We start from the raw sequence: 57,671 nt of genomic DNA on the forward strand, positions 1-57,671 counted from the left end.
AGGCATTGGCGGTATCGAAGAAATTGATACCACATTCAAATGCTTTGGCCACGCAGGCGTCCGCTGCTGTCTGCTCTGCGGCTGTTCCGTAGGTAAGCCAGCTGCCCAGGCCGATCTCACTGACCTTAAGGCCTGTATTGCCTAATCTTCTATACTTCATTCTTGTTCCATTCCCTTCCATGTCATTTGCTAAATCTTACCACATTGCATAGCAGCATCACAAATCATTGAAGCATCGGCCGCAATTACGGTAAAATTATAGATAGTGCCAAATCTATCTAATTATAATAGGTGAAGGGTGAGCTGGATGTCTATTTCATTTGCTAAGCCAAACCAAGTTATCTTATTTCAGGGAGATTCCATCACCGACGGCAACCGTGGCCGCGATAACGATCCCAATCATATTCTGGGGCATGGCTATGCCTACATCATTGGCGGCAAGCTGGGCAATGAGCTGGCTGAGCAGCAACCTATGTTCTACAACCGCGGAGTGAGCGGTGACCGGATCTCCGATCTGTATGCCCGTTGGAATGAGGATGCGATCTATCTGCAGCCGGATATTCTCAGCATCCTGATCGGGGTCAACGATATTTGGAGAATGATGAAGGGCGAGCCGGGCGGCTGCACCGACCGTTACGAACGTGCTTACCGCCATGTGCTGGAAGAGACGCGCGAAGTGCTGCCGGATACGAAGCTGGTGCTGGTCGAGCCGTTTATCCTGAATACCGGAGCACCCGCGGAAGACTGGAGTGGATGGTCCAAATGGATCAACCATTATCAGGGGGTTGTCCGCGAGCTATCGCAGCAATTCGGCACCGTGCATGTTCCACTGCAGGATGCTTTCAACGCAGCTGTGGAGAGAGCAGAGGCAGCCTATTGGCTGTGGGATGGCGTTCACCCGACGACTGCCGGGCATGATCTGATTGCTAGGGAGTGGCTGAAGGTCGCCCAGGAAAGTGGTCTTATAACAACTAAGTTATAAAGTCATTCTCTCTCAGTTAATGGCGAAGAACGGAAATGAAGCCGCTAACCGCTTGGGTGACCAAGCAGTTAGCGGCTTCTTATGCTTCAAGAATAAGCAGTTATAATCGGATTACTCTGTATTCATATGCACCAAGTGAGAGTGGGCCGCAGGCGACGGATTTGCCCGAGAGAACATCATGTCCGTCCCGTGGCAGTGTGAGACTTCCCCCGCATCCGTCCATATTTATTATCGTCCAGAGTTCGCCTTGGTCTCCGCTTCTAGGGCAGACAATTGTTCCTTTGGTGACATCACTGCGTACGGTAACACCAGAACGTTCTGCATAATGATCAATCAGTTTACATAACATTAGGTCACCTTCTTCACCGGCAGGCATTGAACCCAGCAAAACAATAGTACCTTGTCCGTAAGGCTGCTCCGTCAGGAAGGACAACCCCGGCGTCACCCCCTCCGTAATCATACCGATACTGGAAGCGGACTCTGAAACGGGTTCAAAGACAGAACTCCACAAGGACAAGGGAGCAGATACTCCAAAAGCGTGTCCAATCGTACCTGTTGATTCCAGCGGATAGGTGAACTTAGTTTTGACTCCTGCTAGCCGCTCCAATTCTCCAAGCCCGGCATTCGTATGAATGGTATGCTCCTTCGTTCGTCCTCCGGTAAGAGGACCGGCAATCCAAATCCCGCCTGCTGCTGTGAATGACAGCGCACTTTGCACATACTCGGGGGACAAATAATGTACAAATGGAGTGAATAACAGCTTGTATCCGGTTAAGTCCCCGCCCTCCGGCAGCAAATCCCGGTGAATGCCCATGTGTAGTATTCTCTTGTAGAAATCGCCCAGCAGACTACGATAATTTAGCTTCCGGTGAGGTTCAGTGGCGAGATAAGCTTTGGTTCTGTCTGAATAAGTAATCGCTACATCCGCACGAAGCGGCCGAGTGGATAACATAATTTGTTCAATTTCTTGCCGTGCTTGATTGGCTTCCAACACATTGTCATAACCTAGAGCCGGTTCTCCCCAAGCACTTAAGATCGAGCTATGCGTTTGTTCACTTCCGGAACGGTGCTGGCGCCAGTGCCAATAACAAAATGCACCTGCACCCAGCGCATAGGCGGCTACGGCTTCTGCCTTCAGATATCCGTTCGGGTGAGGCACACCAAAACTCACTAGAGATGCGGCAAACGATGGCCCTGTCTCCATAACCCAGAAATCTTTTCCCGGCTTGAAATTTCGCCACAGATCACAGTTAAGCAAATAAGCATTCATATTTTCCTGTGAGGCATAAGTGTCGTAGGCGGCAAAGTCGAGATTCTGAAATAGTCGCTCATTATCGAGATGAAAAGCTACACTGCTGTTGTGGGTAATTGGCGCAGAGGAGTGGCGGCGGATAATATCAGCCTGCTCATCGGCGAATTCAGCGATCTTTTCCATTGAAAATAAGCGGTACATCGTCCGCAGAGATGAATTGTGGAGGAAAGGTGCGGGGCCTGGCTGTGGTACCTGATCAAAACTTTGATAAGTCTGGCTCCAGACTGCTGTTCCCCATGCCTCATTTAATCTTTCAATGGAGCTGTAGCGCTGCTGCAGCCATATATGCCATAAGCCTTTACAGGTTTCACACATACACTCCGCCACATGCGCTTTGAATTCGTTATCGAGCTGCCAGGCGGTTAACCCCGGAAGTGCTCCGATCTCCTTTGCTATATGCTCCGTAATGATGGCAGCCCGCTCACGAAAGTAAGAATTGTTCGTACAGATATGCTGCCGTGCTCCATGTCCCATTACCGTTCCGCTCTCATCCACATAACAGCGCTCAGGATGTCCATGGGTAAGCCAGATGGGGGGTGTAGGTGTCGGCGTACACATTACTGTGTCAATTCCGTTTCTATGTAACCTTTCGATATATTTCACGAATGGACGGATAACAATCTTATCTTCCTCTGGCTCCAAGGCAGACCAAATGAATTCTCCGATTCGCACGAGATTAATACCCGTTTCCTTCATTAGAAGGATGTCCTGCTCAAGCACCTCTTCACTCCATAGCTCGGGATACCAAGCAGCACCGTAATATAACTTGTTCTTCATTTCAGCTCCCCCTTAAGGCAAACATTTGCTGGAAATCATCACTTGGAAGCATAGGTGCTTAGCCTCTTACGGGCAATAGTAAACTTTTGCACGGTTTGGACTTTTTAGATAAGATTGGATTTTTAGCTTATATAGAGCGTTCAAAAAAGTCCAATTGCTGGAAAAAATAAGTAGCAGCATAATAGGAATCGCAGTAAGGGTGATTGCAGTAATCCATGGCTACAGTAATCGCGAGCTGTACATGACAAATGGAGGTGAACAGGATGAAGCACGTAACAGTTCCGGGAAATGCAGAACGACAGCCAAAGCCGCAGACCTATCGAAATATCCGGGTAAGAAGATGGAAACGTTTAAAACGTGATAAATGGTTATATATTCTGCTGCTCCCTGGGCTCCTTTATTTCCTTATTTTCAAATATGTTCCGATGTGGGGCGTGCTGCTGGCTTTTAAGAATTATCAGCCGTTTCTTGGTTTTCAGAAAAGTGAATGGGTAGGTTTTGAGCATTTCCGTGTTTTTTTCCAGAATCCCGATTTCTATATGCTGCTGCGCAATACGCTGCTGCTATCGTTTTACAATCTGATTTTCTTTTTTCCGGCGCCGATTATTCTGGCACTGCTTCTAAACGAAATACGTCTTTCCTTCTATAAAAAGACGATTCAAACGATGATTTATGTTCCGCACTTTATATCCATGGTCATTGTGGCCAGTATGAGTTATGTGTTTCTGACTACGGAAGGCGGGACTGTAAATGAATTTTTGTATACGTTTACAGGAAGAAAAATAGACTTTCTAGCTAATCCCGACTGGTTCCGTCCATTGATTATTCTCCAGACGATCTGGAAGGAGTGCGGCTGGGGGACAATTATATTCCTGGCAGCGCTGGCTGGGGTAGATGTGGAGCAATATGAGGCTGCGGTAGTAGACGGTGCGAACCGCTGGCGGCAGATTTGGCATATTACGTTGCCTGCTATCCGCAGTACAATCGTTATTTTACTTATTCTTCGTATGGGAACGATTTTGGATAATGGCTTTGAACAAATTTATTTAATGATGAATGCCCTTAATCGTGAAGTAGGTGAGGTGTTCGACACCTATGTATACGCACTGGGAATAACGCAGGGAGCCTTTAGCTACAGTACGGCTGTTGGACTATTTAAATCGATAATTGGTGTGACGCTTGTGCTCGGGACGAATTGGATCGCCAAAAAATTTGGTGAATCTGGACTTTATTAAGAAGGGAGAAGCTTGCTGTGGCCAAACAATACAAGAGTACGGGTGGAACTGCATTTGATATATTCAATTATGTATTTTTAGGGATCATCGGAATCGTAGCGATCCTCCCTTTCCTCTTTGTGGTTTCGGGCTCCTTCGCTACAGATGCGGAAATTACTAAACGTGCTGTATTTCTGATCCCGACCACGATTTCATTTGATGCATACCGGTTTACCTTTTCGACAGATACGATTATGCGCAGTATAGGAGTTTCTATTTATGTTACGGTAATCGGAACTGTCGTTAATTTGTTCTTCACGGTAACGATGGCTTATCCGATGGCGAAACGATATCTGATGGGCCGTAATTTGGTACTCAACCTTGTTATTTTTACGATGCTGTTCGGTGGAGGGATGATCCCAACCTATCTCGTTATTCGGGAACTGCATTTGCTGGATACGCTCAATTCTCTTATTTTACCGGGAGCGATCAGCGCCTTTAACCTGATCATTGTCAAAAACTTTTTTCAGGAACTGCCTATAGAAATGGAAGAAGCGGCGCGTATTGATGGTTGTTCTGAGCTGGGCTTGTTATGGAAAATTGTCCTTCCTTTATCCAAGCCGGTTCTCGCTACATTTACGTTGTTCTATGCTGTGGGACATTGGAACAATTTCTTCTCGGCACTGCTCTACATTACGGATCCGACAAAATGGCCTTTGCAGGTGATGCTGCGACAGATCGTAATGTTGTCCCAATCCGCTGCTGGTGATATGAGTTCCATGGATCCGAGCTTCGTGCAGCCGCCGGAGCAGTCGATTAAAATGGCGGTTATTGTAGTAGGTACTCTGCCTATTTTATGTGTGTACCCGTTCCTGCAAAAACATTTCGCTAAAGGGGTGATGCTGGGTTCTGTTAAAGGATAGTGAACTTAACATATTCCAATTTGGAGGTATAATAATGGAAGCTAACCGTTCGGTAAAAAAGAATCGCTGGTTGTTACTTTTACTTGTGGCTATGATGGTTACAACTGTTGTTGCTGGTTGCTCGGGTAATGAATCTGCAGGTTCTAATAGCAAAAGTGAAGGGAGTAGTAATGCCGGAGAAGTGAAAAGCGAGTCCCCACTGGATCTGACCCTCATGCTGCCGATATTTAAAACAAATTATCCGAAGGATGGCAGCCCGGTTGCTGCTGAACTAGAAAAACAGACCCGTACAAAAATCCACTTTGAGTGGGTCCCGAACGCATCATATGCAGATAAATTTAATATTACGCTGGCTTCCGGGAAGCTGCCGACCATTATCTACGTGGGGGATGTTAAGGCTTCTAGTTTTGTGAACGCTGCCAAATCGGGTGCATTCTGGGAAGTAGGGCCTTATCTTAAGGACTATCCGAATTTAAGCCAAGCGAATCCGGTTATTCTGAAAAACTCGGCCATTGATGGGAAGAATTACGGAATCTACCGGGGGCGTGTACTCGGCCGCAACGGTATGGTTTTCCGCAAGGATTGGCTGGAGAAGGTGGGGCTGCAAACACCGCAGACGGTTGATGATTTCTACAATATGCTGAAAGCGTTCAAGGAAAAAGATCCAGACGGCAATGGTAAAGAAGATACGTATGGCATGGTGCTGGTCAAATGGAGCGGCCAGTGGGCCAGCGGTTTTGATACCATTAAGTTATGGTTTGGAACACCGAATAAATGGGGCGTGCAGGATGGGAAGCTGGTGCCTGAGCATGAATATCCGGAATATTTGGAAGCGCTTAAGTTCATGAAGAAGCTGTATGATGAGAAATTAATCAACTCCGACTTCGCAGTTATGGACAGTGCTAAATGGACAGATCCGATCGTTAACAATAAGGCAGGAGTAATCGTCGATGTGGTCGATACAGGTGCCCGGGTGGATGATAAAATTCACGCTGCGTTAGAAAAAGAAGGCAAAGACGAAGCGGATAAACATTATGTAGATGTAAGCGGGGGCGTAACAGGTACGGACGGCAAGCTACACACATTGCCGACCTCTGGTTTCTCTGGCGTGCTGGCTATTCCAAAATCATCCGTGAAGAGCGAAGCGGAACTGAAACGGGTACTGGCTTTTCTGGATCAGACCAATAATCCGGAAATACAAACCATGTTAGGTTTCGGTTTGGAAGGTACTCACTACACAATGGTGGATGGTTTTATTGAACGCTCCAAAGACACTGTACTTGTGGAGTCAGAAGTGGAAGGGCTAAACCAAATATTGGCCTATATTCCTGAGGATAAGTCCAAGACCGTAGCACAGACTGAACTGCGCCTCAAGCAAACTGAAGTTCAAAAGGCAAATGAAGCTTCGATCGTTGTTAATCCAGCAGAGGCCTTTATTTCCACAGTATATTCGCAAAAAGGCGCTCAACTCGACAATGTAATTAATGATGCACGTATAAAATATATTGTTGGACAAATTGATGAAGCCGAATTGAAATCAGCATTTGACGTATGGAGAAAAACAGGTGGAGATGATTTAGTTAAGGAAATGAACGAGTTATACGCTAAGGCTGACCAATAGATCCTTCCTGGTGCTTTTATCCGGCTGGAAAAGATCTGAGGAGCAAAACGAAGGTGGTTCGATTGCACTTCAAATTCATCTGATTCGGCTGGTGAGAGCATAGTGATGAGAAATGTGACGAAATGGAAGCGTTATATAAAAGGCTGGTCAGGCTGTAAAGGCCGATATTATCGTAAAAACCTGATCATTATGCTGGTGGTGTCATCCATTCCGGGGTTTATTATTGGTGCGCTGGTCTACTGGATGGCTGGGGGACGTCTGGAGAGCGAGCTGCTGCAGATGCATAACAGACAGATTGAACAGCGGGCGGCTAATATTGATGATCAACTGTCCAATCTGGAGTTGATGCTGGCACATTGGGCCTTTGACACCAAGTTTGATTACAGCTTGAATGGCCTTGATTTTATTCAGGATCATGAGCGGGCTTGGGATATTACGAAGACACTCGTAGTGATGCAGGGTTCGAACACGATGACGAGTAACGTTGAACTCTATCTGTCAGGAGATCATCCATTACTATTTAATCCCGAATATGGCACGATTGACTCCAAAGCGGTATCGGGTCAATATGACAAATTGATTGAAACTGAACAAAGCATCTATTGGACACAGTGGGCATTCGATCCCAATAAACCGGATGTCAAAGAATTAACGCTTGTCCACCATATTCCCGGCGGAAGCCTGAAGCCCTTCGGAGCTCTTTTGCTCCGCATGGATACGGAGAAAGTAGCTGCGATGCTACGAACTATGACACCTTATAATAGCGGCGAGACATTTTTGCTGCAGACCACCGGGGATTTATACGTGTCAGCAGGGGACAGCGATGAGCGTTCTCCGCTACTTACCGCACTGCATTCCGCAATTTTGGAACGAAGCGCGGACCATAAATCAAACCTGGAGTCCTCTTTTCTCTTCGACTGGGGGAAGGCTACATATGCAGTGACCTATGGTGAGTTTTCCCGGCTTTCCGCAGATTGGCTTTATGTGTCCGCTTCGCCGATAACCAGCATAACTGCACCCGTCGTATTCATTTCAAGACTGATATTTTTAGTTAGCTTCAGTGCTTTGTTGCTGGCGGCGATTCTGTCTTGGTTTGCTTCCCGCAAAATTTATTCACCGATAGGACGTTTGCTGCAGACTTTGTTGCCTGACCAAGCGGCGGCTGCAAGTAGGGAGGATGAGTTCATCCTGATTGAACGGCATTGGCAGAACTTGCACGGGGAAAGCCATGCCCTGAAGTACACTCTTTCCGAGCAGCTCCCGCATGTTAAGGAAAGTTTCCTGCATCAGCTGTTTCAGGGATATCTATATTCTTATTCTGAGCAGGATCTGCAAAGTCGGATGCGGCGCTTTAAGTGGGAAGTAGAGGATTGTCATTATATTATTCTTTATATTCAGCTCACAGGCATCTCCAGCCAGGAGGGGAAGTTCCGCAACGGGGATGAAAGTCTTGTATCGTTCGCCGCCGTCAATATCATCGGAGAATTGTCCGCCGAGCATTTCAACCAGGCTGATATTATCAATTTTCATGATCTCACGGCAGGATTACTTCTTATTGAACCCGTTGAGAATCCATCGCTGGAAGCGGTGCAGGCTTTTAGCGAAGAACTGACAGGAACGATTAATCGCATGTTGAAAATGAGGGTAACAGTGGCGTTTAGTGCACCAGTCGGAAATATATCCGGTATTCCGTTAGCGTTCGAGGCTGCGAAGCAAGCCGCCAGTTATCGCCAGTTTGGTGGTGAGAACCAGATTATTAATATGGAGCTACTGGATCGTGAGGGGCAGAGTACACCTGAACCGCAGTATTCGTTCACTCTGGAGCGCGGTATGATTCAGGCCCTTCGAACAGGAGAAGCGGAAGAGGCCTACCGTCTACTGGAGGAATTTCTGGAGGCACTGTGTGCCAATGGGGCGAAAGTGATTGATGTACAGCAGGGCATGCTTCATTTGTTAGGTAGTATTCAGCACGCCATTATGGTCTCAGGCATTCATCCAAACCAACTGTTCAAAGGGGCTAACCTGTACGCGGCATTGTCGCAAATTCATGAGCCCAAGCTTATTCTTGCCTGGTTTCAGGAAAAAGTTGTAGCACCGTATCTGACGGAGCTGAGTGAGCGTTCTGACGCTGGAATCAAACGGACGATTGAGCATGCCATGATGTATATCAATGAGCATTATATGGATAATATTTCGCTGGATGGTTGTGCGGATTATACAGGGATCAGCCCATTTTTACTGAGTAAATCATTCAAACGGGTCACCGGGAAAAATTTCATCGATTATCTGACCGAATTGCGGCTTGAAAAAGCTAAGGAGCTGCTGCGTGATACCTCGCTGCGAATTAACGATGTAGCTGAACAGGTGGGTTATCAGCATAGCTATTTCAACCGGATTTTCAAGAAACAAGAGGGAATAACCCCAAGCCGCTATAGAGAGCTAAGCCATAATAATGAAGCCCTTTAAAAGTGTGAGTGGCATGCGGTGAAGAAGGTATGAAGGAGATGGTTGTTGTGCCTACGGCTCTGCCGATTAGCCTGCATTGGCTAAAAAAGCCCGCTATTGATGTGGGTGTAACCTGGGGAGTTCCTTGGAAAAAAGGAGAGCTCGACAGGGAAACGTTAAAGAATCTCTGCTTGAGTATGCCGGAGAACGGAAGACATATGCCGCTGCAAAGCTGGCCAGCAGCTTTTTGGCCAGACGGGAGCATCAAATGGTCCACCCACTCGGCAGTAAGCAAAAACTCGGATATTCAGCATTATTCCTTAGCGGCAATGACAATAAATCAAGCGGCTCCAGCAACCGAAGTAACTGAGCGACTAACTGTGCAGGAAACAGACGAAGCCTTCATTATAGATACAGGAGTTATTATTTGCACGGTTAACAAGCAGGGGAGGGGGCTTATCCGCAGTATTGTGCGCAGAAATCTGGCGGACACGGCAGGAAGGGAAGTATGCAGTAATGGCGGGCTTGTATGTATTCGTGAACAGAGAGATGAGGGTTCTGGTACCCTGAGCATACGTGAGGAGCGGTTCACAGGACGAACGTTAAGTGCCGTCCTTGAACAGGACGGACCCGTTCGTGCAGTGGTGAAGCTAGAAGGAATTCATCAAGCTTCGCAAAGTGCTCGTGAGTGGCTTCCCTATACGCTTCGTCTATATTTCTATGCCGGGCTGGAGTCTATTCGATTAGTTCATACGTTTCATTATGATGGTAATCCACAGCAGGATTTTATTAAAGGATTAGGAATAGAATTCACAGTGCCGCTGCGTGGGCCGCTTTACAACCGCCATGTTCGTTTTGCCGGAGACAGCGGCTTGTTTAGCGAGTCTCCTAAGACGTTGCATACACGGCGAACCAAAGGTAAGTATCGTGATTTATTCGTCGATCAGGCAGCGGGACATTCTGTGAAATTTGATCCAGAAGAGGATGGCTATTTCCTTAGTTTATTGGATGACTCCGCCACTTGGGGCAGTTTTCGGCTGGTTCAAGATTCTTCCGGGCATTATGGGATCTGGAAGCGTACAGAGGATGGCTGCGCTTGGATCAAGGCAGCAGAAGGCCGCCGGGCAGGCGGACTTGGTTATATTGGGGCAGAGGGTGGAGGGTTAGCCGCCGGGATGAAGAATTTCTGGCGTAAGCATCCGGCAGGAATGGAGATTGGGTCCACTGCCACCGACGCGGCAGCTTTTACTGTCTGGTTCTGGTCACCTGATGCGGCAGCCATGGACTTGCGGCATTATGATACGAAAACACATGTAAAATCCTCGTATGAAGGTGCAGAAGAATTACGGGCTACTCCATTCGGTATCGCCAATACTAGCGAGCTAACATTATGGTGTACGGCGCAGACTCCCGGGCCTGAACTGTTGCAGCGGATGCAGGCAGAAGCTGAAGAACCTTCGTTGCTGGTCTGTGAACCAGCTTATTACCATGAAGCGGGTGCTTTTGGTTTCTGGAGTTTGCCTGACCGGAGCACGCCAGCCAAGCAGTATCTGGAAGAGCGGCTGGACGGGATCATTTCCTTTTACAAGGAAGAGATCGAGCAGCGGAAATGGTATGGGTTCTGGGATTACGGTGATTTCATGCACAGCTACGATCCTGTCAGACATGTATGGAACTATGATCTCGGTGGCTGTGCCTGGCAAAATTCCGAGCTTGTACCAAATATGTGGTTGTGGGTAACGTTTCTCCGGTCCGGGAGGGCTGATGTGTTCCGTATGGCCGAAGCCATGACTAGGCATACGAGTGAGGTAGATGTATATCATTTTGGCGAATACGCTGGACTAGGCTCGCGGCATAATGTCGTCCACTGGGGCTGCGGCTGCAAAGAGGCCCGTATCGCCATGGCTGGTCTGCACCGCTACTATTATTATTTGACCGGAGACGAGCGGGTCGGCGACATTATGGACAGTGTTAAGGATGCTGATTATTCAACAGTTACCCTGGACCCGATGCGGGCTTATTTCCCAAAGGATGAATTCCCCACTCATGTCAGGGTCGGTCCGGACTGGGCGGCCTTTAGCTCTAATTGGATGACCCGCTGGGAGCGATTTGAGGATACTGCTTATCGTGACAAGATTATAACAGGCATCGATTGCATCAAAGCGGCAAATTTACGGCTGTTATCTGGCCCAACGTACGGATATGATCCGGCAACTGGCATATTGTCAGGAATGGGTGACGATAATTGGGGGCGTCATTTAGCGATTAGTATGGGAGGTCCGCAGGTGTGGTTCGAGCTGGTTGCAATGCTGGAGGATCCGGTCTGGGAAGATATGCTGGCTGAGTTCGGCGTGTTTTATAATTTGCCGCAAGAAGAGAAGGATGCATTTACGGGAGGGCTGATTTCAGGAAAACTCCGTTTTGAGCATCCTGTACTTAGCGTAGCCATTGCTGCATATGGAGCGTATTACCGCAAGGATTTGGTTACGGCAGAGCGGTGTTGGTCTATTTTGCTGGAGAATCCGTTTGGTCGTGTGAATCTGCAAAAGGAAGCTGAGCGGGTCACTTATATGGCGGAGTTAAATGAGGTTGATTGGATGAATACAAATGAAGCGTCGCAGTGGTCTTTAAATACGATCATTGCCTTGGAATTAATCGGTAGTGCTTTACCGGAACACACGGATTGAGGGCTTCATTGTTGGGGAGGAATGGAATGATCTATGGCTAAGCCGATGCAGGACCCGGGTGTAGAAGGCTTGATCCCTGAAGCATGGAAACCTATCTACCATAATCCACTTGCTTCAACTAGTGATATCGCCGGATTTCAAATGGAGGGAGAGGGAGCTCTTTCCTTCCCTTTGCAGCGAATGAGACTAGAGAGCACTATTAGTGCCGGGGCCGGACAAAAAGCAAATGTTGTTCTCTGGTGTCCCGAGGAGTTCCCGGCAGACATTGCGGTATCTTGGAAGTTTCGCCCACTGCGAGAGCCGGGTCTGGCGATCCTGTTTATCGCGGCCAAAGGAAAGGGCGGGAAGGATTTATTTGATCCTACGCTCGCTCGCCGCACGGGTGAATATGATCAATATCATCACGGGCAAATGGATACGTATCATATCTCGTATTTTCGCAGGCGCTGGGTGGAGGAGCGTGAATTTCATACCTGTAATTTGCGCAAAAGCTATGGTTTTCATCTGGTTGCGCAGGGAGCCGATCCGCTTCCGGGTGTCAGTGACATGACTGAACCTTACCGGATGTTAGTGGTGAAGCGCGGACCTGTTCTGTCTTTTGCGATCAATGAACTGCCGGTTTTCACATGGACAGATGATGGTGATACCTATGGGCCGCTACTGACAGGCGGGAAAATGGGGTTTCGACAGATGGCACCCCTAATTGCTGAATACTCAGATCTGACGGTTTATGGGCAGTAATGCGAAGGAGGTTTCAGAATGATGTCTATGATTTATTATTGTTACCCTGGGGGCAGACATAAGGCGCTTACGATGAGCTATGATGACGGCAGACGGGCTGACGAAAGATTGGTTGGACTATTTAACCGCCACGGCATTAAAGGGACATTTCATCTCAATTCAGGTCTGCTGGGTGAAGGTGATCGTATTACGGCAGATGAAATAACTGAGCTGTACCAGGGACATGAGGTATCTGTTCATACGCAATACCATCCGACGCTGGCTCGTTGTCCGCAGGAGCAAATCATCCATGAGATTATGGAGGACCGAAAATATTTTGAGACGCTGCTCAAGTTGCCGATACGGGGAATGTCCTATCCTAACGGTTCCTTTAACAAGGAGATAAAGAAGCTTTTGCCTCATCTAGGCATCGAATATGCCCGTGTGGTGCAGACCACTGGCGGCGGTTTTGGGCTGCCGGAGGATTGGCTGGAATGGCGGGGCACTTGCCATCATAAGGATCATTTGCTGGAGCATGCGGACCAGTTCGTGAAGCTGCATAAACGGCAGTATTTATATCTGATGTATGTGTGGGGCCATAGTTATGAATTTGATAACGATAATAACTGGGGACTGATGGAAAACTTCTGTGAAGCAGTGGGAGGACTAGAGGAAATCTGGTACACCACTAATATTGAACTCGTTCATTATATGAAGGCTTGTGAAGCCCTTATTTTCTCCGCTGCCCGGGATTTTGTATATAATCCGGGAGCGGTATCTGTCTGGCTGGAAATCGCCGGTGTGATTATAGAAATAGCAGGCGGACAAACCGTACGTTTCCCTGAGATCTAATCGAAGAGAGAAGACAGGAGGATTCTAATGAAAACGAAGGAAACACAATCAGTCTATCCGTTGGCAAAAGTAGATATTTCCGCTGCCGGTCCGCGATGTAAAATGCTTATTGGCGATCTGAATGGGGATGGACGTGCAGAAATGCTGCTGGTCCAGCCGGATAATCGCCAGGATGTACGATATATTCCCCATCAGGTGCAGTGCCTGACCGCTTTTGATATGGATGGCAAGCTGCTGTGGCAGGTGGGTACACCCGATCCTGACGCTGGCAGCCAAGGCTCGGACTATCCGGCGCAGGTTTATGATATAGATGATGATGGGGCGCTGGAAGTGCTTTGTGTAATGGATGGACGTTTTCATATTCTTGAAGGTTCAACAGGAACGGTTAAGTCCATATACGGCTTACCTGCTGAACATGCACATGATTGTATTATCATCGCCAATCTGACGGGGAAAGACCATGCTTCCGACATCATTCTAAAGGACCGTTATCATCAGCTGTGGGCCTTGGATAAGAATTTCAATTTATTATGGACGCACAAAGGCAATGTAGGACATTATCCGTGGGTTCACGATCTTCATGGAAATGGACAGGATCAAGTGATGGCAGGTTATGATCTGCTTGATGCTAAAGGTAATTTACTATGGAGCTGCCACGATCTGGATGACCACGCAGACTGTATTTGGGTTGGCGATGTGAATGGAGATGGATATCCTGAACTGGTTGTCGGCGGAAGTGTAACGGTGATGTACGATCGGGACGGACAAGAGCTTTGGCGTTATGACGGCTCCATAGAGTCACAGCATTTGGCGTTAGGCCGATTCCGGCCTGAACTGCCTGGCCTTCAGGTAGCCGGGCTGGACCGAATGATCCGCGAAGATGACGGCAAAGGACTGAAAGGCAAGGATGCTTTGTTCCTGCTTGACTCTGATGGCAAGGAACTGTGGAAAGAAGAACGTACAACTGACGGTTGGCTGACCATTGTTGAAGCCGTTAGCAGCTGGCAAGCGGGTGCTCCGGATTATATTCTCGCCTACCGCCGGGGAGGCGGGGTATATCCTGCTTTGTATGATGGACATATGAGAGTTGTAGCAGAATTCAAGGAGGAAGGTTATGCCGTTCACGGCGATCTTCTGGGATGTGGCAGGGAGCAGGTTGTGATTTATAATGACGAGACCGCAACGGTATTTTCAAGTGAGTGGATAGATATTAGTACGTGTGCCTCTGAGAAATCTTTACCTCAGCCTAAAAGATTGTACAGCTCGACGCTGTATCCCGGTGGAGAAATAACTGTGTGAAGGAGGATACGCCGAGTGAGTACTTATATTCCAGAATACTTTCCTGATCATGATTGTATTGCAAAATATAATGGGGGCAAAATCGAAAATGTACTGGCCGCTGTGGCCAGCCGTTTTATCGGTGCCTATCCGCCGCAGCCTCCGGTTTACCGGGTACATTCGCAGAACGGTTTCAAACGGCTCCGCGACTGCCGTTACGAGATGAATCTGGAAGAACGACTGCCGGAGCTAGAGGCAGGACAATTCGTATATGTGTGGGGGAAGCTGTGGAGCGACAATGAGGTAGAAGCCCCTTTCTCAGTTAGTTGCTACAGTCCAGTTAAGGTTTACATAAATGGACGGCTGGTGTTTAGCTCCAATCTAAATGATGATGTGTTTCCGGATCGGAGGACGTTTTTTCGGGCGGGCATAGATAAAGGCTGGAACCATCTTGTACTGGAGTATGCAGCGACAGGTACAGGTTGCGGAGGGATTTTTGGAACGGGCAGCGTCAAAGGTGCACCGGTGCACTTTCTTACTCCAACGGCGCAGTTAAGCGGTTGTGAAGGTTGGATATATAGTGGACCCCAGCAGACGTCTTGGGCAGCTTGGCTGGAAGCTGAATTCACTGAAGAGCAAATGACAGCCCGCTGCGTTTGGTTTCCGACGCAGCAATGGTCGCCACAGGAACAGGCATATGGCAACTGTTCACGTATATTTGGGGAAATGCCAGGAGCTACGGCGTTTGCTTGGTGCAAGCTGGAAGTCAAAAGCTTGCAGAGAGAGGACATTCGGCTGCTAGGCAGCTATCGTGGAATGATTGAAATCTCTATCTATGTGAATGGGGAACTTGTAGCTGAGCATCAGAACGTGAGCGGCATGCTGGATATCCAACTGGAGCTTGGTTATGGACTACATGATCTGGTCGTGGAGTCCATCTGTGGAGAGGAAAACTGGGGATTTGAACTGGACGTACGGTCTGGCGGTCTTCAGAGTAATCTCGTGCAACCTTATCCAGTTGAAGGATTAACTGATCCTTGGTTGTACCTTGGACTGTTCACCTCAGAGACAGCGCCGAGAGTCTTAGAGCTGACGGCTATGGATACTTTATTTGGGGAGGCGGATGAAGGAACCTTTTGGCGTGTGGACCAGCCGAATAGCTGGGTTAGGCCTTACTTGGAGAGTGTTATGTTTGGGCGCTGGAATTACCCTCTAGGCGTAACCCTGTATGGACTGCTGAGAACAGGGGTAGAGCTTAAGGCACCACATTATGCCGAATATGCACAACACCATATTGAGCAATGTACAGTGCTGCATGAATATGCCTTATGGGACCTTGATCGCTATGGCGCTCCAGGAATCAATCATCAGCTGGCGCTGATGGATTCGCTGGACGACTGCGGATCCTTCGGAGCCGCAATGCTGGAAGCACATAAGCTTTGTCCGCTACAAGGCGCCACGCATGCTGCTGCTGAAATTGCCAATTACATTACTGAAGTACAGAGCAGGCTGCCTGACGGAGCTTTGTACCGGACCAGTGGCACAGTCGATTTTATGCAGCAGACCATGTGGTGTGATGATCTGTATATGAGTACACCTTTTCTAAGCAAATATTATGAATTATCCGGAAATGCGGCTTATCTTGATGATGCAGCGGCGCAGTTTTTGTTATATAAGGAGCGGCTGTTCCAGCCGGAGCTTGGCATTATGCATCATGTATATGATTATAAGTTTAATAAACCCAATGGCGTGCCTTGGGGCAGAGGCAATGGTTGGGTGATTTTCTCGCTGACCGAGCTGCTTGAAGTTATGCCTGAGCAACATCCGTTGCGATCTGATTTGCTTGATTATTTCCGCGAGCTTAGTAAGGGCTACCTTAGGCTGCAAGATGAGCGCGGCTTATGGCATCAAGTGTTGACGGACCCGGAGTCCTATGCGGAAGCTTCGTGTACCTCTATGTTCATTTATGCTTTTGCCAGAGGTGTACATTGCGGTTGGTTGCCTGAGCCAGAACCGTATGTAACATCCGCAATCAGCGGCTGGAGCGGCTTAACCCATCATTGTATTGACAAACAAGGCAATGTTTACGGTGTCTGCCGCGGTTCGGGATATTCGTTTAACAAGCTGTATTATAAAGATGAATTGACCTGGCAATTAAACGATACACATGGGATTGGCATCGTTCTGCTGGCGGGAATTGAGGTTCACCGGCTTGTACGGGATTTGGAAATGAAATCACATAATGAAGCAAAATGAATGGCATGAGGATAAATGAGACGACCGTATTAATCACAAAATGACAGCTGAGCAGCGATACTCCGTTAGTGGGGATTGCTGCTTTTTGTTGTGAGTTACAGTGCTGCTTAAACCCCAAAAACCGCCGATTACTCATCCTAGGCTGAGATAGGCGGACCCAAATGACGTTATTTGCAGATTTATTGCCTTTTGGTCAGGGGTTCGGACCCCAGTGACGTTATTCCTTCAGGAACGGTCAATATAGGTAGCTTTTTATGCCAATAGCGACTATGGGGTCCGATAAAATCCCAAATCGGGGAATATGCAGCGTATAAGGCCAACTGGGTCCGATAGCATTATGAACTTTGTTCGCGCGAAAAGGTCATCTAGTGACGAGATGTTGTTGCCCCTGTATGCCCATGGCATTTCACATAAGGTACTTCCGGGTGACGGAGCTGTTACACAGAGAATCGTTTGTAGCTCCTGCTGCAGATTAGCGGTTTTCCTTGCGATATTGCAAAGGCGAGCGTTTAACAATTTGTTTAAACACACGCCCGAAGTGGGCGATGCTGTCAAAACCTGTATCCTCGGCAATGGTCGTAACTTTAGCATTGGTGCTTTGCAAGAGACGTTGAGCTTCCTTGATACGAATGTAGTTTAGATATTCAACGATGGTGAAGCCAGTCGTCTGTTTGAACACGCGGCAGAGATAAGTGCTGCTGATGAAAAAAGTCTCAGATAACCGCTCTAATGTAAGCTTTTCAGCATAATGGGCCTGTAAATAATCGATAATTTCATAGACCTTAAGCTGCTTATTACTGCTCTCAGGGGCGATGGGCTCGTTGCTTATTTCCTGTATTCTGTTCATTTCAATAAATAATTGGATGAGTAGCGTCTGAAAATACGGGATCTGCTGCGTCCGTTTTTCTTTTTGTTCTTTTAGCATAGAGAAAAGGAGATATTCAATGGTCCCCTGTTCATGTACTCCGGGCCGCAAAAGCAAACATTGTGCAGTCAAGAAGGGGAAATGCAGATCATAGTGCGCCAATATTTTTTGTAGAAAAACTTCCTCAAAGTTGATTAAGATTCGTTCATGGCTTGCGGAGCCTTTAGAGGTGGTACGATGAAGCTCGTTTTTGTTAATAAAAATCAGATCCCCTTTATGTAACGTGTAAATCAGGTTGTTAATGTAATAGCTGCGTTCCCCGGCGAGTAAATAATAGATTTCATAAGTATCGTGATAATGGTCGGAATCCATGCTGAATGGACCGGCTCTTTTTATTTGCTCAATAATAAAAGGAGGCTGAGGCTCCTGTTCCATGCTAGATCTACCCCTTTCAGATGAAGAAGATAATATATGCAAGGTTTTTGTGATTTCTGCTAAGAATAGCTTAGATTTAGATGTATTTTATACTATACACTATAAGAAGAAAACGCTTTTAAATCAATAAGTGATGGAGTGATCCTTATGTCCAAAAAGAAATATGCTTTCGTAGGAACCGGCGGCCGGGCGGAGTTTTTTTATGGTGAGATCACCACGAATTATTGTGAAACCTCTGAAATTGTAGGCTTTTGTGATGTGAATGGAGCAAGAATGGCGTATGCCAACACCCTGCTGGTGGAGAAATACGGATACCATGAGGTTCCTGTCTACAAGGCGCATGAATTTGACCGGATGATTGCGGAAACGCAGCCCGATGCCGTGATTGTAACCAGCATTGACCGCACACATCACCGCTATATCATCCGGGCGATGGAGCTTGGCTGTGATGTGATCTCCGAGAAGCCGATGACGACGGACGTAGAGAAATGCCAGGAGATTCTTGAGGCGATCGAGCGCACCGGGCAGAAGCTGCGGGTGACCTTCAACTACCGTTATGCACCGCATAATACCAAAATCCGCGAGCTCTTGATGGAAGGGACTATTGGAGAAGTGCTGTCCGTCAACTTCGAGTGGCTGCTGAATACACAGCATGGTGCGGACTATTTCCGCAGATGGCACCGAGATAAGCGCAACAGCGGCGGCCTGCTGGTTCACAAGTCTACCCACCATTTCGATCTCATGAACTTTTGGCTGGACTCTAAGCCGGATACAGTCTTTGCAATGGGCGATTTGCGCTTTTATGGCCGGGAAAATGCCGAGAACCGGGGAGTAACCGAATTTTATCAGCGGGTGCATGGCAGCGCAGCAGCGCAGAATGATCCGTTTGCCCTCCATCTCAAAGATAACGAGCAGCTGAAACAGATGTATTTGGATACCGAGCAGGAAGATGGATATTTGCGTGACCAGAGCGTGTTCGGCGATAACATCAGCATTGAGGATACAATGGGTGTAATGGTCAAATACAAGAATAAGACGATTATGAACTATTCGCTTAATGCTTATCTGCCGTGGGAAGGCTTCAATGTAGTGTTCAACGGCACCAAGGGGCGGCTGGAGGTCAAGGTTGTAGAACAATCCTATGTCAATGCCGGAGGCGGCAAGGAACTGGAGGGGGCGGTAAAAGATAAGCAGATTACTGTCTATCCGCAATTTGCCGCACCGTATGAAGTGGAGATTGAGGAAGGCATCGGCGGTCACGGGGGAGGCGACCCGGTGATGCTGCGGGATATTTTTGAACGGCCTGCCGAGGACCGGTTTCGGCGTGCAGCCTCCCATATGGATGGTGCCTGGTCGATCATGACAGGAATCGCTGCCAACCGCTCCATGGCCACCGGGCTGCCGGTGAAGATAGATCAATTGATCAAGCTGTAGGTTCCCCCGGTGAAGATAGATCAATTGATCAAGCTGTAGGTTCCCCGGTGAAGATAGATCAATTGATCAAGCTGTAGGTTCCCCCGGTGAAGATAGATCAATTGATCAAGCTGTAGGTTCCCCGGTGAAGGTGGATCAACTGATTCAGCTGTGTTGCTACCAGGTTCAACTTAATCCTCTAATGATTTCTAATACGACTACTTTGGTAATCTGATGAGGCTTGCGGGATCGCACTGAATTGGCTTTTGGCTCCTGACTTCTGACTTCTGGCCTCTGACGCCTGGCGGCTGGATCCTGGCGCATATAATAGGTATTAAGAGCCATAACGGGAAATACGCCCGCTGATTTTACGCCCATCACATAACGGGAGACATTATAGGGAAATGCGCCCGCTAAATCTGGCGTTAGAAGAATAAAAGCTAATTCGCCATAAATTAGAGGGACAATTTCCTTTTAATGGTATATTAGCATCGAATTAGAGTGATCTACCGGGTGTAATTCCCGCTACTGAAATGTTGCTTTACCGCCAGACTTTCGCAGGTGCACCACAGATGATCCTATAACCGCCAATAACAACAGAACAGCCAGCAGGAACGCGTGAAACGCGGTTTCCTGCTGGTTTTTTGTACGCCTTTCTGCGAGGGGCGGTCAACCTATTGTGGACAGGCGGTAAAGTCACTATTCTAACGGCCGGTCATTGTCGAATTAGGGCCCCGGGTGACATAATCAAAGCATACAGAAACAACTCTGGCAACGAATCTACAGGAAGGCGTGAAGACATTTGGAAGTTTTCCGCAAGCAATCGGATTCTGCGGTAATCCGCATAGCAGCAAAGGGCATCCTTGCCGGCAGGATAATCTGCCGCGGGGATGCCCTTTTTGCCGTCCTTTGCTAAGGACGGAAAAGTCGGTTCTTCTAATTGTATAGAGCTGCTGCAATGTGAAAAATTGCAGCGCTCTCGCAAAGGTATCTTTGATTCCCCCGGCTTACAACGGCAGGTCGCGCTGCCGGAAAATCTGGATGCCTGCGGCGAAGGCCAGCAGCCCGGTCAGCAGCAGCCAGAAGGATATCCAGGCGACATCCGCCGTGCCTTGCACGATATCGCCGGGGCGGTAGAAGCTGAACAACGTGAAGTAGCGCAGCGCATCCAGCTTATCTGTGATTTTCGCGAGAATGTCGATTGTGAAGAAACCGAAGGTGATGCCTCCGGAAATCCCAAACGCTTTCTTCTCGTCATTACATACACAGGAGACCAGAAAGACAAGGCCGCCAATGGCAAAAAACAGCAGGAACGCAACGGTGTTAAGCTGGGTAAACCGGCCCATGCCGAATTCATATTCCGTACCAAGAAACCAGAGCTTGCCGGCGAATCCGGCCAGTGTGGTTACAGCTATAATAATGAACAGTGAGGTGACCAGCACGAGTGCCTGCGTAAAGGCAACCTTGCGGCGTGTAGTCGGCGTGGCCAGCAGATAGGCCATGGAGCCGCGGTCCACTAACCTTGCTACCAGCTGGGTAGACATCTGTACACAAACGATGGACAGGATCAGCACCAGAATGAGCCCGTAATATTCTCCCGAAATGAAGGCTTCGGCATTGGCGAAGCCGTTGCTTAGTCCAAAGGCGTTGCTGACCCCCTCGGGCATGGCTTTTACAAGATCATCAATGGCTTTCGTATTGTCCGCAAGTCCCGGATACAGCCAGATCATAAACACGATATAGAAGGCGGAACCAAAGGCGTAATTCATAATGCCCTTCAAATTGACACGCATCATTTCTTTATAGAGTGGAAGATTCATTGGACATCCGCCTCACGATCATAATAATTCATGAAAATATCTTCCAGGTTCTGCGTCGATACATCCAGACTTCGAATCCGGAAATTGGCGACCTCCCGGGTGAATTCATTGTAATTGCCCTGTACGGCAATCCGCACCAGGTTTCCTTCACGGGTAAGCACCTGCAGGCCGGAGGGGGCGAAACGCTCCGCTTCTTCGGCCGTTTCAAAAATGATGTCGAACAGCTTGCGCTGCATCGACTGCAGCTCATGAATATTTTTGACGGCGATGATCTTCCCGTCCTTGATAATTGCTGCCCGGTCACAGGTGCGTTCGATCTCCTGGAAGCTGTGGGAAGACATCAGGAAGGTGGCTCCCGCTGCTTTTTCCTCCAGCACGAGTTCAATAAATACCTTCTGCATCAGCGGGTCCAGGCCTGAGGTCGGTTCATCGAGAATAATAACGTCGGGGCTGTGCATGAAGGCGGCAACAATTCCAACCTTCTGCTTCATACCCTTTGACATCTTGCGGATTGGGGTAGCGGCATCAAATTGCAGCCGCTCGATCAGCTGTTCACGTTTGGCGGAGTTTTTCACACCCTGCATCGATGCCATGAAATCAAGAAAACCTTTGCCGGTCATGCCGTCAATAAAGTTGATCTCACCGGGCAAATACCCGGTGTGCCTCTGCACCGTTCCCTGTCCCTTCCAGACATCCAGCCCGTTAATCGTGACAGAACCCCGGTCCGGCTTCATGAATCCCATAATATGCCGGATCGTTGTCGATTTCCCTGCTCCGTTAGGCCCCAGGAAACCGAACACCTCGCCTCTCGCTACCGTGAACGATACTTCTTCAATCCCTCTGCCGTTTGAAAACCGTTTGGTTAAGCCCTCTACCTTCAGCATGCTGCACCCCCGCCGTAATAATGAAATATTAGTGACTGTATAGTTCATATGTTATAATAGTCCCGGGAATTACCTAAGTCAATATAAATATGAACTCATATTAATGATATATTTCATTATTTTTCGGACTGTACACTAAATCGTCAAGTTAGGGTGAAGGACATGAACGGCTTCGAGAAGAGAAAGGCAATGATCAAGGGGAATATTATGAAGACAACCATGGTCATGCTGAGGACATGGGAGCCGAAGCGGCTGCGGATTGCTGATATTGCCAAGGAGGCGGAAGTCTCGCAGGTCACAATTTATAATTATTTTGGCAGCAAGGAAGAGCTGCTTAAGGAGTCTTTCAAGGATTTTATTCAGCGGGCCATCCGTGAATTCGAGGAAGAAATGCTGAAGCAACAGTCGCTGAGGGAACTGATCAGCTACACGATTTTTAAGGAGAAAGAAACGTATTACAACCTGTCCCCGGCGCTGATCAAGGAGGTTATGTTTGATGACCCGGAGATGTATGCGTACATTCAGGAGCAGTATGATACCAAGATAATTCCACTGATGGTCAAAATGCTGGAGGACGGAAAAGCGAGCGGTGAAATTTCGGATAAGGTCTCTGTAGAGGCGTTTCTGATGCTTATTCAAATCTACATGAAGAGTTCCGAGGAAATGCTTGGGGTGATGGAAAAACACGAGAATAAAGCTGCTTTTCTGGATGAGCTGCTGCATCTTTTCTTTTATGGGCTTTGCGGGCAGGAGCTTCCCAAGATATAACCGGCTGTCCTGTCACCTGACCACAACTGGGGAGGACGGCCGGAAGATGTCTATCTTTTCGAAGCGATGTGCGGCTAGAGCAGGGATTTGAAGGAATGGCGGATGACGTCGCCGCGGCTGATAATGCCTACGAGCACACGTCCGCGTTCAACCGGAACCTTTTTGATCTGTTTTTTACCCAGAATGGCGGCGATCCGTTCGATGTCTTCGTCCCAGGATACCGTGATGACTTTCTTTTTGGCAATTGCCATCACATTTAGATTCAGCAGCTTCCGGGTCCGTTCTTCGTACTCATCCTCATCGCCTTTAATCACATTCAATTGGAAAAAGGAATCAACGATGACATCATCATGTTTGCCGATATAGCGCATAATGTCTCCATCGCTTAAATAAGCGACGATTTCGTTTCTGTCGTTGATGACTGGCATGCCGCTGATCCGGTGCTGGATGCATTTCTCAATAAAGGTCTGTACGGTATCATATTCTTTGACCTTGTAGACCTGCGTGATCATAAATTCATGAGCTTTCATAAAGTTCCCCCAGTAACAATTCACTAGCATTTATAAGAATAACTTGTATAATGAAACTATATACTTGTATTATACAAGTTGCCATGATGATGTCAATAATCATCCGTGTATTCCTATGAAAATTACTCGTATCACTTTAATATGCTTCAGCTGAGAGAGAGGTCACAACCTGCCATGGAGAAACGTCCGATAGAAACCATAGAACTGGAAATGTCAATTCTCAGCCGCCGTTTGACTTCAATGAGCACATATAAAAAACTCGGAATGCTGGACTTCTCCGCGTATCTGCTGCTGCGTCAAATCGCCTCGCACGGCTCGGCCGGTGTTAAGGCGCTGTCTGAGGAATTCCGGCTGGATATCTCTACGATCAGCAGACAGGCGTCAACGCTGGAGCAGAAGGGTTATCTGTTCCGTGAACCGGACCCGCAGGACGGAAGGGCTTATACGCTGCAGATTTCTGAACTTGGACTTAACATGCTGAAACAGAACATGGATATCCGCCAGGATAAGGTCGGCAAAATGCTGGAGGACTGGACCGAAGAGGAACGGGAGAATTTCGGGCAGCTGCTGCAGAAGCTGAACGACGCTATTTTTCGAGAAATGTAAGGTAAGGGTATAACCTACTATAACCGGAGGTGTCTTATGAATCCCCAGGATAGTCAAGAAGAAAAGCTGCTAATGGTATTCGAGAACATCAAACGCTTGACCACCCGCACCAAATGGAATGATTCGATTCCCCACGGGGAATTTCTTATGATGTTCGCCATCAATGTCATGATGAAGAAAGAAAGTAGAGAACCGGAGGCGCCGGAGTGTCCGGGAGTCATGATCTCCAAATTAAGCGAGCTGCTGCAAATCAGCAGACCCACCGCCTCGCAGGTTGTCAGCTCTCTGGAAGAGAAGGGGTATATTGAACGCGCTATGTCTGTAACAGACCGCAGAGTGATCTATATCAGCCTTACGGAACAGGGGCAGACGGAATTCAACAAGAACATGGAGCGGTATTCCAGCGTCATGAACGAGATTATTGAGAAGGTGGGCCGGGAAGAGGTCAACCAGTTGATTGACACTTGTGAACGCCTGCGGAATGTGGTGGATGAGGTGAGAGAGCAGCTGGTGTCCAGTCAGGGCATGATTGAGGAAATAATAGTTTAGAAAAAGAAAAAAATGGGCCTTGGAGTATCTTCCAAGGCTTGTTCTACATTCATGAATAATTGGGAGCCCCCCTATTGTAATTTTAGTGAAAATGGAATATCCTACATATAGAAATATTTCGAAATGATTTTGATCTAATTGTTAACGGGAGGTGCGCATGGGAATTAAGGATACGTTCAAAGCTCTGTCGGATGAATACCGCAGAGAGATGCTCGAAATGCTGAAGGGCGGAAGGATGACTGCAGGAAGCATCGGCGAACGCTTTGAGATGACACAGGCGACCGTGTCGCATCATCTGTCCGTACTCCGGGAGGCCGATCTGGTCCGCACCGAGCGGGACGGAAAGTATATTTATTATGAACTGAACACCAGTGTATTTGACGATGTAATGAAGTGGATTCTAGCGTTTAAAGAGGAGGAATGAAGATGCTCAAATTCAAGATGACCAGCATCATTGCCCTGCTTGTTGCCTTAATTCCGATGGGTTTATATCTCTATCTGTACCCGCAAATGCCGGACATGGTGCCGATGCATTTCGACATCAAAGGGAATGCCGACCGCTTTGTGCCCAAATCCAGCTCGGAGGTACCCTTTCTGGCTGCTTTAGGCCTGATGGGGTTCATATTCTTTAAGCTGATATTCTTTTTCATCATTCGAAGCGCCGCACGTAGAGGCGAAGATAACGCAAGATCCATCACCAAAACATTGGATATTACGACCCTATGCTGCACCGTGCTGTTTGCGGGAATATCGGTTCAGGCATTATTTGTGCAAGCGGGAAGTTTTGATTTTTCAAGAATGGATTTTGTGCGGATTGCTGCCGGGATGCTCGGACTGATTATGCTGCTAACCGGCAACCGGATGCCCAAGCTGAGACGGAATTCCCTGGCGGGTCTGCGGACCAAAGAGACAATGAGAGATGAACAGGCATGGTTCAGGACTCAGCGCTTCGCTGGAAAATGGTATGTCGCCGGGGGTGCGGCAATGGTGTTGGGCTGCCTGCTGCCGGGCTGGTGGGCGCTATACTCGGCAATTGCAATTTTCGCCGTGGTGAATATAGTGCCAATCGTTTATGTGAAAGCAAAGCTGAAACCAGAGTAGGGGTAACTGTGAGGAATGGTAGAATATTGGGCATAGCCTGCAACATGTCTTATAGATGAAACAAAAGTGAGACGCAGATTGGGTTTACACACAGCCGCTGCATTGACAACAAATTTGGAATTGGCTATACTTTCTGTAATCTTATAGTTGGTATACGTTGAACGAGACAGTAGCAGCCTTTGTCCCTGTCACAGAAAGCCGGGGGGTGATGGAACCCGGCACACACATGGACTGCGAATTACACTCCGGAGTATCTTGGGTAATGCCAAGCGGAAGGAAGCGAACGATAACTCGCTGAAAGTGGTACGGACACAGCTGTTAAGTGTTCGTGCAATTTGGGTGGTAACACGGTTAATTATAGTCGTCCCTGTGTCTTCATAGACAAGGGGGCGATTTTTTTGTTGGCCAAATCCTCCGAAACCCAGCCGCTGTGCTTGCTTCAACGTAAATCCAAAGAACACGAATAATTACACAAAAGGGGCTGTATCATGTTGAACATTATTGATGAACTGGAATGGCGCGATGCGATTAATCAGCAGACGGATGCGGAAGGACTGCGGGAACTAACGAATACGAAGGCGATTTCGCTCTATTGCGGCGTAGACCCTACAGGCGACAGCATGCATATCGGCCATTTGATTCCCTTTATGATGCTGAAGCGTTTCCAGCTCGCCGGACACCGTCCGGTAATTCTGATCGGCGGGGCAACCGGCACAATCGGCGATCCAAGCGGCCGCCAGAGTGAGCGTTCGCTGCAGACGATGGAGCAGGTGCAGGAGAATGTTGCAGCGCTGACTGCTCAAATGAAAAGATTGTTTGTTACCGACGGTGACAACCAGGTGCGTATGGTCAACAACTACGAGTGGACGAAGAACATTAACGTGATCGAATTCCTGCGGGACTACGGCAAAAACTTCAGCATCAACACGATGCTGGCCAAAGATGTTGTTTCCAGCCGGCTCGACAGCGGGATTTCGTTCACCGAATTTTCCTACCAGATTCTGCAGTCGATCGATTACCTGCATCTGTACCAGCATGAGGATGTGCAGCTGCAGATCGGCGGCTCTGACCAATGGGGCAATATTACGAGTGGACTGGATCTTATCCGTAAAAAAGAAGGCAGCGAAGCCAAGGTGTTCGGCCTTACCATCCCGCTGATGCTCAAATCGGACGGCACCAAATTCGGTAAAACCGCCGGGGGCGCCGTGTGGCTTGATCCTAAAAAAACGACGCCGTATGAGTTCTACCAGTTCTGGGCTAACACCGATGACCGCGATGTGGTGAAATACCTCAAATACTTCACGTTCCTGAGTAAGACGGAAATCGAGGCACTTGCCGAAAAAGTACAAACTGAACCGCATAAACGGGAAGCTCAGAAAGCACTGGCCGAAGAGATGACCCGGTTTGTTCATGGCGAAGAGCTGCTGGAGCAGGCAAAACGTATCACCGCTGCTCTGTTCAGCGGGGATATCCGCTCTCTGACCGCAGACGAAATCGAGGAAGGCTTCAAGGAAATGCCGACCTATACCGCAGCCGCTGAATCGAAAAATATCGTGGAATGGCTGGTGGACTTAGGGGTTGAGCCGTCCAAACGCCAGGCGCGTGAGGATATCACCAAAGGGGCAATCTCCATTAACGGTGAGCGTGTGAGTGAGCTTGAAGTGGAGATTACGGCTGATCATGCTATCGGCGGACGATTCATCATCATCCGCAAGGGCAAGAAAAATTACAGTCTGGTAAAATTGACCCAAAATTGACCTAATACCGCACTACGCGATGCTCAACACAAAAGCCGCCGAACCCTGAGAGGTTCGGCGGCTTTTTGTAAATATAAATATTTATATGCTTCACGCTATAAATTATCCGTTTCCGCTTGGTTGATCAGATATTATTCATCCTCAAGCTTTGCAAGCTCATCCTCAAGTCCGGCGAGACTTGTGCGGATAGCTTCGGCTAAGGCATGTTGTCTGGCTGCCTGCTCCAGCAGTTTCTCCTCCCCGGAGGCATCAGTCACCGGGTCATATGCCGGAGAGGTTCTTAACCGGTTCAAATCTGCCTCACAAGCTTTTCCGGCATGTTCAGCTTGTTTCAATTCTTCCCCGGCGATGCCAATCTGGTACTCCAGATACGTGAAGTCAGATGAGGCTGCGCTGTGGGTTGAACGCTGTGAATAAGTCATCATGCACCTTCTTTCCTGTCCTTTCGGGTAACTGTATGTTCATCATACAAGCTTTCGGGGATGACCTCAACTGACCTATAGGCGTATGCCTTTTCAGCCATGGAATGGTGATCTCTTCAAGCTGCCTGCGACATTGCTCACAGACAACAATCCCTATTCTTGTTTTACCATTAGAGAATTGAAAATAAAAGCTAAATTTTTCAATAACAGTTTACAAGGGAAGCTTCCCGCGAAAGAAGGTTGTTATACATAATGAAAGCTTTATCTTTTGACACATTAGACGAAGTTAAACGTTACCTGGGGGAAAAGCCAAGCAGCCGTGGTCTCGTGCTGTTCGCCTCCGCTGCTGCTGTCAGGGAACTTTCCCCGCATGCGCCTGCAAATGCCGTGTTATGTTCGACCAAAGGTGAATATACCCCGAAGGGTTACCGGAACGGCGTGGTTTCGGGGTTTGAATACGATGCGGATATCGCCGATATTGTGGAAATTCTGCACCCGCCCGTGCTCAGCGGCGATAACCTCAAGGCCTCGTACCATAAAATGGAAGACAACGTGAATGCGTTTCTGCTGCTGTTGTGCGACGGAAGGGCTGCAATGGAAGAGACGATTCTCTCCTCGCTTTATTTTATCGATCAAGAGTTCAAGGTGCTTGGCGGAAGCGCAGCGGATGATGAGAGCGGAGAGACCTATCTTTATATCGGAAGCCGCCGGGTGCGCAACCTGGGAATCTTTTTCAACTTGACCGTCCGTACCGCATTGATCAAAGAGAACATATACGTTCCGACCGGAACGAAACTGCTGGTAACAGAAGCGGATGTGTTTGGACGAACGGTATATTCGTTTAACGGCCGCCCGGCGGCAGAGGAATATGCGCGTGTGCTGGATGTGGAGGAAGACCTGTTAGCCGGGCATTTCCTGAGCAACCCGCTGGGCAAAAGATACGAAGACGATCTGATTATCGCATCTCCGATGGTCATCAATCCGGACAAGTCTATTACCTTCTACAGCCAATTGATGCCGAGCACTTATCTGGAGGTGCTTAGCGCGGCTGACCCGCTTGTAGTGCTGGAGCAGACACTGCGTGAGATTCCGTTTAAGCCTGCTTTTGTACTCAACATCAATTGTACGCTGCGCGACCGGCTGTTCCTCCGGGATGGCTTGTGGGGAGGATTTGACGACAAGATGATCGGGTTCTGCGGGAATACCGCCGGCTTCATCAGCTACGGGGAGCAATATTACAAAAAGCATGCCAACCAGACAATGGTATTACTGCTGGTCGGATAAGGGGGACTCATTATGCAATGGATCAACAAGCTGCGCGCTTCATGGGGGAAAAGCAGCCGTGACGCGGATATAGAAACTCATGGCAGCGTCATCCAGACAAAAAAGGACAGTATGCCCGGCCAATCAAGCACCTGGAATGATTCGAATCCCGTCTCCAAGCCATTATCCTATGGCATTCATGCCTATTCCTTGGCGGAGCAGATCAGCCGCGAAACCGGGTTCATCCTCCAGGAAGAGGGACGGATGGTAGAGGATTTCGCAGCTCTGCGCGCGGGAAGCGGCGAGATGATCAGCCAGATCGGCGGAACGCAGCGGCTGCTGGAGCATTTGAAGGCCAACAGCGAGCAAACAGAAAGGCTTATCAATGAAATGTATGGCAGTCTTGCGTTTTCCTCAAACAAAATTGAATATGCGAAGGAAGCCAACGTACAGATATCTGCTGAAATGCAAAAAGCCTCGGCGATATTCACCCAGTTTGTTTCTTTAAATCAAGAGCTAAGCCAGCATTTTCAGAGTATTGGGCAACTGGCGGGCATTATTACGGAAATCGCCGAGCAGACCAATCTGCTGTCCCTGAACGCAGCCATCGAGGCGGCAAGGGCTGGTGAGCATGGGCGGGGGTTCGCGGTCGTTTCTTCAGAAATCCGCAATCTTGCCGACCGGACCCGCAGCCACGTGGAAGAAATTATGGGCTCGCTGTCAGGGATGACAGGCGTGATAGAACAGCTACACGACAAGTCCAGTGATGGAACACGGGCCATGGCAGAGACGAACGAGCGGATCGGCCAATCGACCGTTTATATGAACGAGATCGTCGAAGCGGAGGAAGAAGTATTCCAGCATCTGGAGAAAATACAGGTTTCCCAGGACAGCAGCCTTAAAGATGTGGAACGCATCAATGCCGATCTGCTGCATGTCATAGAGAAATCAGGGCAGGATTCCGAACAGTTTGAGATGCTTGTCCTTACGATTCAGAAAAAAGCTGATCATTTTCAGCAGATGCTGAATCACTTGCATCAGATGGCGGAGCTAAGGCAGCTTGGTAAAGAGGGAGAAACAGCCGCCCGGCGTGAATAAGGCCGGTTTGTAAAGAGCGGTTTTAATGGTAAGTAAAAAGGTCCACCGTTTAAAAAAGAGCAATAAAAAACCCGCAGTAAGGATGATTCCCTTGCTGCGGGTTGCTTGCGTTCTTGTCTATGTCAGTGTGTATGTAATATAGATAGACAGACGTTTAGTTTTTATCGATGAGTTCAAGTTTTTCAAGGATCTTTATTGTTGTTAAGGCGGATAACTGAACGGCTAATTCAACGCTTTCTTTCTGAATTCCGTCCTTCTCAATAGCATCCTTGTTCTCTGAGAAGACTTCTTCAGTTACTTGGCTGATCAGACTTTTGACGATTTCAATATGCATAATAAACTCCCCCTCTCCGGAAAAATAGCCACATTCTTATATTTCGGCAGATCATCAGGTTTTTCTTTGAAATAAACCTTCCTCAATTAGCAGAAATCGGGTGGAGAAAAGTATAAACCATCTCATTATTATGATATAGTTAATATTGATTTTTAATCCAAACCCTTTCGTTAGACAGAAGAGGTTGTTTGAATACATATCAATTGGTACAGAAGACCTGAGAGGGAGTACTCCATGACACAATTTGTCTACAAGCAAATAATTGATGACCTTAAAATGAAAATCTTTGCTGGACAGTTTGCGGATATGCGATTACCCGATGAACGCAGTCTTAGCGAAACGTATCAGGTTAGCCGCAGCTCCATCAAGCGCGCATTAACCAAAATGGAAAGTGTCGGAATCATTTTTAAAAAACGAGGTTCAGGCACGTTTATTAACCCCTTATACATAAAAAACGAATCCATCTTCAATTACGAAGGTTCCAATCTGGGTGTCACCGACAATTTCCAGATGCATGGCAAGAAACCTAAAGTCAAAGTGTTGAATTTCGAGGTTATTCCGCCAACAAAAGAATTGCAGCGGGATTTGTTCCTGGGGCCCCATGATTTTGTATACAAAATCGTCCGCTTGCGCCTGTTCGATGATGATCCCTTTATGATAGAGACGGGGTATATCCCGATAAAAATCGTTCAGGATTTAAACCAGACGATTATTGAGGGCTCCATTTTTAATTATCTGGAAGACTCGCGCAACCTGGCCGTAACCAAATCATTTTTATCTATTTTTGCCGAGCCGTCCTTGTCCACGGATCAGGAGCTGCTGCACTTGAAAGAAAATGAACCGGTTGGCATTATGGAGGGGATTTTCTTTTTGGACAATGGTACTCCCTTTGAATTTTCCCATATGCGGTTTCATTATCAATATTTGAAATTTAATACGTTTGTATCTGTTCATTAAGGAGCAGAATAAGACCGGGGATTTTCCCGGTCTTATTTTTTTGTATACTTTACTTTTTTATGGATGTAACGTATTTACATAAATTTCAATATAACTGTGTTTTGACAGCGTTTTTCCTGAGTTTTTCATACTATGTTCAAATTTTCACAAAATTGGACCGTATCACTTGTCAAAAAGGTTGTATTTATTTTGGGCAGAGGTATGATGTATTTGTAGGGAAAAAGAATGGCAATAAGCAACAATATATATATAGGAGTGGATAAAATGGGATTATCAACCATGAAAGTCGATTATTCGTCTAAAACGTATCTGGAAAAGCTTGACGCTTATTGGCGTGCAACCAACTACATTTCGGTAGGTCAGCTGTATTTGAAAGACAATCCGTTGTTAAGAGAACCTTTGAAAGATGCTGACGTTAAGATTAAACCTATCGGACACTGGGGTACTATTCCGGGCCAAAACTTTATTTATGCCCATTTGAATCGTGTAATTACTAAATATGATTTGAACATGTTCTATGTTGAAGGTCCGGGTCATGGCGGTCAGGTCATGGTTTCGAATTCCTATCTGGACGGAAGTTATACTGAGATTTATCCGGAAATTACGCAGGATATCCCGGGTCTCAAAAAACTGTTCAAACAATTCTCGTTCCCGGGCGGCGTTGCTTCCCATGCTGCACCTGAAACTCCTGGATCCATCCATGAAGGCGGCGAGCTGGGTTATTCTTTATCCCACGGCGCCGGCGCTATTCTAGATAACCCGGATTTGATTTCGGCTGTTGTCGTTGGAGATGGTGAGGCTGAAACCGGACCACTGGCCGCATCATGGTTCTCCAACCGCTTCATCAACCCTGTTACAGATGGCGCTGTTTTGCCGATTCTGCACTTGAACGGATTTAAAATCAGCAACCCGACGATTCTGTCCCGTCAATCGAAAGAAGAAATCACCGCTTACTTTACAGGCATGGGCTGGGAGCCGTTCTTTGTAGAAGGCGAAGACCCTGAACATATGCATCCGGAAATGGCGAAGGTACTCGATACCATCGTCGAAAGAATTGCAGCCATTCAAAAAAATGCGCGTGAAAATAACGACCTTACCCGCCCGGTATGGCCGATGCTCGTCTTCCGTTCCCCTAAAGGCTGGACTGGACCGGCAGCATGGGACGGTGTGCCGAATACCGGTTCGTTCCGTGCCCACCAGGTTCCAATTCCGGTTGACCAGAAAAATATGAAACATGCTCCAGCTTTGCTTGAATGGATGAACAGCTACAGACCGGAAGAATTATTTGATGAGAACGGCCGCTTGAACGCAGAGCTTGCCGAAATCCTGCCTACAGGCGACAGACGTATGGGTATGAATCCTGTTACTAACGCTGGCAACCTTATCAAAGATTTGCGTCTGCCGGATTTCCGCGACTATGTGCTTGATAACTCCGTTCCAGGTAAAGTAGTAGCCCAGGATATGGCCGTTCTCGGAAAATATCTGAAAGAGGTTGTCCTGCTCAATGAAGATAACCGCAATTTCCGGATTTTCGGACCGGATGAAACGATGTCCAACCGTCTGGGACCTGTGTTTGAAGTGACCAAACGCCAATGGCTGGATCAAATTAATGAACCTAATGACGAATTTCTCGCTTCGTATGGCCGTGTAATTGATTCCCAATTATCGGAACATCAGGCGGAAGGACTGCTGGAAGGTTATGTATTAACCGGACGTCATGGCTTCTTTGCAAGTTATGAAGCTTTCCTGCGCGTTGTGGATTCGATGATTACCCAGCACTTCAAATGGCTGCGTAAAGCAACCGATCAAGGCTGGCGCGCTGATATCCCTTCACTCAATGTTGTCGCAACTTCAACCGTGTTCCAGCAGGACCATAACGGTTATACGCACCAGGATCCGGGTTTGCTGGGTCATCTGGCAGACAAAAAACCGGAGTTCATCCGGGAATATTTGCCGGCTGATGCCAACTCCCTGCTGGCTGTATTTGACACCATCCTGAACGACCGTCAAAAGATTAACCTGATTGTGTCTTCCAAACATCCGCGTCCACAGTGGTTCTCGGCTCAAGAGGCGCAGGAACTGGTTGATAAAGGACTCAAGATCATTGACTGGGCCAGCACGGACAAAGGCGGCGAGCCTGATGTTGTATTCGCTTCTGCAGGTACCGAACCTACGATTGAAGCTTTGGCTGCCATCTCTATCCTGCATGAGAAATTGCCTGAGCTGAAAATCCGTTATATCAACGTGGTAGATCTGCTTAAGCTGAGAAGCCAGAAACTTGATCCGCGTGGTTTATCTGATGATGAGTTTGATCAATTTTTCACAAAGGATAAACCGGTCATCTTCGCTTTCCATGGTTATGAAGGCCTGATTAAAGACTTGTTCTTCGACCGCCACAATCATAACCTGCATGTGCATGGCTACCGTGAGAACGGCGACATCACGACTCCGTTCGATATGCGTGTACTGAATCAGATGGACCGTTTCGATCTGACGAAGGAAGCTGTTCTGAGCTTGCCTGCAGCTGACAAACACACTGCCATCGCGGATGAGATGGATGCTATGGTTAAGAAGCATTATGAGTATATCCGTGAAGAGGGCATTGACCTGCCGGAAGTGGAGAATTGGGTCTGGAAGAGTTTGAAATAAGTTTGAGAAATCCGTTTGTAAATGTATGATGAAGTTGAAGGTGTCTGTCCCAGTGTACATTAGGGGCAGGCACTTTTTTTGAATGGGACTTAGGCTGGGATTTGTTCTATTAAGCTGACTGGTATCCATGTGGTAAAATAGAGGGATATGAAAGAAAAATTCAGCTAGGAGCCCTGAGAATGAAAACTATCATTGATATCGCCCGGGCGGCGGGTGTGGCTAAAAGTACGGTCTCAAGATATTTGAACGGTGGTTCTGTCAGCGATGCGACGAGAGAGAAAATCGAACGCATCATCAAACAGAACCAGTATGTGCCCAACACATTCGCCCAAAGCCTGAAGGCAAAGCGGACCAGCATTATCGGCACAATCGTTCCGCGCCTCGACTCCTATGCAGTCTCACAGACCTTGATGGGCATAGACGATGAGTTGCGGGGACGCCAGTATCAGCTGCTCATTGCCAACACCAATCAGGACTTGGAGCGGGAAATTGAATTCATTTATGAGATGGCGAGGCAAAAAGTTTCCGGTCTGCTGCTGCTGGCGGCGCAAGTAACGGAGCGGCACCTGAAGGCGGTCCGGGACTGCAAAATTCCGGTTATACTGATCGGGCAGCAGCATGCAGACCTGCATAGCGTGATTCATGATGATGTAATGGCTGGTTATCTGATGGGCAAGCATATTCTTGAACAAGGACATCGCCACATCGCTTATCTTGGAGTTACAGAGCAGGACATCGCGGTAGGTGTAAGGCGGAAGCAAGGCTTCCAAAGGGCTCTTCGCGAATACGGGAATTGCGATGCAAGGTTTTATACCTCCGGATTCAGAATGAACGAGGCTGTGACGGCGGCCGATTTGCTGTTTGAGGACAGGGTGCCTACAGTCATCGTGTGCGCGACCGACAATATTGCGCTCGGTGTGATGAAAGCAGCCTCGATCAGACATATACTGATTCCTTCCGGAGTGTCGGTGACGGGATTCGGCGATTACGAGGTCACTGAAATTGTTCATCCGGCGTTGACGACTATGAGATTTTATTACAGAGAAGCCGGGCAATTGGCTGCGGAGAACATCATAGCCTTGGTGAATGGAGAAGAGGTCGCCAAAGTCTCCGTCTCCGGCTGCGAAATTATTCAGCGAGAAAGCGTTGACAATTTGACTAGACTCAGCATACAATAATATTGGAACCGGTTCCGGGCCTTTTTTCACAGCGATGTTGGAAAGAGGTTTTCTTTTTAAGATACTTGGAACCGGTTCCGTTGATGAGAACTAGACCAAATAGATAGTGGAGAGTCTGATGATAAAAATGGATAGAAAACAGCTGTACCGTCTTATTGAAGAAGCAGAGCCGGGTGAACGGGAAGCGCTTGAGCGGCTGGTCGCACGCAGCCCATGGAGACAACAATTTCATATTCAGCCGGAAGCGGGATTACTGAATGACCCTAACGGCTTCTCCTACTACGGAGGCGAATACCACTTGTTTTACCAGTGGTTTCCTTTGGGGACGCAGCATGGCATGAAATATTGGTATCATACTTCTTCTTCTGATCTGGTGCACTGGAAGAACCTTGGCATCGGCATTGCTCCGGGCGGGCAATACGATTCACACGGGGTGTTCTCGGGAAGTGCGATTGAGAAGGATGGCAAGCTGTTCCTGATGTATACGGGGAATACCCGCACCGAGGACTGGATCAGACTGCCCTATCAGTGCCTAGCTGTAATGGAACAGGACGGAACGGTTATAAAGCTCGAGCGTCCGGTGATATTCGATGTGCCGCCTGGCTATACAGATCATTATCGTGATCCGAAAGTGTGGAAGGCAGCGGAGGGCTACTACTGTGTCATCGGTGCGCAGCGCACTGATCATACAGGCTGCGTGGTGCTGTACAGCTCGCCGGATTTGCACAATTGGCGTTTTGAAGGGGAGCTTGGCACCCGGCTGATGAAGTTTGGATATATGTGGGAATGCCCCGATTACTTTGAACTGGACGGAGCAGGGGTGCTGCTGTTTTCCCCGCAAGGTCTTGCGCCGGAGGGCGGCAAATTCCCGAATATCTATCAGTCAGGATATCTCACTGGCGATCCGTTACGTTTGCCGGACAGGGATTTCCGCCATGGTGAATTTCGGGAGCTTGATTATGGCTTTGATTTTTATGCGCCTCAGACAACCCAGGCACCCGACGGCAGACGTTTGCTGGTCGGATGGATGGGGCTGCCGGAGATTGATTATCCTACGGATCAGCATGGCTGGGCGCATTGTCTGACTTTGCCCCGCGAGCTGACCTTGGAGAACGGCCGTCTGATCCAGCGTCCGGCCAGAGAACTGGTCAAACGCCGGGGGCGGATGACAGAGGCCCACACGGTAGTACACAGCGGGGCAGCTGAGATGAAGGAGCTTGGGGGTACCGTCTATGAGCTGCTGGCCCAGATCCGGGAGGATGGAGCAGAACGCTTCGGCATTGAGTTCCGTGTCGGCCCCAATGAGAGAACGGTCATCTATTACGATACTGCAGCGGGGAAAGTGGTACTGGACCGTTCTGAGTCAGGTCAAGCCCTGGCCCTGGAGTTCGGGACGGAGCGGAGCTGCACGACCGGTCTTCGGGATCACATGCTAACCCTGCAAATGTTTGTGGATACATCATCGGCTGAAGTGTTTGTGAATGACGGAGAAACGGTATTTTCGGCGAGAATTTTTCCTGAACAGGTAAGCACAGGCATCCGCCTTTATGCCGAAGGCGGCAGCGCGGAGTTCCGGGTTGTCCAATGGGAGATTGAATACAACGGGGAGGAATAGCGTTATGAATGAAAATCAAATGATCGCCAAGCAGGTTGTGCAGGCTATAGGAGGAGAAGACAACATCATCTCCTTCGCGCACTGCGCTACCCGACTACGTATTATGGTGCGGGACAAGGATAGCATTGACCAAGAGCAGGTCGAGGGCATCGACAAAGTCAAAGGGGCATTTTTTAACTCCGGACAGTATCAGATTATTTTCGGCACGGGCACCGTCAACCGTATTTTTGAAGAAGTAGAGAAGCTGGGCCTTCAGAGCACCTCCAAGGAAGATCTGAAAGATCAGGGCAAAAAGGCGGGGAATGTGTTCCAGCGGTCAATTCGCACTTTTGGGGACGTATTCGTTCCCATCATTCCGGTTCTGGTAGCCACCGGGTTGTTTATGGGACTGCGCGGTTTGCTGACCCAGCCGCAGATTCTTTCTTTGTTCGGGCTCGTGCCTGAGGATATCTCAGCTAATTTTCTGCTGTTCACCCAAGTGCTCACGGACACCGCTTTTGCTTTCCTGCCTGCACTTGTGGCCTGGTCGGCCTTCCGGGTATTCGGCGGCAGTCCCATTCTTGGGATTGTGCTTGGGCTGATGCTTGTCAATCCGGCTTTGCCCAATGCCTATGCAGTTGCCGGAGGGACGGCGGAACCGCTGATTATGTTCGGATTCATCCCGATTGTAGGTTATCAGGGGTCGGTACTGCCGGCATTTATTATGGGACTGATCGGGGCGAAGCTGGAAAAGGCATTACGTAAGCGCATTCCAGAAGCGCTTGATTTGATTTTGACGCCATTCCTGACTCTGCTGCTCATGATCACACTTGGCTTGTTCGCCATCGGTCCTCTGTTCCATTCCTTGGAGACGGGTGTACTGAATGCAACCACTTATGTGCTTGATTTGCCCTTGGGCATCGCAGGGCTATTGATCGGGGCGCTGCACCAGATTGTGGTTGTGACCGGCGTGCATCACATCTTTAATTTTCTGGAGATTCAGCTGGTGGAGCGTACGGGCGTCAACCCGTTCAATGCGATTATTACCTGCGCAATGGCTGCTCAGGGCGCCGCTTGTCTCGCTGTGGGACTGAAGACGAAGAATACCAAGCTGAAGGCGCTGGCATTGCCGTCCTCACTGTCCGCTCTGCTCGGTATTACCGAACCGGCGATATTCGGGGTCAACCTCCGGTATATGAAACCTTTTGTAATGGGGCTCATCGGCGGTGCGGCCGGCGGTTTCCTGGCTTCGCTGTTCCAACTGGCCGGCAACGGCATGGCCATAACGGTGATTCCCGGAACCCTGCTGTATCTGAACGGCCAACTTCCGCTGTACATTTTGGTCAATCTGGTTGCGATGGCTGTAGCCTTCGTGCTTACCTGGCTGTTCGGCTATCGTGATGAGGTGCCCGCAGGACCGGCAGAGCAGACGGCAGGCTCCGGTGGAACAGTATCAGCGCCTCCTCAGTCTGAAGAGATGCGTACGGAGAATACCGCGGACGTGAGTGTACGCGCGGCCTCCCCGGTCTTCGCTCCGAATCTGGTTGAGCCGGCAGATGAGCCGGGAACCCTTACATTCCTGGCTCCCCTTACAGGAACACTGGTGGCTCTGGATCAGGTGCCGGACCCCGGGTTTGCCGGCAAACAATTGGGAGATGGCATCGCCATTGAACCCAGCGAAGGCAAGGTCTACGCGCCGTTCGGCGGTACCGTGGCCCATGTGATCAAGAAAAGCAAACATGCCGTCATTCTGGAGCATGCCAGTGGAGCGCAGGTGCTTATTCATGTAGGTATTGATACAGTCTCCCTGAAGGGAGAAGGCTTCGTGCTTCATGTGGAGACCGGTGAGCAGGTGAAGGCCGGGCAATTGCTGATTGAATTCGATCTTGACGTGATCCGGGCTGCCGGGCTGTCTACGGTCACTCCGGTTATCGTTCCGGGGGGGATTGACAATGTGCTTGAGGTGAACCCCGCTTCGCCAGGAACAGTAACCGCCGGCATTGACAAGGCCATGCAAGTGAAAGTTGCGCTCCAGGAAATTTTATGATCCCGGAATGTTTGACTTAGGCACGTTATCGCAATATAGTAAACGGGACGAAGCAGCGGATTTCCGGCTTCGTCCCGTTTTGTTTTAATCGGGGTTGACCTTCCGTAACCATTATATTTTGTTTGACAGAGTAGGCGGTTTACGCCATAATACAATCCATACTAAACATATATGATTTATAAGAGGGGAGAGTCAGACATGTCACAGCTTAAAGCATTTAGAAAGTCATTTTGGATAGGAACCGTAGCACTTCTATTATTAGTGGTGGTTGCAGGATGCTCTGATTCCAAGAATAATTCTGAGTCAAATAAGAACGCCCAGCAGAACACGAATCAAGGGGCAAACCAGAGCGCAACTCCGGAGGAGCCTGCGGCGGGAGGAACCTTCGTCTATGGACGGCCTGCTTCCGTAACCTCACTTGATTTGCATAATCAGATTACATCGAATAACGCCTTTGCCATTGATAAAGTATTTGAATCTTTGGTTGCTTTTGACAGCAAGGGTGAAATTGTGGACTGGCTCGCCAAGTCCCATAGCATCAGTGAAGACGGCTTGACGTATACGTTTGTATTGCGTGACGGCTTGAAGTTTTCGAACGGTACTGAAGTTACTGCAGAGGATGCAGTATTCTCCTTACAGCGGCATTTGAAGGTTGGCGGACCGCTGGCGATAGCGGCAAAGGTCGATACCACTGTAGCGAAGGATAAACAAACGTTTGTTATTACGCTTAAAGAGCCTTACACACCGTTCATCTCTGAGCTGTCCAACTTCTCCAACGGAATAATTCCGAACAATTTCGGCGGGGTATCCGAAGAAGAGTTTTTCAAGAAACCGGTAGGTACAGGACCTTTCGTTGTTGAACAGTGGGATGCTGCTGGCGATCTGACGTTCACCAAGAACCCGAACTATTGGCAAGAAGGAAAACCTTATATTGATAAGCTTGTTTACAAGCTGATTGAAGATGACAGTCAGGCCATTAACCAGCTGAAGGCCGGAGAAGTGAATGCTATTGAATCTTTGGCATTGCAAAATGCCGATGAAATAAAAAAAGGCCCTGACACTACAGTAGTAACCAATGGCAGCTGGGTGACAGAGCAATTGTTCTTCAATACACTGGACAAGAATTTCTCTGATGTGCATGTCCGTCGTGCGCTCGCTCTGGCACTGGATCGTGAAGGCTTGACTAAGGCGCTTACCTTTGGATATGCACAGACTGCAAATTCATTGCTGCCGACAACCATTCCATATAATGCGAATGAGACAATCAAGGCACTGAACTTCGATCTCGATGCGGCCAAGGCGGAGCTTGCCAAATCTGCCTTCCCTAATGGATTCAATACAAAATTGCTTGTAGCCTCCGGCAACAGCACAAGAGCACAAGAGGCGCAAATTATCCAGGCAGCAGGTAAATCGATCGGGATTAACATTGAGATTGAATCCATTGAACTGGCCACTTTCCGTGAGCGTTTCTTCGCTTATGATTTTGCGGCAATGCTCAACAGCGGTCAAGCCGATTCTCCCGAAGCGAACTCGATTATCGCTTTTCAGACCGACCCGGAAGGCTTCAGTAAATCGTACTGGACCCATTACACGAATGATGAAGTGACCAAGCTTCTATATGAAGGCCAAAAAACGCCGGATGGTAAGGAACGTGAGGCAACCTACACCAAGCTGCTGCAAACTCTTGCTGATGAAGTTCCGTACATTCCTTTATATTATCCGGATATCCTGAAAGGCGTAGGATCTTCAGTGGATGGTCTCGTAGTTTTACCTAACGGCAGCGTTCGCTTTGAAGAAGTCCGTATCGGTAAATGATGAAGAGTAGCACGCTGTTAAGCCAATCGTCAGGAAGGAATACATCTTACAGCTGGCTTGTGACCGCTCTATTAAGAGCTTTGGCAGTGATCCTCTTTGTAGTGACCGCAGTCTTTTTCATCATCAGAATCGTGCCGGGAGATCCCGCGAAAATGATTCTGGGAGAATACAGCACACCTGAGGCCCTCGAGAGTATGCATCATACTCTCGGGCTGGATCTCCCTTTATGGGAACAATTCGTCCGGTTTGTGAAGACGCTGTTCACACATGGTGATACCGGCAATTCTATTATTACCGGAACCTCTACAAGAATGCTGATTGCCGAGCGGGCTCCCATTACTTTGCTGCTCATTGTGATGGCCTGTATCTTGGCAGTTATTATTGCCCTCCTGCTTGCTACGGTTGCAGCCACACACAAGGATAAGCTGCCGGATCATTTGATCCGTATTTTTCCTACAATAACTCTGGGTATGCCAATCTTTTGGGTTGGCATGCTTTTGATTCTGCTGTTTAGTGTCCGGCTTCATTGGTTTCCCGTTGGGGGTGTAGGCGAAGGTTGGTTAGGAACCTTGTACAGTCTTACACTTCCGGCGATTACCGTCGCCTTTTCGCAGATTCCTACGCTGGTACGTTCGTTAAGAGCACAGATGCTTGAGATATTGGAATCCGATTTTGTAGTCACACTGAAGGCTGCGGGATTGCCAAGCGGGGTTATCCTGTTTAAGCATGTGCTGCGCAACTCTGCGCTTCCGACGCTAATGCTGCTTGGCGTTAATATTTCTTATCTGATCGGCGGTACCCTGGTTGTTGAACAGGTGTTTGGCATCAAGGGAATTGGCAGCTTGCTGTTCACTTCAATTTCGAATCGGGATTTCCCGGTCATTCAAGGAATAGCGCTTTACTGTGCGATATCTGTTGTGATCATCAGCCTCCTGATTGAAATCATTTCGTGGTGGCTCGATCCCAGAACGAAAGGAAAACAATGAAACGTATAATAACAGAACCTATGTTGCTTGAGGACGCCAGGAAGACAAACGTTCTCCATCGAATAAGGAATACGCCTTCCCTTCTGGTGGGGAGCATTATGTTTGCAGTGCTTATTATCTTGGCTGTATTCATACCGTTTCTGAGTCCTTATGACCCTTCAGCGCAAAATTTGAGCGCCTTTTTGCAGCCTCCTTCTGCCGAACATTGGCTGGGGACGGATCAATTGGGACGCGATTTGTTTACGAGACTGATCTATGCGGCGCGAACCGATTTGAGCATCATGGTTCTGGCGGAAATTGTTCCATTCTGCACCGGTGTATTTTTGGGAATGGTTGCAGGGTATTACGGAAAATGGGCCGATAAGGTCATTACGCTGCTCACGGATACGTTTATCGCTTTTCCTTTTTATCTGATCGTGATTATCGTGGCTTTTGCCAGCGGAGCAGGTGAGCGGGGCATTTATATTACCTTTATGCTTGTAGGCTGGATTGTGTTTGCCCGTGTAGTCAGAGGTATTAGCGCATCGTTTCGCGAGCAGGAATGGGTGGCGTCCGCTCAGACGTTAGGGCTGCCAGGAGTGAAAATTATCCTTCGTCATCTCCTGCCCAATGTACTGCCTCAAGCGGTTGTAGTCCTTATGACGGATATGGTCGGACTTCTGGTGGCCATTGTTACACTCGGTTATCTTGGCATTGGCATTGCACCGCCAACCCCGGATTGGGGAACCATGATTTCGGATGGACAATCCTTCATAACTACAGCCTGGTGGCTCTCGGCGGTTCCGGGATTCGCAGTGGTGTATACGGGAATTGCGTTGTCTCTTGTGGGAGATGGTTTGGCAGACTTATGGAGGAAAAAATGATTTCTACAAGTCCGGTTTTGGAAATAGAAGCATTATCGCTGGGAACCAAGTCCAATACTAAATTAGTAAGCAATGTAAGCTTCTCACTGGGCAAAGGGGAGAGTCTGGGATTAGTAGGCGAATCGGGTTCCGGAAAATCGCTGACCCTGCGTTCGATTCTGGGATTGCTTCCACGAGGTGTTGAACAGACAGGCGGAGTCATTAAGAATGACGTAAGCAGCGCTATGGTATTTCAAGACCCGAGAGGGGCGCTGGACCCGCTCTGTCCGGTGGTTAAGCAGCTTGCGGAAGTCGTATATTATAGGCAGAAATTAAGCCGGAAGGCTTCACGCAGCGTGGCGCTGGAACTGCTCGAAATGCTTGGCCTGCCCGATTCTTTAAAGAGGGCCGACCGTTATCCGAGCCAGCTTTCAGGTGGGCAGTGCCAACGGGTAGTCATCGCCATTGCACTGGCATGCAAGCCGGGCATTCTTCTCTGCGATGAGCCGACAACGGCGCTGGATGTTACCGTTCAGCGGCAAATCATTGAAACGATCACCCGCCTGCAGAATGAACTGGGCTTTGCTATGGTATTTGTTACGCATAATCTTGCGATTGCAGCTGCCCTGTGCTCCAAGCTGTGTGTGATGAAAGAGGGGCGGATTGTTGAGCAGGGCGATACCCTCAGCGTTTTGCAGAACCCGCAAAATCCTTATACCCAAATGCTGATTAACTCGGTGCTTCCTCTGCCGGAGCTTGAAGGGAGCGGACAACCATGGAGCTAGCCCTGCAAGTGAAAAATCTGGCGGTTCATTACGGCGGATTTACTGCGCTCGATCATATCCATCTGAATCTGCAGCAGCATACTACCCTTGGCCTTGTAGGAGAGTCCGGCTCGGGCAAATCCACGCTGGCACGGGTCATTGCCGGGCTGATCACCCCGGGTGAGGGGCAGATTCTGCTGGGTGCACAAGAATTAACCAGGAAGAGAAGCCGGGAGCAGCGCAAGCGAATCCAGATGATCTTCCAAAATCCGGACGCTTCGCTGAATCCCAAGCACTCCATCAGGCAGATTCTGTCCGAAGCGCTTCTGTTTCATAAAATTGTCGGCCGCACGGAGGTCGAGCAGCGCTGTAAAGAGCTATTGAGCCGTGTTCAGCTGGAAGCCAAGGCATTGGACCGGTATCCTCACGAATTCTCCGGCGGCCAGCGCCAGCGGATCGCGATTGCCCGCGCATTAAGCATTGAGCCGAGCCTTCTGATTGCGGATGAACCGACCAGCGCCTTGGATGTATCTGTACAACGGAGTGTGCTCGAACTGTTTAACACGCTCAAAGGTGAGCTTAATCTTACTATGCTGTTCATCTCCCATGATTTGGGGGTTATCCATGCAATCAGCGATACGGTAGCAGTCATGCGGCAGGGAAAGCTGGTTGAGATCAGTCCCAAGGATCAATTCTTCGCCCGCCCTGAAACGGAATACAGCCGTGAGCTCTTATCCGCCGTTCCGAAAATGCCGAAGTCGATCACATCAGGAGGTTAATATGAGCCGAGAACATAAAGGATTTATACCGCTGTCATTGTCTGAGTTTGACACACTTACAAGCTTGCTCTCCCGGCTTTTGTCTACCGGTCATCCCCCGGTCATCATTCCCGGAGAGGCAATTCTGGGAATCGAGGCGGTAGCGGCGGGGATATCTGCGCCTGGCCGTACGATTCTAAATATAGTGACAGGACCCTATGGGAGTCTGTTTGGACAATGGCTTGAACGCGGCGGGGCAACGGTTGTTGAAGTAAAGGTCCCCTTTGATGAAGTAGTTACTGTTCAGGAAGTCGCTGCGGCGATTGAAAGGTTTAAACCGTGTGCGCTTTCCTTTGTTCAGGCAGAAGTGGTGACAGGCGGATCGAATCCGGCCAAAGAAATAATTAAGCTCGCACGCGCCGCTAACCTCGTTACGGTGACAGATTCCGTTTCGGCGGTTGGGGGAGAAGCCCTGCCGGTGGATGAATGGGGCGTTGATTTTGCAGCTATAGGCGCGCAGAAAGCTTTGGCCGGGCCTAACGGCGTCAGCGCCGTAAGCATCTCACCGCGCGGCTGGGAATTCCTCGAATCTAATAGCAATGCTCCGCGCAATTCCATTCTGTCCTTACTGGATCTTAAACCCTCACAGAAGGGGACAACACCGTTACGTGTTCCTCCCAACATTCCAACGCTGGAGGCAAGAGCTTTGATCTCGGCATTAACAGCCATTGAGGAAGAAGGCTTGGAACAGGTCATCAAGCGCCATGAATCGGCTGCGGCCTCGGCCGTTGCCGGTATCAAGGCCTTGGGTCTGGAGCCTTGGCAGAAGGATAGCCAACACTATTCTACACTGACTACGACGGTGCGGATTTCCGGGGAACCGGGCTTGCGTATCAATCAGCCTATCGGTATCGTAGCTCCCGGTGACGGAGAGCTATTCGGCCAGCTTCTGCGGATAAATCATTTCGGAACAAATGCTTCCCGTCAAAGCGTGGAAGAAGCCATTACGACGCTCGCCGGGCTGCTGAATCAGGACCCTGATCCTGCGCTCAAGGCAATCCGCCTGCTTTGGGGGAATGAACATGATCAATAAACATCCTGAGGCGTTAGCCTTCAATCATATTTTTATAGCTGGTATCGAAGGAAAACGTTTTGATATTAACATTAAGGACGGCCGGTTCTCCTCTATAGCTGAAACGGAGCCGCCTAAGGATCAGTCCGCTCATCCAGGCCAAGATTTATGGATCAGTCCGGGGGTTATTGATCTTCATACACATCTGGCTTGGACGGACTTTGACCATGAGGATCAATTGAAACGCGGCAGCCATGAGCTCGAAGTCATGCAGGCTGAGGCCTTCGAAGCCACTTTGCGGACCGGTGTAACAACGGCGCGTGATGCGGGCGGGATTCTGCCGAGCACCGTACGGCATCTCGTTCAGCACTATAAGCAGCCGCTTAGGGTGCAAACCAGCAGCGCTATGCTTGGAGCAGCGGATGCCCGCGGACTTAAGGTTTTGGAGGGGCGGCTGGCCGAGATTTTTGATACAGGAGCAGGCTGGATTAAGATTATGGCAACAGGCGGTCTTGGTGCACCTACTGAAAAAGTGCTGGAGCCGATTTTTTCAGAGGAAGAATTCTCTTTCATTGTCCGCCATGCGCATGCTCATCATAAAAAAGTCCTGGTGCATACCTGGGGCGGGGTAACGGTAGACTGGTCTATCGCTGCAGGTGTGGAATCCATAGAGCACGGGATGTTCCTGACCGGGGATCAGGCCGGCAGACTTGCTGAGTCCGGAACAGCTTTTGTGCCTACGACCTCAATTTATAGCATTGCCGCAGATCCGAAAGGCGTTCTGGCGCTGAACCCGGTTATTTGTGACCGGGCCGCCCGCGCTGCCGAAGCCCACTCCAAAGCGATTGGTTATGCCAAGAGGGCGGGGGTCCGCATAGGATTCGGTACGGATTATGCTACGCCTGCACTTCACGGGTACAACCTTCAAGAGCTGGATACGCTGATGGATTACGGCATGACCCGGGCAGAGGTGTGGCAGGCTGCCACACTAACTGCTGCTGAGATTCTGGGAAGCGGCAATGAGCTGGGGCGGATTTCCAGCGGATATCTCGCAGATGCTATTATTTTCAATGCTGATCCGTACCAGGCATCTAATGCAGAAGAACTGCGGAAGAGCATCGTTTCCGTCATTACCGGTGCAGAGGAATCGGAGCTGATTCAGGCTCAGTAACATTTGTGCAAGATCATAAATAATCAACCCGTTGGCATAGGCCTGCGGGTTATTTTTGTGCGTGCTGGGGAAAACATTGAAGACTAAAAAGTGTATTTATAGTAAACTGAATGTAAAGTGCCCATAATTCAATGGGGATATTTTGTTGAAAAGCTCTTCGAATGAAGAGTTTTTTCCATTATATAGAAAATGATGTGATATGTTTATGCAGCTTCGCGCTAGACTTCAGAAGAAAAAATTGCTGGAGAAATATCTTTCCGGCGAAGGTATGGATTATAGGCAAATTATAGCTTTATTTATTCCCATCCTGATTGACCAGGCCTTCATCATCGGGCTTAATCTGGTAAATACCGCAATGATCAGCTCGTCCGGGATGGCGGCGGTCAGTGCGGTGAATATGGTAGACTCGCTGAATATTTTTCTGATTAATGTATTTGTTGCGGTTGCAACCGGGGGGACGGTGGTAGTCGCACAGTATAAAGGCAGCGGAAATGACAAGATGGTGTCTCAGGCTACGGCCGGTTCGGTCACCTCGGTGTCGCTGATCGCCTTGGGAATCGGGCTTCTGATGATGGGCTTACATACTCCCATATTGAACCTTCTGTTCGGAACCGCCTCGCCCGACGTGCTGGATAATGCCCGGATCTATCTGATCGGCAGCAGTATCTCTTATCTGGGCATCGCGGTGGTGCAGGCGGTATGCGGAGCTCTGCGGGGAGTGGGCAGGACACGGGCTTCTCTGATGCTGTCGCTCATCATGAACCTGCTGTATGTTATCCTGAACGTAGTCTTCATTAATCTGCTGCACATGGGCGTGCTGGGGATGACGCTTGCGGTAAATATCGCACGGTACACGGGGATGGTCTGTGCCTTGGTGTATCTGTTCAAGGTGGATACGGCCCTGCGTGTGCGTTTTCGCGACCTGTTCCATATTCCGCTGACCATGCTGCGGAAAATCATGTTCATCGGCGTGCCGTTCGCAGCGGAGCAGATGTTCTTCAACGGGGGAAAACTGCTGACCCAGGTGTTTATTGTCAGCCTTGGCACTTATGCCATTGCGACCAATGCGATCGCCGGCTCGCTGGCCATGGTGTTTCAAATCCCAGCCAGTGCGCTGTCGCTAACCATTGTAACGGTAGTCGGCCAATGTATCGGTCGGGGGAATGTCGCCGATGCCAGAAAGTTCATCAAGGCCTTCCTTTGGATCGGGTCCGCTTCATTGGCATTGATCGCTTTGATCCTGATGCCGCTGTTCCACCCGCTGGTGTCGATCTTTTCTCCGCCTCCCGAGATCATTGACGATCTGTTTGTGGTGCTGCTGGTGAATTCCATTGCCCAGGTTCCGCTGTGGGCCGTCAGCTTTATTTTGCCGTCTGCGCTGCGGGCAGCGGGAGATTCCCGCTTCACCTCAATCACCTCGATGCTGACAATGTGGCTGTTTCGGGTGGTATTTGGCTATATCCTCGGGATCGTGCTGGGCTATGGCGTCATGGGAGTCTGGCTGGCGATGAACTGCGAGTGGGCCGTTCGCGGGGGTGTTTTTCTATGGCGCTTCCGGGGCAAGAAGTGGTTTGCGCATAAGCTGATTTAGATGTACCTGTTAAGGCTGTCGGGAACGTCCCGGCAGCCTTTTTAAAATCTGTAAAACTGTATTATTTCGGAAGCCTTACCGGTGTAGGGGAATCCGTTCATTTATCGGATCATACTCCAGCATCTAATATCATTCCCCTACGCCGACCTCAAATTAACCAACACAACCCCAGCAATGATCAGTAGTATGCCAAAAGTAGTTGTAACATTCGCCGCTTCTTTCCATACAACAATCCCTATGACGACGGTTAAGGCAGTGCCGGCACCTGACCATATGGCATAAGCGACCCCCAAGGGAATCTGTTGCAACGACAAAGACAAGGAGTAGAAGGCTACACCGAAACACAGGACCATCCCGATGCTTGGATAAACTCTCGTGAGTCCCTCTGAAGCTTTGAGCAGAGATGTCCCGAACAACTCACTGACAACTGCAACAGCCAAAAATAAATATGCTTTCACACTCACTTACCCCCGTGATCAATATTGCCCTTACAAATACCCACCAGCAAGAGATCCACCATTTGCCCCAGCGCCCTCTCAAGCGACAACCCGTCCTGAACTTCATATTGGTGCTCCATCAAACGATAGAACGCCCCGATATACACTTGAATAAACAATTCAAAATCAAACTCACGGAGTTCCCCATTCCTGACTCCTTTTTCAACTAGTAACCTAATGTTATCCCAGCCATTATGGATGTAATGATCGACTTCCGCCCATTGAACAGGATAACGCTGCTTGAGTTCTTCAAGAAAATGTACGTTATGTAAAACAAGTCTGCTCGGCAATAGCGCCAATGTCTTATGCAACTTGTCCATATTGGACAGAGAACTTTCGTTTATGATTAATTGCTCGGCATGTCTCATTTCTGACACAGATTGCTCGACAATATAACCTATGATCTGCTCCTTGGATTCTATATTTTGATATAAAGTCTTTGTGCTAATGCCGGCACGCTTTGCCACATCTCTTATGGAGAATTTCAACCCCCGCATCTTAATTTCAGCTACCGAAGCTTGAATAATTCTTTCCTTCATCGCTCTCACATCCACACTTATTTATTGGGTTGTACGGCCGTCATTGACGCCGCATATCGCCCTTTCTTCATGATCGAAGGCAAAAAGAACAATGGGTACACCATGAGAAACAAATTCGGAACCCACCAGGACCAATCCAGATCCAACCGGATCGCCCAGAAAGCTATCGCCTGCAGCCCGGAGCAAAAGGTCAGACTGAGTGATAGGAGACATAGCGGCAGCCACTGTCCCTTATTCTTTTTAAAAAAGTACATACTCAAAAGACCGGTTAATGAGATCAAAAGATCCAGAGGCACAAACGATATATTCCAGGCCATCATGATTTCATTATTGTAGTCTTTATACAGATATTCATCCGGCACCAGATGAAGCCATGTCACTAACCAGTAAATCAGGAACCCTACGTCTGTAATCACCATGAGCAGCTTTAGCGGTTTTGTCATCTTGTGAGGGATCACCTCCTTATGTAATGGAAAACAAATAAAACAATTTGTTTTATTTGTTTTATTGTAAATCAAGTTATCCCCAGAGGCAAGTGTGATTTGCCGCTTTACCTAGATATCATCATGTAATCCAGAGTGAAAATTAAAACTATGATAGCAAGACCTTTACTTGAAGCTGTTCCACTTTAACCCTGGCTTGAGAACAACTCAATTTTGACTCTGCGAAAGTGGAGTTAAGAAATATCAGTTCGGAATTTGAAAAAAAACACAAAACGGTGAAACCCTTGTATGATCAAAGGTTTCACCGTTTGGGTCCCGAAGGATAACACTGACTTGTTCCCGCTAACCCAGCCTCCCGGCCGGTAATTCTACTTACGCCAGTTCTAGCACTACCATCTGGTGATTCTCCAGATAAGGAACCGTGTAGCCGATTTCACCGCCATGGCCCACCGTAAACGGCAGCTCTGTCATCGACGGGGCCAGATAGACCCGCTGGACAGGAGCGGGAGACGGGAGGCGCAGGCTGACGGAAACGTCCCGCAGCGGCACGATATCTTCGATGACTTCTATACGTCCCTTCAGCACGGGGGCGGCATAGAGCAGATGGTTGACATAGCGCCGTTCCGCCGGCTGGTATTGCAGGGTCGTTATCCCACGGGCCGGCAACCGGGTGCGCAGAGCAGGCTCCGGCAGAAGCCGGGATAGCGCATGGAGTACCATCTCCTTCAGGATGAGATGCCCGCCATCCGCGTAATCGCTGAACACATCCCAGGCGATATAGATGCCGTTTTCACTTTCGACCATGCCCGGCCCATTATCTTCCTTGGCGCTGGGCGTATGCTGATGTGAACAAAAAGTGAAGACATCACGGTTGAAATACGGGTTCTCCAGACAGCCCAGCGGTTGTCCGCCGTTTAATTCCACAAGCTGGCCTTCGCCGTACATCACATAGGAGGCGGGCAGCAAGGCGCCGGGAGTGAAGTCCGGGCGGAAATAAGCCGGCTGGTACGGATTAGTTCCTTTCCAGTTCAGACCCAAATCCAGGACAAAAGCATCACCTGCTGCGTTCAGGCCCGAACGCCCGGTGGCGAGCACTTTGCCGCCTCCTGCTGTGAATTCCGCTATAGCGCTGGCTAGTTCCGGCCATACCGGCACTTCGTCCGGCAGAATCAGCACTTTGTAAGCGCCAAAATCGCTTAATGTATCCACGATGTCGAACAGATAATGGCCTTCGGTCAGCATGCGCACCACACCGGCATCGGCCAGATTGCGCCGTCCCTTCAGCTCCTGCCCGTCCGGACAGGCCTCACGCGCCGCTTCGAGGGATAGGACAGCAATGTCCGCGACAGACTCTGTCGCGGTGCACCATAGCTCCTTCGACTCCACCTCCGCATAGGCAGCGCCGATCAGGGCATAGGTCGCCTCATTCATTAGGCCCGTGGGATGAAGCTGATCACCGATCGAACATCTGGCGCCATGGGCAAGACTGAGCGCTGCCTCAAACCGCAGGGCGTTCGGATGCTTGTATCCGCCAAATTCCCCCCAGGAGGTATGGAATTTGCCGGTCATGCCGAGAAATTCCATGCCCAGCGTCTGGGCGTAGCGTGCCGACAGCGGGAAGTGATCATAGCCCCAGCCTCCGGTCGGGAGCGACTCCAGCTCCAGATGGCTGTTGACTCGGGCGAGGTCACGGCGGCCCCGCCGCTGATGGCCGCTGTTGTGAAAGACCGGAAGACCGGGCTTCACGGCGTCGATGGTCTCCCGTACGCGGCGCGCATAGTTCAGGTAAGTCCGTTCGCCCAGGGCGGCGACGGCAGATTCGTCACGCGGGTCTTGGCCGTCCGCGCGCAGCGCAGCTACGCAGTACTGGCAGCGGCATTTGCGGATGCCCACGATATCGAGAAAGATGCCGTCCGCGTCATAACGGGAGACCACTTCATGGATTTGCGCCAGCAAGATGTCCAGAAAAGGCGTGTTGAAGCAAAACTCGTGATACCCCGGTGTCATGAAGTCCTTCACCCAGCGCGTCCGGTCCTCCGCGTCGCGGATCAGCCATTCGGGATGGCGCCGTGCCAGCTTTTCGTCGAGACCGGCTGATAAATAAACCGGTGTGAGGACCCCGATTTCATGGGCCGCCGCGATCATCTCGCCGAGCAGGTCGAAGCTGAGGTGCGGATGCATTTCATTGGCTTCACTGGGATGATAGGCCCAGCCATGATGGCATTTGGAGAAGACGGTGATGGAATCGACATGCCCGGCCCGCAGCATGGACTGAAACTGGGATTTGGAGAACTCGCTTCCGATGCCGGCAATGGCTTCGGAAGTATGAAAGTCGAGGTGTACCTGACGAAAACGCATGGTTAAACAGCCCCTTATATGGTTGGATGAAAAGCGGATTCCCAGTCAATGTACCTCTTTTCTGCCGGAGTAACCAGTGATAATATAGACTTTGAATAGCACAAAATCGACTTATGACAGGAGAGGAATACTGTGCTGTGTCTGGAATTCGCCATCCCGCCGCTGCCGCAATTTGTAACAGTAGGACATGCTGTCTGGTCGCCGGGTGACCGGCATTTCGCCCGCACCTTCGGTGTGTACGATCTGCTGCTGGTGAAGCGGGGAACGCTGTATATGACAGAACAAGATAAGGAATATGCCGTGGGTCCGGGAAAGCTGCTGGTGCTGGAGGCGGGGCTGCCGCATGCCGGGCATCGGCCCTGCGGGGAGGATACGGAAATTTATTGGGTGCATTTCATTCATGGATGTCCGACAGCGCATATCCGGCGGGAGGATATTCCCTGGTCGTCGCTGCTCGCCAAAGGGACGGTAGAGGATGTTGAGCCTTCTGCGCAGCAGCGTTTGTATATGCCCAAATTTGCTGCAGTCGATGTAGAAGCTCTGGAGCCGATTTTGCGTGGGATGAACGAGATCCACAACCGGCTGAGCGTAGAGAACGCAGTCCGGCTCCATTTGCTGCTGGCAGAGCTGTTGGCCGCGCTGCAGGCGGAATGCGCCCGGACTTCCGCGCCGGAGCCTGCGGTCCGGCTGGCCCGGGCAGCCGCAGCTTATCTGGACGGTCATTGGAGACAGCCGTTTGATCTTGCCGGACTCGAGGAGGAGCTGCATTTCCAGGCGGATTATATTACAAGGTGCATGAAACAGCATATCGGCACAACACCGCTGCAGTATGTGCTGCGTCTGCGCCTGGAAGAAGCCAAAAAATTGCTGGGTGGTACAGTGCTCGGCATACACGAAGTTGCCGAACGGGTGGGCATTCGCGATCCTAACTACATGACGCGGCTGTTTAGTGCGAGATTTGGCGTGACGCCCGGGGAGTACCGGCGGCGGCTGCGTCAGAGGGATGAGGGAATGGCCGCCGGCAGGGATGAGGATAAGGAGTGACTGCAGAGGCCGTTAGGAATCCCGCATTTTCTCGCGGTATTCACTTGGCGTGCAGTTGAATGCTTTGCGGAACTGGCGGGAGTAATAGTTCTGGTCATGGAATCCGCTGTCCATAGCTACCTGTGAAATGGTGAGGCCGGGGCTGCGCAGCAGCGTGCAGGAATAGTCCAGCCGCTTGCGGATGACGTAATCCATGGGGGTGGTCTGGTAGTTGCGGGTAAAGACTCTCAGAAACTGGCGGGTGGACAAATAGGCCATATCCGCCATGGATTGCAGGGAAATGGGCTGCAGAAAATGCTCTTCGATATAGGTCACGGTCTCGCCGATCCGCAGCGCCTTGTTGTCCTCGCTTCCGAGGCTGTTCTGATAATAGCGCGAAAGCATGCCCACCAGAGCGGTAAAATAGGTGCGGATCATCAGCCGGTATCCTTCCGGCTGCCGGTCATGCTCTTCGAGGATCACATCAAGCAGCCGCGTCGCTTCCCGCAGCTGCCCGGCGTCAAGGGTGAGCATGCCTTTGAAATACATCTCCTTGCGGTAGAAAGGCTCAATATAGAACAGCGCCTGAAAGCCCGGCAGCAGCCTGAGCTCGGGCAGCTGCAGCAGTTGTTCGGGCTGGAACATGACGTTTACATATTCGATGCCATCGACATTCTTATAACCATGGGAAACGTTGCTGTGGATCAGAAAAACCTGTCCGGCGGTAACCGGATACTCTCTCCCTTCGATAATATGCACGGCGCTTCCCGACAGAATGACGACCAGCTCGGAGAAATCATGGCTATGGACATAGTAATCATGGGTCAGCGGGCATTTCTGGATCCTGAAGGTAAAGCCGGGCTCAAGTCCGATGTCCCGCGCAAAAAGTTTAGTTGTCATGGCCATATTATGCTAAAGAAGGTCGGGATCGTCAAGGCAAAAATGGGCAGGCAGCGTTACCATTAGGTTGCGGCCTATTGCCGGACTTCGGCTAAGCCAAGACCTGCGTTATTGTCAGGAGGGAAAACAATGTTACATTTATTTGGCGGTCCAATCACAAATGATCCGGTGAAGCCGGTGATTCTATTTCTCGGGGACAGCATTACGGCGGATGGCCGATATATCCGTTATGCAGAGGAATGGCTGCGGAAGCACCGCCCGGATCAGGCGGTGGAACTGATAGCACGCGGTATCCCCAGCGAGACGGCATCAGGCCTGAGCGAAGCGAGGCATCCATTTCCAAGGCCCTGTATCCACGACCGGCTGGCGGAAGAACTCGCCGCTGCCGCTCCCGGTGTAGTTGTAGCCTGCTACGGCATGAACGACGGAATTTACCATCCCTACTCGGATGAACGGTTCGCGGCCTATCAGGCGGGAATACGTCAGCTGAGCGCACAGATCCGTGAAGCCGGGGCCAAAGCGGTGCTCATGACCCCGCCGCCGTTCGACGCCGCTTCAATGAATGGCCAGCTCTTGCCTGAAGAGGCGCCTGATTTCAGTTATCTGGCGCCCTACAGGGATTATGACCGTGTGCTAGAGCGTTATGCGGACTGGCTGTTCTCCGGCGGTTGTCCCGCCGATGGCGTGATCGACCTGCGCACTCCGCTGCTGGAGCATATCCGGTATGAGCGGAGGCTTGACGCCAGTTATAGCTATGGTGACGGTATCCATCCAGACGCATCAGGTCACCGCGTGATAGCGCGGACGCTGCTGTCGGAGCTGTTCGGAGTTGTTTCCACACCTATTCATTTCAATTTATGATTTAACCGGGCCCGCAAAAGGGAGTTTTCCTTTTTTTGCGGGCCTTTGCCATGCCGAGCTGGATTTCGAAGAACCTTCTTACGCCTATTTCCTCACCGCCGTTGCGGTTTCAGACGGTCTTGAGATCACATGTCGCTATCATGCTAAATAAGGTCCCGATCGTCAAGGCGAAGAAGAATTGTATGCGGTAACATGATAGGGAAAACAAGCGAAAGGGAGGTTCGGCATGAAGCGCAGTTTATACAGGGCCGAGGGGCTCAGGGACAAGGAACTTGCTTCTTTTTTTCGGAGCCAAGAGGTCTCATCTCCGCTCGCCGAAGCGATGGAACATCTCAATGTGGTCAATCTGAGCCTGTTTGCCTGCAGCAGCCAGCTGTTTCTTTATTATGAATGCCTGGAAGAGGCGGTTCCGCCGGAAAGTTTGCTGCCCGAAGCCTCAGAACGGCTGGCAGTTTGGCCGGGAGGGGAACAGGGTCGCCGCTGGGCGCCGTTGGCTGATATTTTTCATTATCAGCAGCCTGTTTCAGCGCAGCATTGGGAGCGCTCAAACGCTGCTGGCGAGCCCTACGGACGGCTTGCACTGCTGAAGCCGGAAGAAGCCGCCAGCTATGTGTATTACCACTATCAATATCAGGAAGAACGGCCGGGTGACGGAGATAAATACGGAATTATCGGGCTTCATGAGAATGTGCTGTTTTTTTATGCGGAGCAGCCGGCCACGCGGGAGCCTGCCCCTTATGAAGGAAGGCTGAAAACGACACTTACTCCGGACAACTGGGCCGAAATTATGGAGCCGCATTTTATCAAATGGGAAGGGACCCCTGCCGGCCAGGATATTTGGCGGAAGCTCGATCTAGTGCTTGAGGTGCGCTCCTTCACCGGAAAGTTGGGAATAAGAGATGCGTAATTTGCTATGTCTAAACGGGGAATGGGATTTCATGCCCCTGTACGACCAGCCGCAATGCCGCAGGCTGCCGGAAAAAATAGTTTATGAAGCCCGCAAGATCCAGGTTCCTTCCAGCTGGAGGTGGACTTATCCGCTCCCGGAAGGCAAACGATTCGGCAAATTCCAGGAGTATGACTATGCCCCGTTCGAGCTGTACGGTTATCCGGAGGAATGGGATGCCGCGGAAGCGGGAGTGCTGCATCGAAGCTTTCGGGTTCCAGAGAGCATGGCCGGCCAACGGATCGTGCTGCGGCTGGACGGCATTATGCAGAAGGCCGTTATTTATTTGGACCGGCAGGAGATTGGTGTTTGGGAAGACGGCTACTTGCCGCTGAGGCTCGACATTACTTCCCTGGTGGTGCAGGGGCGGGAGCATCATCTGCATGTCGTTTGCGGCGGATTCGACAGGGTGGCGCTTCCAAACGGCATGCAAAAAATAACCGGACTTTTGGGTTCCTGGTATGGAAGGGTTTGCCGTGGACTTTGGCAGGATGTATATCTGGAAGGTTATCCGGCACTGTCGCTGGAGGATGTAACTATTCGTACTTCCGTTCGGGAAGGGCGGATAGAGGTGAATGCTGTTGCCTCCGCAGCGGGAAATGCGGCCCGCAGCCCGCTGCGCGTAAAGCTGAGCATTCGGGAGAAAGGCGTGCTGCGGCAGTCTGAGGAGGGCCGGAAAGCGCTGGAATCTTCAGATAGGACTAGCGCAGGATCTGAAGGGGCAGGAGCGGAGCAAGCCGGTACCGGCATGCGGCCAGACGGACCGGAATGTTACGGAGTTGATCTGGAATCTGCACCGGTCCTGTCTGCTGAATGCATGGCCCATCCAGTCGATGGCGCCGCTGTGGAGACGCTCAGGCTATGTGAAAACGAAGTGGCCGGGGCAGTGTACTGTGCCTCATTCAATATGGACTGGAGCGGTGCCAGACTGTGGAGCCCGGATGAGCCGTTTCTATACAGTGCGGTGCTGGAACTGCTGCATGGAGAGGAGATCATCGACCGGCGTGTGGAAGATTTCGGCTTCCGTGAAATCTGGCGCGAAGGCCCGCAGTTTATACTGAACGGCATTCCGGTCAATCTGCGCGGCGATTCCTGGCATTTTCAGGGCGGGGCGCAGCAGACGGAAGCGTACATCCGCAACTGGTACCGCATATGCCGCTCCGTGGGTGTCAACAGTATCCGGCTGCACGCCGAGCCGTATCCGGCTGACTATGTGCGGATCGCCGATGAAGAAGGCATGCTGATCGTCGATGAGACGGCGATTTATGGCTCGAGCAAATCCATGCTGGCAGACCATCCCGCTTTTGTGGAGAACTGCAGGCAGCATGTGCGGCGGCTTGTGCAGCGCGACAAAAACCATCCGTCTGTCATTCTCTGGAGTCTGCAGAACGAAATGCGCTGGGTGGACGGACGGGACGGCTTCAAACTGCATATGCCCGGCTTGATGGCTGCGATCCGCAAGCTTGATCCTACCCGTCCGATCATCGCCGAAGGAGACAACAGGCTGCTGCCCAAAGTGCATACGGAGGTGGAAAGCCGCCATTATAACATCGACGGCACGATCAGCCAGTGGGACCGCACAGTTCCGCTGACCTTCGGGGAACATGGCGGCTGGTGGTATATATGTCCGCAAAACAGCAGCATGTATGTTGGACTGCAGGCCTACCGCGGTACGGACGAAAGCACAGCGGGGCTGGCGCAGAAGGAGCGGCTGTTTGTGGAGTATGCAAGACGGCAGGGCGTGTCCGGTATTTCCACCTTCAATTTC

49 protein-coding genes (2 of these 49 cut by a window edge) are annotated in these 57,671 nt (G+C 49.7%); 36 read left to right on the top strand and 13 right to left on the bottom strand.

The window, feature by feature from the left end; all coding sequences use genetic code 11:
• Positions 1-160, bottom strand: partial view of an aldo/keto reductase family protein gene (locus NSS79_RS08240; protein WP_342438974.1) — the beginning only. It extends 815 nt beyond the left edge of the window; only the first 160 of its 975 coding nucleotides appear in the window; its start codon is at positions 158-160; its stop codon lies beyond the left edge, outside the window.
• Positions 161-307: 147 nt separating this feature from the next.
• Here NSS79_RS08240 and NSS79_RS08245 point away from each other — a divergent pair, with 147 nt between their 5' ends.
• Entirely contained in the window at positions 308-982 is a 675-nt protein-coding gene (locus tag NSS79_RS08245; RefSeq protein WP_342438975.1) for an SGNH/GDSL hydrolase family protein, read from the top strand.
• A gap of 100 nt (positions 983-1,082) precedes the next feature.
• On the opposite strand, the gene NSS79_RS08250 is transcribed toward NSS79_RS08245, so the two are convergent.
• Complete coding sequence (locus tag NSS79_RS08250) at positions 1,083-3,071, bottom strand: beta-galactosidase (protein WP_342438976.1); 1,989 nt, start codon at positions 3,069-3,071, stop codon at positions 1,083-1,085.
• 263 nt (positions 3,072-3,334) lie between these two features.
• On the opposite strand from NSS79_RS08250, the gene NSS79_RS08255 reads away from it, so the two are divergent.
• The 9 genes from NSS79_RS08255 (at position 3,335) to NSS79_RS08295 (ending at position 17,067) form a co-directional block, all read left to right on the top strand.
• Positions 3,335-4,306, top strand: coding sequence for a sugar ABC transporter permease (locus NSS79_RS08255; protein WP_076110537.1), 972 nt, complete (start codon positions 3,335-3,337; stop codon positions 4,304-4,306).
• 17 nt (positions 4,307-4,323) lie between these two features.
• Entirely contained in the window at positions 4,324-5,208 is an 885-nt protein-coding gene (locus tag NSS79_RS08260; protein WP_342438977.1) for a carbohydrate ABC transporter permease, read from the top strand.
• 34 nt (positions 5,209-5,242) lie between these two features.
• Positions 5,243-6,829, top strand: a complete 1,587-nt coding sequence (locus NSS79_RS08265) for an extracellular solute-binding protein (RefSeq protein WP_342438978.1) — start codon at positions 5,243-5,245, stop codon at positions 6,827-6,829.
• 105 nt (positions 6,830-6,934) lie between these two features.
• Positions 6,935-9,295 (top strand): helix-turn-helix domain-containing protein, encoded by a 2,361-nt coding sequence (locus tag NSS79_RS08270; protein ID WP_342438979.1) that lies wholly within the window; start codon positions 6,935-6,937, stop codon positions 9,293-9,295.
• A 38-nt stretch (positions 9,296-9,333) separates the two neighbouring features.
• Positions 9,334-11,961, top strand: a complete 2,628-nt coding sequence (locus NSS79_RS08275; RefSeq protein WP_342440325.1) for a hypothetical protein — start codon at positions 9,334-9,336, stop codon at positions 11,959-11,961.
• Positions 11,962-11,994: 33 nt separating this feature from the next.
• On the top strand, positions 11,995-12,702 hold the full coding sequence (locus NSS79_RS08280) for a DUF1961 family protein (RefSeq protein ID WP_342438980.1): 708 nt from the start codon (positions 11,995-11,997) through the stop codon (positions 12,700-12,702).
• A 21-nt stretch (positions 12,703-12,723) separates the two neighbouring features.
• Complete coding sequence (locus NSS79_RS08285; RefSeq protein WP_342440326.1) at positions 12,724-13,533, top strand: polysaccharide deacetylase family protein; 810 nt, start codon at positions 12,724-12,726, stop codon at positions 13,531-13,533.
• A gap of 27 nt (positions 13,534-13,560) precedes the next feature.
• A complete protein-coding gene (locus NSS79_RS08290) occupies positions 13,561-14,832 on the top strand; it encodes a hypothetical protein (RefSeq protein WP_342438981.1) in 1,272 nt (423 codons plus the stop codon).
• Between the two features lie 15 nt (positions 14,833-14,847).
• Positions 14,848-17,067, top strand: coding sequence for a glycoside hydrolase family 88 protein (locus NSS79_RS08295; RefSeq protein ID WP_342438983.1), 2,220 nt, complete (start codon positions 14,848-14,850; stop codon positions 17,065-17,067).
• Between the two features lie 472 nt (positions 17,068-17,539).
• Here NSS79_RS08295 and NSS79_RS08300 read toward each other — a convergent pair whose 3' ends face one another.
• Positions 17,540-18,367, bottom strand: a complete 828-nt coding sequence (locus NSS79_RS08300; RefSeq protein ID WP_342438985.1) for an AraC family transcriptional regulator — start codon at positions 18,365-18,367, stop codon at positions 17,540-17,542.
• Positions 18,368-18,514: 147 nt separating this feature from the next.
• Here NSS79_RS08300 and NSS79_RS08305 point away from each other — a divergent pair, with 147 nt between their 5' ends.
• A complete protein-coding gene (locus tag NSS79_RS08305; RefSeq protein ID WP_342438986.1) occupies positions 18,515-19,801 on the top strand; it encodes a Gfo/Idh/MocA family oxidoreductase in 1,287 nt (428 codons plus the stop codon).
• A gap of 986 nt (positions 19,802-20,787) precedes the next feature.
• On the opposite strand, the gene NSS79_RS08310 is transcribed toward NSS79_RS08305, so the two are convergent.
• A complete protein-coding gene (locus NSS79_RS08310) occupies positions 20,788-21,600 on the bottom strand; it encodes an ABC transporter permease subunit (RefSeq protein ID WP_342438987.1) in 813 nt (270 codons plus the stop codon).
• Complete coding sequence (locus NSS79_RS08315; protein ID WP_342438988.1) at positions 21,597-22,484, bottom strand: ABC transporter ATP-binding protein; 888 nt, start codon at positions 22,482-22,484, stop codon at positions 21,597-21,599. The genes NSS79_RS08310 and NSS79_RS08315 overlap by 4 nt, the downstream gene beginning before the upstream one ends.
• A 162-nt stretch (positions 22,485-22,646) precedes the next feature.
• On the opposite strand from NSS79_RS08315, the gene NSS79_RS08320 reads away from it, so the two are divergent.
• Positions 22,647-23,252, top strand: a complete 606-nt coding sequence (locus NSS79_RS08320) for a TetR/AcrR family transcriptional regulator (protein WP_342438989.1) — start codon at positions 22,647-22,649, stop codon at positions 23,250-23,252.
• Between the two features lie 74 nt (positions 23,253-23,326).
• Here the strand turns inward: NSS79_RS08320 and NSS79_RS08325 are convergent, their stop codons facing one another.
• The gene (locus NSS79_RS08325) at positions 23,327-23,782 is read right to left on the bottom strand and encodes a CBS domain-containing protein (protein WP_340893942.1); all 456 of its coding nucleotides are present in this window, start codon (positions 23,780-23,782) and stop codon (positions 23,327-23,329) included.
• 174 nt (positions 23,783-23,956) lie between these two features.
• Between NSS79_RS08325 and NSS79_RS08330 the strand changes: the two genes are divergently transcribed.
• The 5 genes from NSS79_RS08330 to tyrS all read left to right on the top strand — a co-directional run bounded on the left by NSS79_RS08330 (position 23,957) and on the right by tyrS (position 27,795).
• Positions 23,957-24,388, top strand: coding sequence for a MarR family transcriptional regulator (locus NSS79_RS08330; RefSeq protein WP_038588007.1), 432 nt, complete (start codon positions 23,957-23,959; stop codon positions 24,386-24,388).
• A gap of 36 nt (positions 24,389-24,424) precedes the next feature.
• A complete protein-coding gene (locus NSS79_RS08335) occupies positions 24,425-24,937 on the top strand; it encodes a MarR family winged helix-turn-helix transcriptional regulator (protein ID WP_342438990.1) in 513 nt (170 codons plus the stop codon).
• Between the two features lie 157 nt (positions 24,938-25,094).
• Positions 25,095-25,361, top strand: coding sequence for an autorepressor SdpR family transcription factor (locus NSS79_RS08340; protein WP_038588013.1), 267 nt, complete (start codon positions 25,095-25,097; stop codon positions 25,359-25,361).
• Positions 25,362-25,363: 2 nt separating this feature from the next.
• Entirely contained in the window at positions 25,364-26,038 is a 675-nt protein-coding gene (locus tag NSS79_RS08345; RefSeq protein WP_342438991.1) for an SdpI family protein, read from the top strand.
• Between the two features lie 491 nt (positions 26,039-26,529).
• A complete protein-coding gene (gene tyrS, locus NSS79_RS08350; protein ID WP_342440327.1) occupies positions 26,530-27,795 on the top strand; it encodes a tyrosine--tRNA ligase in 1,266 nt (421 codons plus the stop codon).
• Positions 27,796-27,926: 131 nt separating this feature from the next.
• Here tyrS and NSS79_RS08355 read toward each other — a convergent pair whose 3' ends face one another.
• Positions 27,927-28,220: a hypothetical protein gene (locus NSS79_RS08355; protein ID WP_342438992.1), complete on the bottom strand. Its 294-nt coding sequence runs from the start codon at positions 28,218-28,220 to the stop codon at positions 27,927-27,929.
• Between the two features lie 249 nt (positions 28,221-28,469).
• Here NSS79_RS08355 and NSS79_RS08360 point away from each other — a divergent pair, with 249 nt between their 5' ends.
• Entirely contained in the window at positions 28,470-29,501 is a 1,032-nt protein-coding gene (locus tag NSS79_RS08360) for an FIST N-terminal domain-containing protein (RefSeq protein WP_342438993.1), read from the top strand.
• Positions 29,502-29,513: 12 nt separating this feature from the next.
• Positions 29,514-30,578, top strand: coding sequence for a methyl-accepting chemotaxis protein (locus tag NSS79_RS08365; RefSeq protein WP_342438994.1), 1,065 nt, complete (start codon positions 29,514-29,516; stop codon positions 30,576-30,578).
• Positions 30,579-30,732: 154 nt separating this feature from the next.
• On the opposite strand, the gene NSS79_RS08370 is transcribed toward NSS79_RS08365, so the two are convergent.
• Positions 30,733-30,912 (bottom strand): hypothetical protein, encoded by a 180-nt coding sequence (locus NSS79_RS08370; protein WP_038588023.1) that lies wholly within the window; start codon positions 30,910-30,912, stop codon positions 30,733-30,735.
• A 234-nt stretch (positions 30,913-31,146) separates the two neighbouring features.
• On the opposite strand from NSS79_RS08370, the gene NSS79_RS08375 reads away from it, so the two are divergent.
• The 13 genes from NSS79_RS08375 to NSS79_RS08435 all read left to right on the top strand — a co-directional run bounded on the left by NSS79_RS08375 (position 31,147) and on the right by NSS79_RS08435 (position 48,336).
• On the top strand, positions 31,147-31,869 hold the full coding sequence (locus NSS79_RS08375) for a GntR family transcriptional regulator (RefSeq protein ID WP_038588026.1): 723 nt from the start codon (positions 31,147-31,149) through the stop codon (positions 31,867-31,869).
• Between the two features lie 264 nt (positions 31,870-32,133).
• Positions 32,134-34,518, top strand: coding sequence for a phosphoketolase family protein (locus NSS79_RS08380; RefSeq protein WP_340893934.1), 2,385 nt, complete (start codon positions 32,134-32,136; stop codon positions 34,516-34,518).
• Positions 34,519-34,697: 179 nt separating this feature from the next.
• Complete coding sequence (locus NSS79_RS08385; protein WP_342438995.1) at positions 34,698-35,696, top strand: LacI family DNA-binding transcriptional regulator; 999 nt, start codon at positions 34,698-34,700, stop codon at positions 35,694-35,696.
• A 121-nt stretch (positions 35,697-35,817) separates the two neighbouring features.
• Positions 35,818-37,311, top strand: coding sequence for a sucrose-6-phosphate hydrolase (locus tag NSS79_RS08390; RefSeq protein ID WP_342440328.1), 1,494 nt, complete (start codon positions 35,818-35,820; stop codon positions 37,309-37,311).
• A gap of 4 nt (positions 37,312-37,315) precedes the next feature.
• A complete protein-coding gene (locus NSS79_RS08395) occupies positions 37,316-39,337 on the top strand; it encodes a sucrose-specific PTS transporter subunit IIBC (RefSeq protein WP_342438996.1) in 2,022 nt (673 codons plus the stop codon).
• A gap of 198 nt (positions 39,338-39,535) precedes the next feature.
• Positions 39,536-41,152, top strand: a complete 1,617-nt coding sequence (locus NSS79_RS08400; RefSeq protein WP_341119772.1) for an ABC transporter substrate-binding protein — start codon at positions 39,536-39,538, stop codon at positions 41,150-41,152.
• The gene (locus tag NSS79_RS08405; RefSeq protein ID WP_342438997.1) at positions 41,149-42,138 is read left to right on the top strand and encodes an ABC transporter permease; all 990 of its coding nucleotides are present in this window, start codon (positions 41,149-41,151) and stop codon (positions 42,136-42,138) included. The genes NSS79_RS08400 and NSS79_RS08405 overlap by 4 nt, the downstream gene beginning before the upstream one ends.
• Positions 42,139-42,158: 20 nt before the next feature.
• Positions 42,159-43,001, top strand: coding sequence for an ABC transporter permease (locus tag NSS79_RS08410; RefSeq protein ID WP_341119851.1), 843 nt, complete (start codon positions 42,159-42,161; stop codon positions 42,999-43,001).
• Entirely contained in the window at positions 42,998-43,765 is a 768-nt protein-coding gene (locus NSS79_RS08415) for an ABC transporter ATP-binding protein (protein WP_342438998.1), read from the top strand. Before NSS79_RS08410 ends, NSS79_RS08415 begins: the two co-directional genes overlap by 4 nt.
• Positions 43,756-44,523 carry an ATP-binding cassette domain-containing protein gene (locus NSS79_RS08420; protein ID WP_342438999.1) on the top strand — a complete coding sequence of 256 codons (768 nt, stop codon included), beginning with the start codon at positions 43,756-43,758 and terminating at the stop codon, positions 44,521-44,523. The genes NSS79_RS08415 and NSS79_RS08420 overlap by 10 nt, the downstream gene beginning before the upstream one ends.
• A 1-nt stretch (position 44,524) precedes the next feature.
• On the top strand, positions 44,525-45,595 hold the full coding sequence (locus NSS79_RS08425) for an aminotransferase class V-fold PLP-dependent enzyme (RefSeq protein WP_342439000.1): 1,071 nt from the start codon (positions 44,525-44,527) through the stop codon (positions 45,593-45,595).
• Positions 45,585-46,745 carry an amidohydrolase family protein gene (locus NSS79_RS08430; protein ID WP_342439001.1) on the top strand — a complete coding sequence of 387 codons (1,161 nt, stop codon included), beginning with the start codon at positions 45,585-45,587 and terminating at the stop codon, positions 46,743-46,745. Before NSS79_RS08425 ends, NSS79_RS08430 begins: the two co-directional genes overlap by 11 nt.
• A 205-nt stretch (positions 46,746-46,950) precedes the next feature.
• A complete protein-coding gene (locus tag NSS79_RS08435; protein ID WP_342439002.1) occupies positions 46,951-48,336 on the top strand; it encodes an MATE family efflux transporter in 1,386 nt (461 codons plus the stop codon).
• Positions 48,337-48,473: 137 nt separating this feature from the next.
• On the opposite strand, the gene NSS79_RS08440 is transcribed toward NSS79_RS08435, so the two are convergent.
• The 4 genes from NSS79_RS08440 to NSS79_RS08455 all read right to left on the bottom strand — a co-directional run bounded on the left by NSS79_RS08440 (position 48,474) and on the right by NSS79_RS08455 (position 52,173).
• Complete coding sequence (locus tag NSS79_RS08440; protein ID WP_076113600.1) at positions 48,474-48,794, bottom strand: multidrug efflux SMR transporter; 321 nt, start codon at positions 48,792-48,794, stop codon at positions 48,474-48,476.
• 2 nt (positions 48,795-48,796) lie between these two features.
• Positions 48,797-49,372 carry a TetR/AcrR family transcriptional regulator gene (locus NSS79_RS08445; RefSeq protein WP_076113599.1) on the bottom strand — a complete coding sequence of 192 codons (576 nt, stop codon included), beginning with the start codon at positions 49,370-49,372 and terminating at the stop codon, positions 48,797-48,799.
• Between the two features lie 17 nt (positions 49,373-49,389).
• Positions 49,390-49,815, bottom strand: a complete 426-nt coding sequence (locus tag NSS79_RS08450; RefSeq protein WP_076113598.1) for a DUF5360 family protein — start codon at positions 49,813-49,815, stop codon at positions 49,390-49,392.
• A gap of 372 nt (positions 49,816-50,187) precedes the next feature.
• Positions 50,188-52,173: a beta-galactosidase trimerization domain-containing protein gene (locus tag NSS79_RS08455; RefSeq protein ID WP_342439003.1), complete on the bottom strand. Its 1,986-nt coding sequence runs from the start codon at positions 52,171-52,173 to the stop codon at positions 50,188-50,190.
• Positions 52,174-52,305: 132 nt separating this feature from the next.
• On the opposite strand from NSS79_RS08455, the gene NSS79_RS08460 reads away from it, so the two are divergent.
• The gene (locus NSS79_RS08460) at positions 52,306-53,217 is read left to right on the top strand and encodes an AraC family transcriptional regulator (RefSeq protein ID WP_342439004.1); all 912 of its coding nucleotides are present in this window, start codon (positions 52,306-52,308) and stop codon (positions 53,215-53,217) included.
• Positions 53,218-53,229: 12 nt separating this feature from the next.
• On the opposite strand, the gene NSS79_RS08465 is transcribed toward NSS79_RS08460, so the two are convergent.
• Positions 53,230-54,096: an AraC family transcriptional regulator gene (locus tag NSS79_RS08465; protein WP_052091922.1), complete on the bottom strand. Its 867-nt coding sequence runs from the start codon at positions 54,094-54,096 to the stop codon at positions 53,230-53,232.
• Positions 54,097-54,225: 129 nt separating this feature from the next.
• Here NSS79_RS08465 and NSS79_RS08470 point away from each other — a divergent pair, with 129 nt between their 5' ends.
• From NSS79_RS08470 to NSS79_RS08480, 3 genes are all read left to right on the top strand, one after another.
• Positions 54,226-54,957 (top strand): GDSL-type esterase/lipase family protein, encoded by a 732-nt coding sequence (locus NSS79_RS08470; RefSeq protein ID WP_342439005.1) that lies wholly within the window; start codon positions 54,226-54,228, stop codon positions 54,955-54,957.
• 226 nt (positions 54,958-55,183) lie between these two features.
• Positions 55,184-55,864 carry a hypothetical protein gene (locus tag NSS79_RS08475; protein WP_342439006.1) on the top strand — a complete coding sequence of 227 codons (681 nt, stop codon included), beginning with the start codon at positions 55,184-55,186 and terminating at the stop codon, positions 55,862-55,864.
• Positions 55,857-57,671, top strand: the 5' portion of a protein-coding gene (locus tag NSS79_RS08480; RefSeq protein WP_342439007.1) for a glycoside hydrolase family 2 TIM barrel-domain containing protein. 2,364 nt of this gene lie beyond the right edge of the window; 1,815 of the gene's 4,179 nt are visible here — the first part of the coding sequence; its start codon is at positions 55,857-55,859; its stop codon lies off the right edge, out of view. The genes NSS79_RS08475 and NSS79_RS08480 overlap by 8 nt, the downstream gene beginning before the upstream one ends.

This window comes from Paenibacillus sp. FSL L8-0436, assembly GCF_038593025.1.
Classification (GTDB): Bacteria; Bacillota; Bacilli; order Paenibacillales; family Paenibacillaceae; genus Paenibacillus_AQ.

Coding starts and splice junctions, on each gene's coding strand:
- NSS79_RS08425 (WP_342439000.1), top strand. CDS start 44,525: ATGAGCCGAGAACATAAAGGATTTATACCGCTGTCATTGTCTGAGTTT.
- NSS79_RS08305 (WP_342438986.1), top strand. CDS start 18,515: ATGTCCAAAAAGAAATATGCTTTCGTAGGAACCGGCGGCCGGGCGGAG.
- NSS79_RS08340 (WP_038588013.1), top strand. CDS start 25,095: ATGGGAATTAAGGATACGTTCAAAGCTCTGTCGGATGAATACCGCAGA.
- NSS79_RS08325 (WP_340893942.1), bottom strand. CDS start 23,782: ATGAAAGCTCATGAATTTATGATCACGCAGGTCTACAAGGTCAAAGAA.
- NSS79_RS08265 (WP_342438978.1), top strand. CDS start 5,243: ATGGAAGCTAACCGTTCGGTAAAAAAGAATCGCTGGTTGTTACTTTTA.
- NSS79_RS08450 (WP_076113598.1), bottom strand. CDS start 49,815: ATGACAAAACCGCTAAAGCTGCTCATGGTGATTACAGACGTAGGGTTC.
- NSS79_RS08330 (WP_038588007.1), top strand. CDS start 23,957: ATGGAGAAACGTCCGATAGAAACCATAGAACTGGAAATGTCAATTCTC.
- NSS79_RS08275 (WP_342440325.1), top strand. CDS start 9,334: ATGGTTGTTGTGCCTACGGCTCTGCCGATTAGCCTGCATTGGCTAAAA.
- NSS79_RS08370 (WP_038588023.1), bottom strand. CDS start 30,912: ATGCATATTGAAATCGTCAAAAGTCTGATCAGCCAAGTAACTGAAGAA.
- NSS79_RS08245 (WP_342438975.1), top strand. CDS start 308: ATGTCTATTTCATTTGCTAAGCCAAACCAAGTTATCTTATTTCAGGGA.
- NSS79_RS08365 (WP_342438994.1), top strand. CDS start 29,514: ATGCAATGGATCAACAAGCTGCGCGCTTCATGGGGGAAAAGCAGCCGT.
- NSS79_RS08290 (WP_342438981.1), top strand. CDS start 13,561: ATGAAAACGAAGGAAACACAATCAGTCTATCCGTTGGCAAAAGTAGAT.
- NSS79_RS08270 (WP_342438979.1), top strand. CDS start 6,935: ATGAGAAATGTGACGAAATGGAAGCGTTATATAAAAGGCTGGTCAGGC.
- NSS79_RS08420 (WP_342438999.1), top strand. CDS start 43,756: ATGGAGCTAGCCCTGCAAGTGAAAAATCTGGCGGTTCATTACGGCGGA.
- NSS79_RS08470 (WP_342439005.1), top strand. CDS start 54,226: ATGTTACATTTATTTGGCGGTCCAATCACAAATGATCCGGTGAAGCCG.
- NSS79_RS08335 (WP_342438990.1), top strand. CDS start 24,425: ATGAATCCCCAGGATAGTCAAGAAGAAAAGCTGCTAATGGTATTCGAG.
- NSS79_RS08380 (WP_340893934.1), top strand. CDS start 32,134: ATGGGATTATCAACCATGAAAGTCGATTATTCGTCTAAAACGTATCTG.
- NSS79_RS08430 (WP_342439001.1), top strand. CDS start 45,585: ATGATCAATAAACATCCTGAGGCGTTAGCCTTCAATCATATTTTTATA.
- NSS79_RS08250 (WP_342438976.1), bottom strand. CDS start 3,071: ATGAAGAACAAGTTATATTACGGTGCTGCTTGGTATCCCGAGCTATGG.
- NSS79_RS08410 (WP_341119851.1), top strand. CDS start 42,159: ATGTTGCTTGAGGACGCCAGGAAGACAAACGTTCTCCATCGAATAAGG.
- NSS79_RS08285 (WP_342440326.1), top strand. CDS start 12,724: ATGTCTATGATTTATTATTGTTACCCTGGGGGCAGACATAAGGCGCTT.
- NSS79_RS08360 (WP_342438993.1), top strand. CDS start 28,470: ATGAAAGCTTTATCTTTTGACACATTAGACGAAGTTAAACGTTACCTG.
- NSS79_RS08405 (WP_342438997.1), top strand. CDS start 41,149: ATGATGAAGAGTAGCACGCTGTTAAGCCAATCGTCAGGAAGGAATACA.
- NSS79_RS08310 (WP_342438987.1), bottom strand. CDS start 21,600: ATGAATCTTCCACTCTATAAAGAAATGATGCGTGTCAATTTGAAGGGC.
- NSS79_RS08375 (WP_038588026.1), top strand. CDS start 31,147: ATGACACAATTTGTCTACAAGCAAATAATTGATGACCTTAAAATGAAA.
- NSS79_RS08445 (WP_076113599.1), bottom strand. CDS start 49,372: ATGAAGGAAAGAATTATTCAAGCTTCGGTAGCTGAAATTAAGATGCGG.
- NSS79_RS08395 (WP_342438996.1), top strand. CDS start 37,316: ATGAATGAAAATCAAATGATCGCCAAGCAGGTTGTGCAGGCTATAGGA.
- NSS79_RS08455 (WP_342439003.1), bottom strand. CDS start 52,173: ATGCGTTTTCGTCAGGTACACCTCGACTTTCATACTTCCGAAGCCATT.
- NSS79_RS08400 (WP_341119772.1), top strand. CDS start 39,536: ATGTCACAGCTTAAAGCATTTAGAAAGTCATTTTGGATAGGAACCGTA.
- NSS79_RS08415 (WP_342438998.1), top strand. CDS start 42,998: ATGATTTCTACAAGTCCGGTTTTGGAAATAGAAGCATTATCGCTGGGA.
- NSS79_RS08475 (WP_342439006.1), top strand. CDS start 55,184: ATGAAGCGCAGTTTATACAGGGCCGAGGGGCTCAGGGACAAGGAACTT.
- NSS79_RS08315 (WP_342438988.1), bottom strand. CDS start 22,484: ATGCTGAAGGTAGAGGGCTTAACCAAACGGTTTTCAAACGGCAGAGGG.
- NSS79_RS08465 (WP_052091922.1), bottom strand. CDS start 54,096: ATGACAACTAAACTTTTTGCGCGGGACATCGGACTTGAGCCCGGCTTT.
- NSS79_RS08355 (WP_342438992.1), bottom strand. CDS start 28,220: ATGATGACTTATTCACAGCGTTCAACCCACAGCGCAGCCTCATCTGAC.
- NSS79_RS08255 (WP_076110537.1), top strand. CDS start 3,335: ATGAAGCACGTAACAGTTCCGGGAAATGCAGAACGACAGCCAAAGCCG.
- NSS79_RS08320 (WP_342438989.1), top strand. CDS start 22,647: ATGAACGGCTTCGAGAAGAGAAAGGCAATGATCAAGGGGAATATTATG.
- NSS79_RS08345 (WP_342438991.1), top strand. CDS start 25,364: ATGCTCAAATTCAAGATGACCAGCATCATTGCCCTGCTTGTTGCCTTA.
- NSS79_RS08280 (WP_342438980.1), top strand. CDS start 11,995: ATGGCTAAGCCGATGCAGGACCCGGGTGTAGAAGGCTTGATCCCTGAA.
- NSS79_RS08300 (WP_342438985.1), bottom strand. CDS start 18,367: ATGGAACAGGAGCCTCAGCCTCCTTTTATTATTGAGCAAATAAAAAGA.
- NSS79_RS08435 (WP_342439002.1), top strand. CDS start 46,951: ATGCAGCTTCGCGCTAGACTTCAGAAGAAAAAATTGCTGGAGAAATAT.
- NSS79_RS08385 (WP_342438995.1), top strand. CDS start 34,698: ATGAAAACTATCATTGATATCGCCCGGGCGGCGGGTGTGGCTAAAAGT.